52 protein-coding genes, 3 pseudogenes and 1 riboswitch (1 of these 56 running past the window's edge) are annotated in these 56804 nt (G+C 66.5%); of the genes and pseudogenes, 26 read left to right on the forward strand and 29 right to left on the reverse strand.

The window, feature by feature from the left end; all coding sequences use genetic code 11:
* The first annotated feature begins 299 nt into the window (after positions 1-299).
* Positions 300-1764, forward strand: a pseudogene (locus E7V67_019310) (ATP-binding protein).
* 165 nt (positions 1765-1929) lie between these two features.
* Here the strand turns inward: E7V67_019310 and E7V67_019315 are convergent.
* Positions 1930-2274, reverse strand: coding sequence for a hypothetical protein (locus tag E7V67_019315; protein WUR11835.1), 345 nt, complete (start codon positions 2272-2274; stop codon positions 1930-1932).
* 53 nt (positions 2275-2327) lie between these two features.
* Between E7V67_019315 and E7V67_019320 the strand changes: the two genes are divergently transcribed.
* The 5 genes from E7V67_019320 to E7V67_019340 all read left to right on the forward strand — a co-directional run bounded on the left by E7V67_019320 (position 2328) and on the right by E7V67_019340 (position 7628).
* On the forward strand, positions 2328-3707 hold the full coding sequence (locus E7V67_019320; GenBank protein WUR11836.1) for a sigma 54-interacting transcriptional regulator: 1380 nt from the start codon (positions 2328-2330) through the stop codon (positions 3705-3707).
* Positions 3708-3919: 212 nt separating this feature from the next.
* Positions 3920-4237 carry a BON domain-containing protein gene (locus E7V67_019325; GenBank protein ID WUR11837.1) on the forward strand — a complete coding sequence of 106 codons (318 nt, stop codon included), beginning with the start codon at positions 3920-3922 and terminating at the stop codon, positions 4235-4237.
* 290 nt (positions 4238-4527) lie between these two features.
* Positions 4528-5442, forward strand: a complete 915-nt coding sequence (locus E7V67_019330; protein WUR11838.1) for an AraC family transcriptional regulator — start codon at positions 4528-4530, stop codon at positions 5440-5442.
* 553 nt (positions 5443-5995) lie between these two features.
* The gene (locus E7V67_019335) at positions 5996-6778 is read left to right on the forward strand and encodes a PEP-CTERM sorting domain-containing protein (GenBank protein WUR11839.1); all 783 of its coding nucleotides are present in this window, start codon (positions 5996-5998) and stop codon (positions 6776-6778) included.
* Positions 6779-6860: 82 nt separating this feature from the next.
* Positions 6861-7628: a PEP-CTERM sorting domain-containing protein gene (locus tag E7V67_019340; protein ID WUR11840.1), complete on the forward strand. Its 768-nt coding sequence runs from the start codon at positions 6861-6863 to the stop codon at positions 7626-7628.
* A gap of 299 nt (positions 7629-7927) precedes the next feature.
* Here the strand turns inward: E7V67_019340 and E7V67_019345 are convergent.
* Positions 7928-8032, reverse strand: a pseudogene (locus tag E7V67_019345) (phosphotransferase).
* Between the two features lie 10 nt (positions 8033-8042).
* Between E7V67_019345 and E7V67_019350 the strand changes: the two are divergent.
* The 3 genes from E7V67_019350 (at position 8043) to E7V67_019360 (ending at position 10188) form a co-directional block, all read left to right on the forward strand.
* Entirely contained in the window at positions 8043-8282 is a 240-nt protein-coding gene (locus tag E7V67_019350) for a hypothetical protein (GenBank protein WUR11841.1), read from the forward strand.
* Positions 8283-8578: 296 nt separating this feature from the next.
* Positions 8579-9340, forward strand: a complete 762-nt coding sequence (locus E7V67_019355) for a PEP-CTERM sorting domain-containing protein (GenBank protein ID WUR11842.1) — start codon at positions 8579-8581, stop codon at positions 9338-9340.
* A gap of 77 nt (positions 9341-9417) precedes the next feature.
* Positions 9418-10188: a PEP-CTERM sorting domain-containing protein gene (locus E7V67_019360; GenBank protein ID WUR11843.1), complete on the forward strand. Its 771-nt coding sequence runs from the start codon at positions 9418-9420 to the stop codon at positions 10186-10188.
* 112 nt (positions 10189-10300) lie between these two features.
* On the opposite strand, the pseudogene E7V67_019365 reads toward E7V67_019360, so the two are convergent.
* Positions 10301-10480: pseudogene (locus tag E7V67_019365) on the reverse strand (IS1595 family transposase).
* Between the two features lie 578 nt (positions 10481-11058).
* Between E7V67_019365 and E7V67_019370 the strand changes: the two are divergent.
* The 3 genes from E7V67_019370 to E7V67_019380 all read left to right on the forward strand — a co-directional run bounded on the left by E7V67_019370 (position 11059) and on the right by E7V67_019380 (position 13534).
* Positions 11059-11862 (forward strand): PEP-CTERM sorting domain-containing protein, encoded by an 804-nt coding sequence (locus tag E7V67_019370; protein ID WUR11844.1) that lies wholly within the window; start codon positions 11059-11061, stop codon positions 11860-11862.
* Positions 11863-11942: 80 nt separating this feature from the next.
* On the forward strand, positions 11943-12716 hold the full coding sequence (locus E7V67_019375) for a PEP-CTERM sorting domain-containing protein (protein ID WUR11845.1): 774 nt from the start codon (positions 11943-11945) through the stop codon (positions 12714-12716).
* A 53-nt stretch (positions 12717-12769) separates the two neighbouring features.
* Entirely contained in the window at positions 12770-13534 is a 765-nt protein-coding gene (locus tag E7V67_019380; protein ID WUR11846.1) for a PEP-CTERM sorting domain-containing protein, read from the forward strand.
* A gap of 106 nt (positions 13535-13640) precedes the next feature.
* Here E7V67_019380 and E7V67_019385 read toward each other — a convergent pair whose 3' ends face one another.
* Entirely contained in the window at positions 13641-14435 is a 795-nt protein-coding gene (locus tag E7V67_019385; GenBank protein ID WUR11847.1) for an APH(3') family aminoglycoside O-phosphotransferase, read from the reverse strand.
* A gap of 186 nt (positions 14436-14621) precedes the next feature.
* On the opposite strand from E7V67_019385, the gene E7V67_019390 reads away from it, so the two are divergent.
* Together E7V67_019390 and E7V67_019395 are read left to right on the forward strand one after the other, a co-directional pair.
* Entirely contained in the window at positions 14622-15065 is a 444-nt protein-coding gene (locus E7V67_019390) for a PEP-CTERM sorting domain-containing protein (GenBank protein ID WUR11848.1), read from the forward strand.
* A 79-nt stretch (positions 15066-15144) separates the two neighbouring features.
* Entirely contained in the window at positions 15145-15900 is a 756-nt protein-coding gene (locus tag E7V67_019395) for a PEP-CTERM sorting domain-containing protein (protein WUR11849.1), read from the forward strand.
* 85 nt (positions 15901-15985) lie between these two features.
* Here the strand turns inward: E7V67_019395 and E7V67_019400 are convergent, their stop codons facing one another.
* Both E7V67_019400 and E7V67_019405 read right to left on the reverse strand, forming a co-directional pair.
* A complete protein-coding gene (locus tag E7V67_019400; GenBank protein ID WUR11850.1) occupies positions 15986-17308 on the reverse strand; it encodes a homoserine dehydrogenase in 1323 nt (440 codons plus the stop codon).
* A gap of 52 nt (positions 17309-17360) precedes the next feature.
* On the reverse strand, positions 17361-18590 hold the full coding sequence (locus E7V67_019405; protein WUR11851.1) for a pyridoxal phosphate-dependent aminotransferase: 1230 nt from the start codon (positions 18588-18590) through the stop codon (positions 17361-17363).
* A gap of 182 nt (positions 18591-18772) precedes the next feature.
* Here E7V67_019405 and E7V67_019410 point away from each other — a divergent pair, with 182 nt between their 5' ends.
* From E7V67_019410 to E7V67_019425, 4 genes are all read left to right on the forward strand, one after another.
* Entirely contained in the window at positions 18773-19147 is a 375-nt protein-coding gene (locus E7V67_019410) for an Mth938-like domain-containing protein (protein WUR11852.1), read from the forward strand.
* Positions 19148-19234: 87 nt separating this feature from the next.
* Positions 19235-19702: a peroxiredoxin gene (locus tag E7V67_019415; GenBank protein WUR11853.1), complete on the forward strand. Its 468-nt coding sequence runs from the start codon at positions 19235-19237 to the stop codon at positions 19700-19702.
* A 338-nt stretch (positions 19703-20040) separates the two neighbouring features.
* Entirely contained in the window at positions 20041-21882 is a 1842-nt protein-coding gene (locus E7V67_019420) for a PhoH family protein (GenBank protein ID WUR11854.1), read from the forward strand.
* Positions 21883-21999: 117 nt separating this feature from the next.
* Entirely contained in the window at positions 22000-22200 is a 201-nt protein-coding gene (locus tag E7V67_019425) for a cation transporter (protein ID WUR11855.1), read from the forward strand.
* A gap of 126 nt (positions 22201-22326) precedes the next feature.
* On the opposite strand, the gene E7V67_019430 is transcribed toward E7V67_019425, so the two are convergent.
* Positions 22327-23052 carry a glutathione S-transferase gene (locus E7V67_019430; GenBank protein ID WUR11856.1) on the reverse strand — a complete coding sequence of 242 codons (726 nt, stop codon included), beginning with the start codon at positions 23050-23052 and terminating at the stop codon, positions 22327-22329.
* 119 nt (positions 23053-23171) lie between these two features.
* Between E7V67_019430 and E7V67_019435 the strand changes: the two genes are divergently transcribed.
* Positions 23172-23933: a sulfite exporter TauE/SafE family protein gene (locus E7V67_019435; protein WUR11857.1), complete on the forward strand. Its 762-nt coding sequence runs from the start codon at positions 23172-23174 to the stop codon at positions 23931-23933.
* Here E7V67_019435 and E7V67_019440 read toward each other — a convergent pair whose 3' ends face one another.
* The 8 genes from E7V67_019440 to E7V67_019475 form a co-directional block, all read right to left on the reverse strand.
* Positions 23934-26048 carry a TonB-dependent receptor gene (locus E7V67_019440; protein ID WUR11858.1) on the reverse strand — a complete coding sequence of 705 codons (2115 nt, stop codon included), beginning with the start codon at positions 26046-26048 and terminating at the stop codon, positions 23934-23936.
* A gap of 70 nt (positions 26049-26118) precedes the next feature.
* A riboswitch (cobalamin riboswitch) is annotated at positions 26119-26331 on the reverse strand.
* A complete protein-coding gene (gene cueR, locus E7V67_019445) occupies positions 26326-26718 on the reverse strand; it encodes a Cu(I)-responsive transcriptional regulator (GenBank protein WUR11859.1) in 393 nt (130 codons plus the stop codon). It overlaps the preceding riboswitch by 6 nt.
* Entirely contained in the window at positions 26715-29180 is a 2466-nt protein-coding gene (locus tag E7V67_019450; GenBank protein WUR11860.1) for a heavy metal translocating P-type ATPase, read from the reverse strand. Before E7V67_019450 ends, cueR begins: the two co-directional genes overlap by 4 nt.
* Positions 29181-29423: 243 nt before the next feature.
* Positions 29424-30158, reverse strand: a complete 735-nt coding sequence (locus E7V67_019455) for a FecR family protein (GenBank protein ID WUR11861.1) — start codon at positions 30156-30158, stop codon at positions 29424-29426.
* 1 nt (position 30159) lies between these two features.
* Positions 30160-34284 (reverse strand): filamentous hemagglutinin N-terminal domain-containing protein, encoded by a 4125-nt coding sequence (locus E7V67_019460; GenBank protein WUR11862.1) that lies wholly within the window; start codon positions 34282-34284, stop codon positions 30160-30162.
* 18 nt (positions 34285-34302) lie between these two features.
* Positions 34303-35883: a ShlB/FhaC/HecB family hemolysin secretion/activation protein gene (locus tag E7V67_019465; GenBank protein WUR11863.1), complete on the reverse strand. Its 1581-nt coding sequence runs from the start codon at positions 35881-35883 to the stop codon at positions 34303-34305.
* A gap of 221 nt (positions 35884-36104) precedes the next feature.
* Complete coding sequence (locus E7V67_019470) at positions 36105-38378, reverse strand: adenylate/guanylate cyclase domain-containing protein (protein WUR11864.1); 2274 nt, start codon at positions 38376-38378, stop codon at positions 36105-36107.
* On the reverse strand, positions 38375-39991 hold the full coding sequence (locus tag E7V67_019475; protein WUR11865.1) for an HD domain-containing phosphohydrolase: 1617 nt from the start codon (positions 39989-39991) through the stop codon (positions 38375-38377). The genes E7V67_019470 and E7V67_019475 overlap by 4 nt, the downstream gene beginning before the upstream one ends.
* Positions 39992-40190: 199 nt before the next feature.
* On the opposite strand from E7V67_019475, the gene E7V67_019480 reads away from it, so the two are divergent.
* From E7V67_019480 to E7V67_019500, 5 genes are read left to right on the forward strand one after another with little or no spacing between them, the layout of a single operon-like run.
* Positions 40191-41084, forward strand: a complete 894-nt coding sequence (locus E7V67_019480; protein ID WUR11866.1) for an MBL fold metallo-hydrolase — start codon at positions 40191-40193, stop codon at positions 41082-41084.
* Positions 41085-41096: 12 nt separating this feature from the next.
* Positions 41097-41561 carry a hypothetical protein gene (locus E7V67_019485; protein ID WUR11867.1) on the forward strand — a complete coding sequence of 155 codons (465 nt, stop codon included), beginning with the start codon at positions 41097-41099 and terminating at the stop codon, positions 41559-41561.
* On the forward strand, positions 41558-42160 hold the full coding sequence (locus tag E7V67_019490; GenBank protein WUR11868.1) for a hypothetical protein: 603 nt from the start codon (positions 41558-41560) through the stop codon (positions 42158-42160). The genes E7V67_019485 and E7V67_019490 overlap by 4 nt, the downstream gene beginning before the upstream one ends.
* Before the next feature lie 16 nt (positions 42161-42176).
* A complete protein-coding gene (locus E7V67_019495) occupies positions 42177-42785 on the forward strand; it encodes a hypothetical protein (protein WUR11869.1) in 609 nt (202 codons plus the stop codon).
* A 3-nt stretch (positions 42786-42788) separates the two neighbouring features.
* The gene (locus E7V67_019500; GenBank protein WUR11870.1) at positions 42789-43181 is read left to right on the forward strand and encodes a VOC family protein; all 393 of its coding nucleotides are present in this window, start codon (positions 42789-42791) and stop codon (positions 43179-43181) included.
* Between the two features lie 173 nt (positions 43182-43354).
* On the opposite strand, the gene E7V67_019505 is transcribed toward E7V67_019500, so the two are convergent.
* On the reverse strand, positions 43355-44323 hold the full coding sequence (locus E7V67_019505; protein ID WUR11871.1) for a GNAT family N-acetyltransferase: 969 nt from the start codon (positions 44321-44323) through the stop codon (positions 43355-43357).
* Positions 44320-44883 (reverse strand): XRE family transcriptional regulator, encoded by a 564-nt coding sequence (locus E7V67_019510; GenBank protein ID WUR11872.1) that lies wholly within the window; start codon positions 44881-44883, stop codon positions 44320-44322. Before E7V67_019510 ends, E7V67_019505 begins: the two co-directional genes overlap by 4 nt.
* Positions 44884-45120: 237 nt before the next feature.
* Here E7V67_019510 and E7V67_019515 point away from each other — a divergent pair, with 237 nt between their 5' ends.
* Positions 45121-45429: a hypothetical protein gene (locus E7V67_019515; GenBank protein ID WUR11873.1), complete on the forward strand. Its 309-nt coding sequence runs from the start codon at positions 45121-45123 to the stop codon at positions 45427-45429.
* Positions 45430-45533: 104 nt separating this feature from the next.
* Here E7V67_019515 and E7V67_019520 read toward each other — a convergent pair whose 3' ends face one another.
* The 8 genes from E7V67_019520 to rpsF all read right to left on the reverse strand — a co-directional run bounded on the left by E7V67_019520 (position 45534) and on the right by rpsF (position 51480).
* On the reverse strand, positions 45534-46514 hold the full coding sequence (locus E7V67_019520) for a bile acid:sodium symporter family protein (GenBank protein ID WUR11874.1): 981 nt from the start codon (positions 46512-46514) through the stop codon (positions 45534-45536).
* A 128-nt stretch (positions 46515-46642) separates the two neighbouring features.
* Complete coding sequence (locus E7V67_019525; GenBank protein WUR11875.1) at positions 46643-47653, reverse strand: inorganic phosphate transporter; 1011 nt, start codon at positions 47651-47653, stop codon at positions 46643-46645.
* A gap of 27 nt (positions 47654-47680) precedes the next feature.
* Positions 47681-48307 (reverse strand): DUF47 domain-containing protein, encoded by a 627-nt coding sequence (locus E7V67_019530; protein ID WUR11876.1) that lies wholly within the window; start codon positions 48305-48307, stop codon positions 47681-47683.
* Positions 48308-48388: 81 nt separating this feature from the next.
* Positions 48389-49777 (reverse strand): replicative DNA helicase, encoded by a 1389-nt coding sequence (locus tag E7V67_019535; GenBank protein ID WUR11877.1) that lies wholly within the window; start codon positions 49775-49777, stop codon positions 48389-48391.
* Positions 49778-49964: 187 nt separating this feature from the next.
* The gene (gene rplI / locus E7V67_019540; GenBank protein WUR11878.1) at positions 49965-50417 is read right to left on the reverse strand and encodes a 50S ribosomal protein L9; all 453 of its coding nucleotides are present in this window, start codon (positions 50415-50417) and stop codon (positions 49965-49967) included.
* Positions 50418-50447: 30 nt separating this feature from the next.
* Positions 50448-50738: a 30S ribosomal protein S18 gene (gene rpsR / locus E7V67_019545; GenBank protein WUR11879.1), complete on the reverse strand. Its 291-nt coding sequence runs from the start codon at positions 50736-50738 to the stop codon at positions 50448-50450.
* A 1-nt stretch (position 50739) separates the two neighbouring features.
* Positions 50740-51060 (reverse strand): primosomal replication protein N, encoded by a 321-nt coding sequence (gene priB / locus E7V67_019550; protein ID WUR16315.1) that lies wholly within the window; start codon positions 51058-51060, stop codon positions 50740-50742.
* 33 nt (positions 51061-51093) lie between these two features.
* The gene (gene rpsF / locus E7V67_019555; protein ID WUR11880.1) at positions 51094-51480 is read right to left on the reverse strand and encodes a 30S ribosomal protein S6; all 387 of its coding nucleotides are present in this window, start codon (positions 51478-51480) and stop codon (positions 51094-51096) included.
* A 302-nt stretch (positions 51481-51782) separates the two neighbouring features.
* Here rpsF and lexA point away from each other — a divergent pair, with 302 nt between their 5' ends.
* On the forward strand, positions 51783-52451 hold the full coding sequence (gene lexA, locus E7V67_019560) for a transcriptional repressor LexA (protein ID WUR11881.1): 669 nt from the start codon (positions 51783-51785) through the stop codon (positions 52449-52451).
* Positions 52452-52583: 132 nt separating this feature from the next.
* Here lexA and E7V67_019565 read toward each other — a convergent pair whose 3' ends face one another.
* The 4 genes from E7V67_019565 to E7V67_019580 all read right to left on the reverse strand — a co-directional run.
* Complete coding sequence (locus tag E7V67_019565; protein WUR11882.1) at positions 52584-53831, reverse strand: cystathionine gamma-synthase family protein; 1248 nt, start codon at positions 53829-53831, stop codon at positions 52584-52586.
* 111 nt (positions 53832-53942) lie between these two features.
* Positions 53943-55466, reverse strand: a complete 1524-nt coding sequence (gene purF / locus E7V67_019570; GenBank protein ID WUR11883.1) for an amidophosphoribosyltransferase — start codon at positions 55464-55466, stop codon at positions 53943-53945.
* 38 nt (positions 55467-55504) lie between these two features.
* Positions 55505-55993 (reverse strand): CvpA family protein, encoded by a 489-nt coding sequence (locus E7V67_019575; GenBank protein ID WUR11884.1) that lies wholly within the window; start codon positions 55991-55993, stop codon positions 55505-55507.
* A 25-nt stretch (positions 55994-56018) separates the two neighbouring features.
* Positions 56019-56804, reverse strand: partial view of an SPOR domain-containing protein gene (locus E7V67_019580; protein ID WUR11885.1) — the 3' portion only. It continues 276 nt past the right edge of the window; only the last 786 of its 1062 coding nucleotides appear in the window; its start codon lies off the right edge, out of view; its stop codon occupies positions 56019-56021.

Below are 56804 nucleotides of genomic sequence, written 5' to 3' on the forward strand. Positions count from 1 at the left end.
GGTGACGCCGCAAGCGGGCCGAGACGCGGCGGCTGGTCGCCGCCGCGCCGGCCCGCAAGCGCCTGTGGGTCGTTGCCGGAGCCGCCCATGGCGACCTGCACGGGTTCGCCCCTGCCGAATACGAGCATCGTATCGGGGCATTCCTGCAGCGCTGCCTGCGCTGACGGCCATCGCACTGCCGGATCCGTGCCCGGCACGGCCATCCTGCTTGCCTGAGGCAACAATAGTTTATTTCCAGCAATCAACAAATTGCGCACTCGACAGTGCCGTTTTCCCCTATCATTCCGGAGTTAACATTATTGACATATTGCCGACCGCGCACCCCTGAATTGTATGTCCCTGAAGCTTTCCTTCCGCCAGTTGCTGCTGGGTGCCTTTCTGCTGATCGCGGTACTGCTGGGCGCCACGTCCGTGCAGGCGCTGCTGACGCTCGAGCGGCTGGCGGCGCAGAGCCGTGCGATCAGCAACGATGCGATCATGCTGACGGCGAGCGCGCAACAGCTGGCCGAGCGCAGCGTGGCGATGGAGCGCAGCGCGCGCCAGTTCCTGGTGCTCGACGACCCGGCATTCCGCGAACGCTTTGCCGAAGCGTGGCGCGACGCGCTGGCCGCGCTGGACGTGATTGCCGGCGCCCTGCCCGGCGCCGAACCGAGCGCCTTCGCCGACTGGCGCCGCAATGGCCAGGCCGCATGGCAGGCAATGGAAATGCCGCGCGAGCGCCGCAACGCGCGCCAGTTGCGTCTGGACGCGGCGCTGGCCCAACTGCCGGCAATCAATGACGAGCTGGCCGAACGCGTCAAGGAAGAGGTGGACCGGCGCAACGCCGCGATCCTGGCCGAACTGGACGAGCGCCGCACGATCCTGAAAGGCCAGGTGGCGGCGTCCATCGGCCTGGCGGCCGTGCTGGCGCTCGCGTTCGGGCTGTGGCTGGCGCGGCCCCTGCGCCAGATCGAGAACGCCATTTCCCGGCTGGGCGGCAACCGTTACGACGTGCCGATCGCCGTCTACGGGCCGGCCGACCTGCGCCGGCTGGGCCGTCACCTGGACTGGCTGCGCCAGCGCCTGGCGCACCTGGAGGCGGACAAGTCGCGTTTCCTGCGCCATATCTCGCACGAGCTGAAGACACCGCTGGCCGCGCTGGTCGAGGGCGTGGCCCTCCTGGAGGACGAGGTGGCCGGTCCGCTCAGCCCCAACCAGCGCGAAATCGCCGGCATCCTGCGCCAGAATACGGTATCGCTGCAGACCCAAATCGAAGACCTGCTGCGTTACAATGCTGCCAGTTTCGAGGCCCAGACCCTGCGGCGCGAGCCGACCGACATGGGCGAACTGCTGGAGCGGATCGTCGACAGCCAGCGCCTGCAGTGGCAGGCGCGCGGCCTGACGGTGGCGATGGCCGGCAGCGCGCCGCCGATCGCCGTGGACGCGGACAAGCTGGGCATCGTCATCAGCAACCTGCTGTCGAATGCCGTGCGCTTCAGTCCCGAAGGCGGCACCATCCGTTTCACGCTGGACGTGGCGCGCGCGTCGCGCGGCAAGCTGCTGCAGCTCGACTGTATCGACCAGGGCCCGGGCGTGGCCCCGCAGGACGCCGAACGCGTCTTCGAGCCCTTCTACCAGGGCGAACGCCAACCGCCGGGCGCCCGCCGCGGCAACGGTATCGGCCTGTCCATCGTGCGCGAGTATGTCAGCGTGCATGGCGGCAGCCTGCAACTCATGCCCTCGTCGAAGGGGGCTCATTTCCGTATCGAACTGCCCTATGACTAATATTTCTACGCGCCTGCTGGTGTGCCTGCCGCTGGCGTTGCTGCTGGGAGGTTGCGCGCAAAAGCAACTGGCGTCGCTGCACTATCCGCTGACACCCCGGGTGGCCCCGCTGCCCGTGGCGGTCGCGCCCGTGGCCCCGCCCGACGAAGTGGCACCGCTGCTGGCCTACCACCAGTCGCTGCGGCGCATGACGCAGGGCGAGCTGCTGAAGGAACTGTCCGGCATCACGCTGCAGCAGCGCACGCCCAAGATCACCCTGCAGACCGGCATGATCCTGATGTTGACGCGCGGCGGCGGCGACCTTGCCCGCGCCCAGAGCTTGTTCGACAGCGTGGCCAACGCCACCGAACCGGAAGCGGACGGCCTGAAACCGCTGGCCCAGCTGCTGTCGAGCCATTGCGGCGAGGCCCGCCGCCTGTCCGACAGCGTCGACCGCGTGACCGCCCAGTTGCGCGACACGCAGCGCAAGTCCGACCAGCTCAGCGATACGCTGGAAGCGCTGAAGGCCATCGAGCGCGGCCTGCCGGTGCGCCCCACGAGCGGCCCGTCCGCGGGGGGCGCTGATGGCGACCGGAGCCCACCTGCTGCTGGTCGACGACGATCCCGACCTGCTGCGCCTGTTGTCGATGCGGCTGACGGCGAACGGTTACCGCGTCACCGCGGTCGGCAGCGCCGAGGCCGCACTGGCACGCATCTCGATCGAACTGCCGGCCCTCGTCATCAGCGACATTCGCCTGCCCGAGCGCGACGGCATGGCCCTGTTCCAACAGATTCGCAGCCAGTATCCGGCGCTCCCGGTCATCCTGCTGACGGCGCACGGCACCATTCCCGATGCCGTCGAGGCGACGTCGCTGGGCGCTTACGCCTACCTGACCAAGCCGTTCGACGCCAAGGTGCTGCTGGAACGCATCGAGCAGGCGCTGTCCCTGACGGCGCCGTCGGCCGTGCGCACGACGGGCGACGACAACTGGCGCAGCGAGATCATCAGCCGCAGCCAGTCGATGGCCGAGCTGCTGGCCGAGGCACGCCTGGTGGCCGCGTCCGATGCCAGCGTGCTGATCCGTGGCGAGAGCGGCACCGGCAAGGAATTGCTGGCGCGCGCCATCCACCGGGCCAGCCGGCGCGCCAAGGCGCCGTTTATCGCCGTCAACTGCGGTGCAATTCCCGAGCAACTGCTGGAGTCGGAACTGTTCGGCCACGTCAAGGGCGCGTTCACGGGCGCCGTGACCAGCCGCGAAGGCCTGGTCCAGGCGGCGGACGGCGGCACGCTGTTCCTCGACGAGATCGGGGACATGCCCCTGCTGCTGCAGGTGAAGCTGCTGCGCGTGCTGCAGGAGCGGGTGGTGCGCCAGCTGGGCTCGGACGCGGGCCGGCCGGTGGACGTGCGCATCCTGTCGGCCACTCACCGCGACCTCGATGCCGCGATGCTGGAGGGCCAGTTCCGCGAGGACCTGTATTACCGCCTGAACGTGATCACGCTGACCTTGCCGCCGCTGGCCCAGCGGCGCGAGGATATCGGCTTGCTGGCGACGCAATTCCTGCACATGCTCGCCAGCAAATACCAGAAGACGGTCAACGGCTTCGCGCCGGACGCCCTGGAGGCGCTGACGCGGGCCTCGTGGCCCGGCAACGTGCGCCAGTTGTACAACGTCGTCGAGCACGTTTGCGCGCTGGCGACGGCGCCGCTGGTACCGTTGTCGCTGATCCAGCGCGCCCTGCGCGTACCGACGCTGGAAGTGCTCAGCTATACGGAAGCGAAGCAACGCTTCGAGCGCAACTACCTCGTGCAATTGCTGAAACTCACTGATGGCAACGTTTCCGACGCGGCCCGCCTGGCCGAGCGCAACCGCACGGAGTTTTATCGGCTGCTGCAGAAATACGATCTGAACGCCAGCCAGTTCCGCGGGGAGCCAGCGCCTGTCGCTGACGAGCGACAAGAATAAATCTTTACAAATCAAGTATTTACTTATCAAGGGTCGGATACTGTCGCCAACAGGCGACAAATCCGATCCTTTTTTATTGCTTGCAGAAAATTAAATCTTGACAGATTTTCCAACTCCTTGATTTCTATATATTTTTTTGACCTGGCACGGCGCTTGCTCTTACCCTGTCAACGTCACACGGCGTTCCCTTAAATTGAAATTGGAGAGTAACCATGACGAATTCGAAACTGATCGCTTCCCTGCTGGCCGCCGCTTCCCTGAGCGTAGCTTCCGTAGCTTTCGCCGCCGAGCCGCAGCAGGACGCAGCCATGGCAGGTGCGGCCGCCGCTTCGGGCGACACCGCGCTGACCGCCAAGGTGAAGGCTGCGCTGGCTGACCAGAAACAGATCGGCGTGACGAGCCAACAAGGCGTTGTCGTACTGACTGGCACCGTTGCCAGCACCGACGAAGGCACGAAGGCTATCCAGGCGGCTTCTTCCGTCGAAGGCGTGAAGGAAGTCAAGAGCGAACTGACCGTCGCCGCGAAGTAAGGAGCAGGCGCGACGTAACGATCCCCCCGGCAGTCTCAAGGAGCCGAGACTGCTGTAGTAGTACCCGTAGTAGTGTAGTACCGCAGTAGAAGTAGCATCTGAGAGTAGCAGTAGTACCTCCCCTTCCCGCGGGTGGCGCGCAAGTGCCATCCGCGCTTTTTTTGTCCCTACGGCCCAGCCCGTGTCCACTGGGGTCACACCCCGACATGGACACGACCTCGACCGCAGGCATGCTTGCCTTTGGCGCCAGCGCACGGTAGCTTGTCGGCCAAGGCCGGACCGGAGCAACCATGAATATCCCCAATCGCCACGAATACGACCGCCGCATGCATCGCGTGCTGGACCATATCGACCGGCACCTCGATCGCCAGCTCAGCGTGGCGGAACTGGCCGACGTCGCGCACTTCTCCCCCTTCCATTTCCACCGGATGTTCACGGCATGGATGGGCGAGACAGTCGCGGACCATGTGCGCCGCCGTCGCGTCGAAACGGCCGCCTCGCGCTTGGCGACCCAGCCCGAGGTAACGGTACTGCAGGCGGCACTGGCGGCCGGCTTCGGTTCGGCGGAAGCGTTCACGCGCGCGTTCAAACTGCGCTTCGGCCAGCCCCCCACTGCCTGGCGCGCGGCGCAGCAAGACAGCAAGACGAGTCAGGTACGCCGCAAGCCTGGTCAGGCCGACGCCGCCACCGGTGGGCAAGATGATGGCTCCACCAATCGAAAGGAGCGCATCATGATCGAAGTCATCATCACCGAACGAAATCCCGTCCACGTCGCCTACCTGCGCAAGACCGGCCCGTATGGCCCCGAACTGGGCCGTTTCTGGGGCGAAGTCGTCTATCCGTGGATGGCCACCAACAACCTGCTGGGCCGGCCGCGCTACGGCATCTGCCTGGATGACCCCACTGTCACGGCGCCGGAGCAGTGCCGCTATGACGCGGCGGTCGAGGTGCCGCCCGAGCAAGCACTGTCGGGCAATCCCATGCGCACCGTGGTGCCGGGCGGGCAGTATGCCGTGCACCGCTTCCGCGGTCCGGTCGAACAGGTCGTCGGCGCCTGGCTGGCGCTGACGCGCGACTGGCTGCCCGCCAGCGGCCTGCAGCTCGATGCGCGGCCGTTCGTCGAGCATTATCCGCCCGACGCCGCCTACGATCCCGCCACCGGGGTGTTCGAGGCGGAACTGTGCATGCCGGTAACGCGGCTCTGAACATCGCTCTCCGGCATCGTCCAGGTCACCCTGGCGCCGCACACGGCCTTCGTCATGACCGGTTCGACACATCGAACCGTGGACGCCTACAGCCCGGAAGCGCGAAGCCTTTCGTCAGGTACGTTCTACGCACAGCTGGCCGCGAACGGCGCCACCGTGTCCCAGATGGGCACGGGCGACGGCGATTGGAACTGGATCGATGGCGACTATGACACTTTGCAGCGATTTGCCGCGAGTTATGCAAACGTCGCCTTACATATACCCCAGAGTCTTCCTGGACCAGTTCCACCCGAGGGGCTGCCGCGCGGCGGCGCCAGCACTGTTGAAGAGCCGACGCGCATTCTGCTCCGTTGCGCCCGACGGTGCGATAACGACCGACATTGCGGGAACCGCGTCGCGTAAAGCACTGGCAACTCAGCAAGAACCAGTGTAAGCTCAACAAGATAGTTGCCATATTACTATTATTTTGATAGTGACACAGGCCTGTCCTGCCGCTGCGGCAGTCCAACAATATGACGGCGGCGCCAGCAGCGGTGCCGCGCTGGGGAATGCAATGTCTGATAAAAAAAGCGCCGTGCTGCTCGCCGGCGCGCTGGTTGCAGGAATGCTGGCCGCACCAGCGGCGCTGGCGGCCTGGAATGGCACCAAGTTCGGCACGCGCGTGGAGAACCTGGCGGTGCGAACCTTCGACCTGGCACCGGCGGATGGTATCGATGCGGGCTACACCATGGGCGACGTCACGACGACCTTCACGTTGAGGGAGTCCTACTCCAAGTGGCAAACCGTCACCGGGAGCATCGCTGCGCCGGATACGCTGACGATCACCGACGGTCCCTCGTTCGGCCAGGCGTCGTGGTACGGCCAGCCTGGCGAGCTGGCCGTTTCCGCCCAGTCGGACGAACGTGCGCTGGGCGGTTTCAACGTAAGCATCGTCCAGACCTTCGTCGTGACGGTCGCACCCCGCACGGCCTTCGTGATCACAGGCTCGACCCACAGCACCGGGCACGCCTATGGAACGCAATCGACCAACTACTCGGGCCACTACTTCCGTGCGTCGATCGATGCGGGCGGCACGTATCACAACGAAATGGGCATCAACATGTCGCCGCACTGGCGCGATATCGACCAGACCGACGATTTCGCGGTGAGCTTCGCGAACATGAGCGACGTGGCGCGTGCGATTACCGTTCAATACCGCCTGTCGACCGAAGGCTACGCCCTGGTCGTGCCGGAGCCTTCGACCTACATGATGCTGGCTGCCGGACTGCTTGGTGTCGCAGGCCGTATCAGGACCGCCCGCCGGAACGCCGCGCACAGCGCCAGCAACGCCGGCTGAATCCGGTCCGCCGATGACCATTTCCCGGTCACCCCACAATCGAAGCGGCTGGCGCGACAGCGCACAGCCGCAAGGAGCCATTATGAAAACCATCATCAACGCCGCGTTCCTGGCGAGCCTTGCGCTCACTGGCAGCGTCTTTGCCGCCGGTCAGGCCAGCGCCAGCGCCGCCAGCATTTCGAACGTCAGTTTCACTGTCTTCGACCTTACCCCGACCGACGCCATTCAGGCCGGCTACACGGTGCAATCCGTCGCAAGCGAGTTTTTCCTCGAAATGGATGACGGCCGATCGCCCTACGTCCAGTGGCTGTTCGGCCCGCTGGACGCGCCATCGAGCCAGGAGCTTGCGGGCGTCGGAGCGGTGGCCACGGCCGCCCTCGACGGCAACATCGGCGGCCTTGCCGGCAACGCCAACACCACGGCGGGACAAACCTACGCGTCGAGCTACCTGAGCCAATCCGCCAGGATCACGCTTGCTCCGTATACGGGCTTCGTGGTCACTGGTAACACCGCCCTGTCCGCCCATCTCGGCAAGAGCGACGACCGCTGGAATGTGCGCGTGCAGGCATCGATTTCTGACGATTATTTTTCGAATTACGACCAAAGCCTCTACGAGCGTGAAGCCCATTATTACAGCTGGGAGGCCGCGACCCCGAACATCGAGCTGACCGAACAGTTCAGCGTCTCGTACGTTAACAATTCGGCGCAAGCACGCACGATTACCCTCGGGTTCACCAACTCCGCTTCGTACAACAACGCGACCCTGGTACCGGAGCCGACAAGCTGGGCCATGCTGGGCGTCGGTCTGCTTGCCATCGGTACGCGGGCGCGACGTCGTCACAGCTGCTGACCCGGCGGCGGGCACGGGCCCTGGAAACCATGTTTTGCGATGCCTGCGGGCGGTCTCTCAACCCGGTCGCGAGGCGTCACGCCCGTCCTGCCGCTGCGGCAGTCTTTACAATCTTGGCGGTGTTTGCAGCAACGCCGCCGTTGGAGTCTCTAAGAAGAAACACATCAACCGCGCACTGGCCTTTGGCTTACTGCTGGCTCGCAATCGGCGCCGTCGCACGGCGCCGCCAAGGCGCAGCGTGATCGCCGGCTGGCGCTGACCCGCAAGGGCGGCCGCGGCCGCCCTTTTTGAATCGCTTGATCGAGCACGCCCAGGCGACCGCAATCGATGAACCCCGTGAACCTGCCGTTCGCCGCCAGCACATTGTGCAGGCAGGTGTCGCCATGCGTGACGACCAGGGCTTCCTGAGCGGGCTTGCGTTCGGCCAGTAAAGCGCGCACCGTGGTGCCGGGCGGGCAGTATGCCGTGCACCGCTTGCGCGGGCCGGTCGAACAGATGGCGGGCGCCTGGCTGGCACTGACGCGCGACTGGCTGGCCGGCGGCCTGCAGCTCGATGCGCGGCCGTTCATCGAATATTGCCCACCCGACGTGGCCTACGATCCCGCCAGCGGCGTCTTCGAGGCGCAGCCGTGCATGCCGGTAACGCGGCTATAGGGCCATCCCGCGTCATCGCTTCGTGCCGACGCCACGCCCCGGCCGAGACGACAGCGGCCGCTCCGATGGACGTGCCGTCACAGGGCACGGCCACGTCCGCCCACGCCGTGCCCTGGCAGTGGCGCGGCGGGCGCACGCAAAAAAGGGCAAGACGGTCGACAATAATCCATATATCATTGTCAAGATAGTTGCCACCTTGATATTTTTTTGCAAGTCACTCGCGGCCTATCCCGCCTGGCTGCGGCGGTCCAGCAACGACGACGGCACCCGCAGCAGTGCCGCCAGGGAGATCGCACTTGAACAAGATAGTCCAGGCCGCGCGCGCGGCGATAACGATGCTGGTGCTTACTGCCAGCCACCTGCCCGCCTCGGCAGCGACATTCACCCGGGCAGAGGCCCGGGTCGACCATATCGCCGTACAGGTATTCGACCTGGCACCGGCCGACGGCATCGCACCCGGCTATACGCAAGGATCGACCAGTACGAGCTTCGACCTGTTTTACGACTTCGATACCCGGTCGAGCCCGGTCCTGGAAGGGCCAGGCGAGGTCTCCCTGCGTCGAGGCAGATCCTCCGCCTCGGGCTCTTGGCAGGGTGGCGTGGGCGGCCTGGAAGTCGTCGCGGTCGCCGCGCATGCCGACGCCAGCCTGTATTCGATCGCACGCCAGTCGGTCGTATACACGGTCGCGCCACATTCGATGCTCGTCATCCGTGGCTTGGTGACGCAGTCCAGGGACATCGATCCCACCATCTGGAGCGGTGGCGCCACCACGCGGGTCAACCTCGGCCTGGTCCCCGATGGCGCAGTGTCGCGCAACGAGGTTCACTACACCCTGTACACCTACGACGGCTATGACGCGGGCGTGTACAGCGCCGACCAGTTTGCGCTGAGTTACGCGAACGGCGGCAGCGAGGCGCGCCAGGTGATCTTCCGTTATGACTTGCAGACGTACGCGAACATCATCGCCGTTCCCGAACCGTCGGCCTGGCTGATGCTGGCGGTCGGCATGGCCGGCATCGCCGGCGCGGCGCGCCGGCACCGCAAACTCCTGGGCTGAAGCGGCATGCCCACCGCACTCACTTGCCACCTGAACATCGCCACGGCGCCGCTGGCGCCGCCATTTGGAGCCTGCCCATGAAATTTGCCATCACTGCCGCCTGCGTGGCCGCTTTGCTTGCCGGCACGAGCGCATCTGCCGCCACGCCCACCAGCGCCTCGATCAGCATTGCCAACGCCGCCATCCATGTGTTCGACCTGACGCCCGACGACGGCAATGCTGCCGGCTATTCGATCCAGAAAGTCTACACGGGGCTCAATATCTACTTGAACCAGGACGAGGGCGCCGGCGTCATGGCGTCAGCCTCTCCCACGGGTGCCGCGACCATCGCACGCGACAGCCACATGATGCAAGCCAGCGCCGGATGGACCGGAACACTGGGAGAGATAACGCTCACGACCAGTAGCGGCAATAGCGCCGGCTACTCGTCCGCGGACGCCTGGCACGCCTTCACGATCCGCGTAGCCCCGCACACCGCATTTGCCTTCACGGCACTGGTAACGGTGGCGGATGGACGCAACACGCCTGGCAGCTTCAGCAAGGTCGGCGTCTGGCTGGACGTGCTCGGCCTGGTAAATCCCCAGCACGACATCCGTTACGAACTCGAGCGTGGGAGCTGGGACCCTGCCAGCGGCAACGCCACGCCGGACTTCAGCCTGCAACAGGATTTCAGCGTGTCTTACGTCAATCTCACCGACAGCGCGCAGGACCTGAGCTTCACCTATCGCTTGTTCAGCGACGTGCGGTATGCCGTCGCGCCGGTGCCGGAACCGGCCACTTACCTGATGCTCGGTGTGGGGCTGCTGGCCATCGGGGCGCAGGCGGCACGTCGCCATCGCGCAGCTTGACTGGCAGGCGGGCGCAACGCCAGGGCGGCCGCGGCCGCCCTTTTTATTGGCGCTGTTCGCGTCAGCTTGTGGCTGCCGCTTGTCGCGAAACTTTATGAGCGCGCCGCTGTCACTAGCAGCCTGTGCCGTACTGCCCCGGCGCCACCCCGATGCGCAGCCAGTCGGACGGCGTCGCCGGCGAGCCGGCATCCAGTTCCCGATACCAACCGGTGTAATTGGCCAGGTAGCGGCTGGCAACACCATTGAACCGGCCCAGCCAGCCCTTGAAGCGGCTGTGCCAGCCGTTCACATGAGCCTGCAGATCGAGGATGGCAGAGAAGGAAGGTCCCTGTGGGAGCACAAGAACCTGTATGAGCCATTCACCCATCAGCTCTACAGCAGCGGCGCTACTGCTGACTCGACCTGGGCGGGTGGCAGCGGCAATGTCACTGCCACCGCCACTACCGCACTGCCTTACGTGAGGCCGACCGTCTATCTAACGCAATACTTCACGATTATGCTGGCGCCAAATTCGTCATTCCCTGCCAGCGGAACGGCCGTCATGTCGGGACACGTGACATTGCCGATGATTATGAGAAGCCAATGTCAGCGCGGCTCCCGCGCGCTCTTTGGCGGCGACAACCAATGGCCGCTTGGCCACCCTTGCCTGCAAGCTCGACGGCAATGCACCGTTCCGTCCGCGGTTCAGGGGCATATTGCGGACCGTGAAGTGCGACGCCCTACCGATAGCCAGACTACAACATCTAATATATTATTCTTAAGACAGTTGCTTTTTTACTATCATCAAGATAGCCACCGCCTCCTGTCCTGCCGCTGCGGCAGCTTGTCAACTCCATCGGCGCGCGCAGCCGCGCCGCCTAAAAGGTTCAGATGAAACATCAACTCACTCCGAAAGTGCTGGCCAGCGTCGCGCTTGCCACCATGACCCAATGGGCCGTGGCCGCCCCGCTGTTCGGGAGCGACTACAGCTCGCGTGTCACAAACATTGCGTTCAATGTCTACGATCTGGCACCGGCCGACGGCATCGCGGCACATTATTCGATCAGCTCGCTCACCAACCTGTACGAGCTGTCGTATTCGACCGCGGGCACCTATCATCCGTATACCGAAACGCGTACGACTGCCGGGTCGGTCACACACGGCAGCGGCGCGACCAGGGCGACCGGTTCCTGGTCGGGTGTTTTCGGCGAACTGTCGGCATCCGCCCATATCGATGCACCCGTCAGCGAAACCTACGTGACGGCCAAGGCGACGCAGACGATCGTCATCACGCTGTCCCCGCACACGGCATTCGTCGCCAGTGGCCGCTCCCTACTGGAAGGCAGCAACTATGGGGAATGGTCCAGCATCTATGCCCAGGCGAGCATGATCATGCGGCTCGGCCCGGCCGATGGCGCCTCGAAAAACCAAAAATTGTTCAGCTCCTATCCGACCGGCCTGTATGACGGCGAATTCAATCTGATCAATGATTTCGCACTGGGCTACACGAACACCACCGACGTCGCGCGCGATATCACGTTGTCGCTCGAGTTGTGGGCAGACGGCAGCCTGAAAGGACCGCTGGTCCCGGCCGTCACAGCGCCGGTGCCGGAGCCGTCGACTTGGCTGATGCTCGGTGCCGGCCTGGTAGCACTTGGCGCGACAGCACGGCGCAGGGCAAAGCCGCTCAGATAGTCCGGCAACGCCAGCTGCGGAACGCATTAGCACTCATCGATAACCGGACGCATTCATTGCGTCCAGACCTGGAACCGATCATGAACCGAAAATTGTTTACAGCAGCATTCTGCAGCATATTGTTCGCCACGAGCGCCAGCGCGGCGGGACCTGTCAGCACTACCAGCGTCAAGGTCAGCGACGTCGCCTTTCAAGTATTCGACCTGACGCCGGCGGACGGGATCGCGGCTGGCTATACGATCCGCGACACCTATACACTCCTGGAGGCAACCCTGTCACGCTCGGGCTGGGACGGCAACATGTACGGCTCCGCGCGCGACCGCCCATCCAGCGCCAGCACCATCGAGCTGGAATACCGCAACGAGTATGCCAGCGCTTCCTGGAACGGCGCCTTGGGGGGACTCAGCTTGTCGGTCACCAGTTCGCAGTCGATTTTCACAGGCAGGGTCGATGCCAGCCAGTCCATGCTCGTGACCCTCGCCCCGCACACGGTTTTTGTCTTCAGCGGACTGGTTGCGCAGAGCGGAACGAATCCCGCCACGCAGGGTTGGAGCTATCGGTTGACTTCGGACTTCAGGGCCAAGATCTACGATTTCGGCGATCCAAGCCACGAGCTGCTGTTCGAGCGGATACTGGGCGGCGACAACGTGCCCGACTACGCGCAGACTGACCCCTTCAGCCTGACCTATGTGAACGATACGGACCTTCCGCGCGAACTCAGCGTGCGGATGGACACTTACGCATACGCCCACGCGCCTATCGTGCCGGGCGTTCCCGAACCCTCGACGTACCTGATGCTGGGCGCCGGTCTGCTCGGCATCTGCTGGCGCTCCCGCCGTGGCCAGCCTGCCTGACCATGGCACCGGCCTTCACCTCATCACCGCATACTGTAAAACAAGGAGAACCAATGAAACGTCTTATTACTTCCATGGCACTGGGCGCGCTGGTCGCCGGCAGCGCCGCTGCCGCCACCGTTCTGCCGACCGATGGCATGGATGTCAAGACACAGGTGTCGAACCTTCGCTTCGAAGTCATCGACCTGACGCCAGACGACGGCATCACGCCGACGTTTCAGTTAGGTTGGTCCACTTACCAGCGCAGAGTCACCCTGGGACATGGAACCGGAGAGACCACGCTGTTCGAAGGGGACCTCGATCACGCGGATACCCTGCGCGTGCGGCATAGTGGCTCGAGCGCGGCGGTGACGTGGAACACGCCGGTCGGCGGAGAAAGCGAGAGCTCGGTACGTGTGCTATCGAACCTGGACGGCAAGGCGACGACGCTGACAGCGGAGCAGACGAATCTCTATCTGGGTCCAAACGCGCGCTTGATCGTGTACGGCGACATCGTCCAGCAGGCAGTGTTCGTCGGCAACGGCGCCGGTCGGGGTATCTCGACGGCCGACATCGTCCTGGACGCCTATCTCGACACGCATGACGACTATCACAGTGTGATCGACGCCGTCACGCCGTTCAACAAGGTAGAGTCGTTTGCGCTGTCCTACTCCAATACGGACAGCTACGAACACTGGCTGACGCTGAGTTTCAAGACGCAGGCAGTGGGCATCTCGGCAGTGCCCGAGCCTTCGACCTGGCTGATGCTGGGGGCGGGTCTGCTCGGCGTCGCCTCCGTTGCGCGCCGCCGCCAGCGCCGCGGATGGCCGCCGAAATAACGACCTCAGCTGGATGCAAGTCGCGCTACTTCGGCGGTACAGGTCACGGCGGCGCACTGCCGCGGTATCTGCAACGCTGAGATAGCGCACACGGCGTCCGCCGGCGCTAGAAAAACTCGTCGAGCAGGCGGTAGAACGCTGCCCGGCCAGCATCGAATGCGACCGGCCCTGGCGCGAAGTAGCGCGCCAGGAACGGCTCGACCCACGCTTCGCCCAGCGCCTCGCCGATATCGCGCACGGCCAGGGCCAGGTCCTGGTGGCGGTCCGCCACGCCCAGCCGGCCGCAATCGATGAAGCCGGAAAATTCGCCGTCTTGCGCCAGCACGTTCGGCAGGCAGGCGTCGCCATGCGTGACGACCAGGTCTTCTTGTGCCGGCTTGCGTTCGGCCAGCAAAGCGGCCAGCTCGCCGGGGGCACAGCCGGCATTGTCTTCGTCGAAATCGTCGGCGTCGACCAGGCCTGCGTCCAGCCGGGCCAGCGCGTGGCCGATACGCACTTGCGCTCGGTGGTCGAATGGGCACTCGCGCGGGTCTAGGGCATGTAGGCGACGCAGCGCGTCGGCCAGCACGGCCACGGCCTGTGCCGGCTCAACGCCCGTCAGGTCATGGCCTGGCACCGCGCCCAGCAGGAGCCAGTGCTGATCCGCCGCCGTGACGGTGTCCACGACTGGCGCACACGGCACGCCGGCCTGCGCCAGCCAGCGCAGCCGGACTGCCTCGCCTGGCAGCTCGGCCAGCGGGGTGGCGGGTTCGGACTTGATGAACCACACCGGCGCATTATCAGGCTGTGCGACGCGCCAGACCGACGCTTCCGAGCAGCCGCCCGTGTGCGGCTGCACGACATACCGTTCCAATCTCTCGTGCCAGGTATTTGGCAAGTTGCCGGGATACTTCGCCACCATATCTCCTCAAAATCAATGAACTCATACCGAAGCGCGCGCAACTGAACCAAACAATGCTCCTGCGCACGCGTCAATAGCGGCTATGAGACCCATACGGAAACCCTCGGCAGCGCTGGCAATGTCGCGATCAACCTAGGCGGCTCTTCGTCCAACGCGACCTGGCTTGGCGGCGTAGGCCAGCTGGACATGGCCATCACGTCGAATTACGATGTGCCAAGCAGTTTCGAGGCCTCGGCAGTGCAAACATTTGTCGTGACCGTGGCACCGCGTTCCGCGTTCGTCCTGAGCGGCACCTCCGTCATGGCAGGCAATGCCTACGGCCCGAACGCTACGAACTACTCGAAGCACAGCCTGATCGTTTCCTTCGATAACGGCGATCGCAATTACCTCAGCCGTGAAAGAATCTGGGAAGACGGTTCCTTCGTGAATATCAACGAGTCGCAGGCCTTTGCGCTGAGTTTTGCGAACACGACGGATTACGCCAAGGACATCACCGTCAAGTTCCAGGCGTACGCGCAAGGCGGCGTGATCCTGGTACCGGAACCGTCGAGCTACATGATGATGGGGCTCGGCCTGCTCGGCTTGTTGGGTCACGCACGGCTACGCCGCAAACGCGGCTTGAGCACATAAGCCGATCGACGACGACTCAATTTCCTACAATATTTTAACGATGGTTGCCCGTCTTAAAGCGGGACCATGCGGAGTCATCATGAACCAAAAAATTACCACCCTGCTGATCGCTGGGCTTCTGTTCTCTGGTGCGGCATCTGCCGCCAGCCAGGCCAGTTCGGCAAGCATGCGCCTTTCTAACCTCAACTTGAGCGTGTTCGACCTGACGCCGGATGACGGCGTTACCTCCGCATTCACAGTCAAGGAAATGACCACGGAGATCGAAGCCTCCCTCTACGATGGGCGCCAGTCCTGGTCCGACGACCAATACCCGACTGGTGCGGCCAGTGTCAACATTGCCAAATACGGCTCGTCCAGCCAGACTGCGTGGGCGGGGCAGTTTGGTGGTTTCGACCTGAACTCTTCCAGTGCCACCAATTCGATGACCGCGGGCTCATGGGTGTCGCAGAGGCTTACGCTTACCCTGGCACCGCAGAGCGGGCTCGTCCTCGACGGCTGGTTGTCGATGACGGGACACAAGGCTACGCCGTCCAGCAACTGGCTGCAGAGCGTCTACCTCAACCTCACACCGCAAGGTTCGACCGGCGCCAGCGAATACCGGTTCGAGAAAAGACTGGTCAGCACGACCTTCGGACCGAATGACCTGGACAGCAATGAGCAGATCACCATGTCCTACGTGAACACGAGCGACGTCGCGCGTGATGTCAGTTTCCAGCTCTATACCCAGACCAGCATCAGGACCGTTGGACTGGTCCCCGAGCCCTCGACTTACGCCATGCTGGGCGCCGGCCTGCTCGCGCTGGGCTTGCACGCCCGTCGCCGCCGCACGAGCTGACGGCAAGAGCGACAAAAAAGCCGACGGCGTGCAGGACGCCGTCGGCTTTTTTATGCCCCGGCCGGCGGTGCCAGCCGCGCCAATCTCAGCTGAGGTTCTCCAGCCGGATCTTGGTCACGCTGCCCAGCACCGTCGGCAGTCCTTCCATGCGCGCGATCGCGTCCAGCACCTTCTTCTCCTGGGTCTGGTGCGTCAGCATGATGATGTCGGCCTGGGTCTCGCCCTCGGCTGGTTCCTTCTGCATCATCGCGTCGATCGAGATGGCGCCGTCGGCCAGGATGCGGGTCAGGTCGGCCAGCACGCCCGGCTGGTCCGTCACGCGCATGCGCAGGTAGTAGCTGGTCGTGACTTCCGCCATCGGCAGGATGGCGATGTCGGCCAGCTCGCCCGGCTGGAAGGCCAGGTGCGGCACGCGGTGTTCCGGATCGGCCGTGGCCAGGCGGGTGATGTCGACCAGGTCGGCGATGACGGCCGATGCCGTCGGCTCGGCGCCCGCGCCCTTGCCGTAGTACAGCGTGGCGCCGATGGCGTCGCCCTGCACCAGCACGGCGTTCATCGCACCCTCGACGTTGGCGATCAGGCGCTTGGCCGGAATCAAGGTCGGGTGCACGCGCAGCTCGATGCCTTCCACGCCATTGACCTTGGTGCGCTTGGCGATGCCCAGCAGCTTGATGCGGTAGCCCAGTTGCTCGGCGTAGCGGATGTCGATCGCTTCCAGCTTGGTGATGCCTTCCACGTGCGCCTTCGAAAACTGCACCGGAATGCCGAATGCGATGGCGGACATGATGGTGGCCTTGTGCGCCGCGTCGATGCCCTCGATGTCGAAGGTGGGATCGGCTTCCGCATAGCCCAGGGCTTGCGCTTCTTTCAGCACCGTGTCGAAGTCCAGGCCCTTGTCGCGCATCTCGGACAGGATGAAGTTGGTGGTGCCGTTGATGATCCCGGCCAGCCATTCGATGCGGTTGGCGGTCAGGCCTTCGCGCAGCGCTTTGATGATGGGGATGCCGCCGGCCACGGCCGCCTCGAACGCCACCATCACGCCCTTTTCCTGGGCGGCCTTGAAGATCTCGTTGCCGTGCACGGCCAGGAGGGCCTTGTTGGCGGTGACGACGTGCTTGCCGTTGGCGATGGCTTGCAGCACCAGTTCGCGCGCGGTGTCGTAGCCGCCGATCAGTTCGACGACGATGTCGATCGACGGGTCGTTGACGATCTCGAACGGATCGGCCACCACGTTCACCTCGCCGCCGGTGCGGGCCTTGGCGCGCTCGGTGTTGCGGGCCGAAACGGCCGCCACCTCGATGCCGCGGCCGGCGCGGCGGCGGATCTCTTCCTGGTTGCGTTTCAGGACGTCGAAGGTGCCGCCGCCCACATTGCCAACGCCCAGCAAACCTACTCTTATCGATTTCATGTCTGTGCTTCTGGTTCGGCGCCCGCATCGCTGCCGGCGCCAGGTTGATCGGTCAGCCCTGGCCGTGTCGGCGGCGGTAGCCCTCCAGGAAGCGCGCGATGCGTCCGAAGGCTTCCGTCATGTCGTCGGTATTGGGCAGGAACACGACGCGGAAATGATCCGGCGCGATCCAGTTGAAGCCCGTCCCCTGCACGATCAGGACCTTGGTCTCCGCCAGCAGGTCGTAGGCGAACTGCTGGTCATCCGCGATCGGGTAGATCTTCGGGTCGAGGCGGGGAAACATGTACAGCGCCGCCTTCGGTTTCACCACGCTGATGCCGGGGATGTCCGTCAGCAGCTGGTAGGCGAGGTCGCGCTGCTTGAGCAGGCGCCCGCCGGGGCTGACCAGGTCATGGATGCTCTGGTAGCCGCCGAGCGCAGTCTGGATGGCAAACTGGCCCGGTGCATTCGCGCACAGGCGCATCGAGGCCAGCATGTTCAGGCCCTCGATATAGTCTTTCGCGTGTCTCTTCTCGCCCGACAGCACCATCCAGCCCGCGCGGTAGCCGCACGCGCGGTAGTTCTTGGACAGGCCGTTGAAGGTGACGACCAGCAGGTCGTCGCACAGCGCCGCGATCGACGTGTGCACGGCGCCGTCGTACAGCACCTTGTCGTAGATCTCGTCGGCATAGATGATGAGGCCATACTCGCGCGCCAACGCGATGATCTGCAGCAGCACCTCGTCCGGATACAGCGCGCCGGTCGGGTTGTTCGGGTTGATGACGACGATCGCCTTGGTATTCGGCGTGATCTTGCGGCGCATGTCGTCGATGTCGGGGTACCAGTCCTGCTGCTCGTCGCAGATGTAGTGCACGGGGCGACCGCCGGACAGGCTGACGGCCGCCGTCCACAGCGGATAGTCCGGCGCCGGCACCAGCACCTCGTCGCCGTTGTTGAGCAGCGCGTTCATCGCCATCACGATCAGCTCGGAGGCGCCGTTGCCCAGGTAGATGTCGTCGATCGTCACGCCGGCGATGTTCTTTTCCTGGGTATAGTGCATGACCGCCTTGCGCGGCGCGAACATGCCCTTCGAATCCGTGTAGCCGGCCGCGTTGGGCAGCTGGATCTTCATGTCCTGCACGATCTCGTCGGGCGGATCGAAGCCGAAGACGGCCAGGTTGCCGATATTGAGCTTGGTGATCTTGTGGCCCTCTTCCTCCATCTGGCGCGCCTTTTCCGGCACGGGACCACGGATTTCATAGCAAACTTCGGCCAGCTTGTTCGATTTCTGAATCGGTCGCAAAATCAATCCTTCATGGGCGCAGCGTGGCAGGCGAAGCCGTTGCCATCCTTTATGCTGCATTGCGAAAATACCCATTCTGCCGAAGTCGCCTGATTTAAGCAACCTCCCAACCGGCCCAGCCCGGTAAACGCGGCGACAGGCGTTACAATAGTGCCCGTTTGAGACCAGATGCGAGCCTTTTCATGAAGCTTCACGCCAGCAACACCAAACAGTACCAGACGGTGACGGGCTATTTCCCGGGCGGTGTCGAGATCAATGCCCAGCCTTTCGACTACAGCCTGATGATGCTGCCGGAGACGCCGCCGCGTGCCTGGCCGGTCGCCAGGTTCGAGGAGCTGACCGTCGAGCATTTCGAGCAGCTGCTGGCCGAGCAGCCGGATGTCGTCATCCTCGGCACCGGCGAGCGCCAGCGCTTCGTCCACCCGCGCCTGTCCGCGCCGCTGACGTCGCGCCACATCGGCGTGGACTGCATGGACACCAATGCGGCCTGCCGAACCTACAACATCCTGATGGGCGAAGGGCGCAAGGTGCTGCTCGCCCTGATCATCGAAAAATGATGCCAGCCTTGAAACGGCCCCATCCGCAGCAATATGCGCAGGTGCCGTCGCCGGCACCGCACAACACCGCTCTCCAGGAGAACCTCAGTGGCCGATAGCCAAACCCCTTCCCCTCTGGCTGACTTTTCCGCCGCCATGACCGGCGGCCAGACCTTCACGCTGTCGGGACGCCCCGCCAAGACCACCGTGCTGTATTTCTACCCGAAGGACAACACCCCCGGCTGCACGACCGAGAGCCTGGCCTTCCGCGACCTGCACGACAAATTCCGCGCCGCCGGTGCCGAGGTATACGGCATCAGCCGCGACTCGCTGCGCTCGCACGAAGGCTTCAAGGCCAAGCTGGACCTGCCGTTCGAACTGATCTCCGATCCGGACGAAGCGGTGTGCCAGGCGTTCGGCGTGATGAAGATGAAGAAGATGTACGGCAAGGAAGTACGGGGCGTGGAACGCAGCACGTTTGTGATTGACGCTGACGGCCGGTTGGTGAAAGAATGGCGTGGCGTCAAGGTCCCCGGGCACGTTGACGAAGTGCTCGAATTTGTCGTGCGCCGCTAGGGCCCCACGCGCGAGTACACTGGGCATGAGGTCCTGCCGCGGCGCCTGGCGCCGGCGGGACCGAGTCCGCGAATGAACGTATTTGATACAGCCAGAATGGAGACAGCTAGAACTTGAGTCGACAGCAATCTCCCCGTCTTCACTGTCCGGCAGAGCGCCGGCCCGCGCTGTTACCTGTGCCTGCCCCCGCATTGTCCCACAGTGCTCATTCCTGCAACCCTGCTGTTCGTTTTTCCCTGTTTTTTCCCTGTCCTTTTCCACGGCATCCGCTATTCCGACCGACCCATTCACCGTGGCGCACCGCGTCATGGCGGAACTTTTTTTAAGATGAGATCCTGATGCCACTGCCAAAACTGCCTGCCAAGCCAGCCACGCTGCTGCTGGCCAAAGATTACCCCAAGGCGAGCGGAGCGAATCCGGTCCCTTTCCCCGAACATGAAGCCGACGCCGCGCCGAAGAAATCGACGCGCGCCAAATCCGCCCTCCTGGCCGAACCGGTCGCGCCACCCGTGATGGCCGACATCCCGACGCCGGCGCCGGCGAAGAAGACGGCGCGCAAGGGCGCGGCCAAGGTTGTCGCTCCTGTCGCCGCCGCGCCAACGCCTGCCCTGCCGACGCCACCGGCTGGCGTGGCCGAGCAAGCGAGCACCGTCAAGGCCAAGGCGCCGCGTGCCAAGGTCACGCCGATCAAGGCCGAGGCGCCCCATCCGGCCCACCACAAGGCCAAGGAAGTCGTCATCAAGTCGTCCACCAGCCGGCACGCCGACCAGGTCGGCGCCACCAAGCTGTTCGTGCTGGACACGAACGTGCTGATGCACGACCCGACCTCGCTGTTCCGCTTCGAGGAGCACGACGTGTTCCTGCCGATGATGACCCTGGAGGAGCTGGACAACCACAAGAAGGGCATGTCCGAAGTCGCCCGCAACGCGCGCCAGGTGTCGCGCACCCTGGACGCGCTGGTCGCCAACACGGACGACGACGCGATCGAGCAAGGCATCCCGCTGTCCAAGCTGGGCAACAAGGACGCCAAGGGCCGCCTGTTCTTCCAGACCCGCCTGCAGATCGCCGACCTGCCGGAAGGCCTGCCGCAGGGGAAGGCCGACAACCAGATCCTGGCCGTCGTGCGTTCGCTGGAAGCGGAACAGGAAGGCCGCGCCGTCGTGCTGGTGTCGAAGGACATCAATATGCGCATCAAGGCGCGCGCACTGGGCCTGCCGGCCGAGGATTACTTCAACGACCACGTGCTGGAAGACACCGACCTGCTGTACTCGGGCATCGTGCAGCTGCCGGACGACTTCTGGAACAAGCACGGCAAGGACATGGAGTCCTGGCAGGAGAACAAGAACGGCTACAGCTACACGTACTACCGCGTGACCGGCCCGTTCGTGCCCTCGCTGCTGGTGAACCAGTTCGTCTACCTGGAGCCGAACAATGGCGAGGCGTCGTTCTACGGCCAGGTCAAGCAGTTGAATGGCAAGACGGCCGTCATCAAGGTCCTGCGCGACTACAGCCACAACAAGAACAACGTGTGGGGTGTCACGGCGCGCAACCGCGAGCAGAACTTCGCGCTGAACCTCTTGATGGATCCGGAATGCGATTTCGTCACCCTGCTGGGCCAGGCCGGCACCGGCAAGACCCTGCTGGCGCTGGCCTCCGGCCTGGCCCAGGTGCTGGAGACGAAGCTGTACAACGAGATCATCGTCACCCGCGTCACGGTGCCGGTAGGCGAGGACATCGGCTTCCTGCCGGGTACCGAGGAAGAGAAGATGGGCCCCTGGATGGGCGCCTTCGACGACAACCTGGAAGTGCTGAACAAGTCCGACAACGACGCCGGCGAATGGGGCCGCGCGGCGACGCAGGACCTGATCCGCTCGCGCATCAAGATCAAGTCGCTCAACTTCATGCGCGGCCGCACCTTCGTCAACAAGTTCCTGATCATCGACGAGGCGCAGAACCTGACGCCGAAGCAGATCAAGACGCTGGTGACGCGCGCCGGCCCCGGCACCAAGATCCTCTGCCTGGGCAATATCGCGCAGATCGACACGCCATACCTGACCGAAGGCTCGAGCGGCCTGACCTACGTGGTCGACCGCTTCAAGGGCTGGTCGCACAGCGGCCACGTGACCCTGGCGCGCGGCGAGCGCTCGCGCCTGGCGGATCATGCCAGCGACGTGCTGTAACGGTTCGCTTGCTCATCCCGAAAACCCGCCTGCTGGCGGGTTTTTTTTGGCCGGTGCTTGACCTTGCCGCCGTGGGAAGGATTACAGTACGCCCATCGACAACGAAAGGAGTACCACATGTACGAACTGCAGGTTGAGAACATGAGCTGCGGCCACTGCGTGGCCAGCGTGACGAAGGCCGTCAAGGCCGTCGACGGCACGGCGCAGGTGGACGTGGACCTGGCTGGCAAGCAGGTCAAGGTGGCTTCGGCGGCGCCGCTGGAGGCTGTCAAGGCGGCGATCGCCGATGCGGGTTATCCGGTGACCGCGGCCCGCTGACGGTCGCAGGGTTAGGGTCTGTCCCCACAGGGGACTGACCCTGGTTTTTATCACACACCCAACGTAAGGAATAAAACCGGGGTCAGTCCCTGAAGGGACAGACCCCAAGCCATTCGTTCGCGGTACTCATACCTGCTCATCGAGCTCGATGTAGTGCCGGAAAATGCCATCCTCGTTGAAGGGTATGCGCCGCTTCGACTTCAGGTAGGCCGCGATGCGCGGCCGCGCCGCCACCATGTCGTGCAGCGCGATCAGCCGTGGCCAGTGCCGCTGCAGCCGCTTCATCGTGTTCGGGTAAGCGTAGCGCAGGCCCGCGACCAGCTGGAACAGCGACAAATCCACGTACGTCAGCTTCGAGCTGGCGGCCCACCCGCCGTGCCCCGCGTTGTTGTCCAGCACCTGTTCGAAATAGCCGAGGAACTTCGGGATACGGTGGTTGCGGAAATCCCGGGTGCGGGCCACGGCCGCCTTCTTCTGGTCCTCGTAATAGCTGTTCACCGAGATCGGATGATGGGCGTCGTGCGCCTCGGCGACGGCGTCGGCAATGGTCAGCTGCAGCTGGTTGCACCACAGCCGCGCCTCCAGCGAGCGCGGCGCCAGGCCGTGGCGCGCCCCCAGGAACTGCAGGATATTGGCAGTCTGGCCGATCAGCAGGTCGCCCGCGCGCAGCACCGGCGGCGCGAACGGCGCGGTCCGCGCCTGTTGCCAGTCGAGCACGTGCTGGATCGATTCCATGCCGTGCCGGCCGCGCGCCACGTCTTCGTAGGGCACCCCGGCTTCCTCCAGCGCCAGCCGGACGAATTCGCCCCGGCCCTGGATGGTCGGCCAGTAATACAGAATGTACGGTTCCACGCCACCTCCACGGTCGATCGACGGTGTGCCGATTGTAGCCCGGCAGCGCGCACAAGGACGCACGGTGGCGCAAACCGGCGCGACGCTATAATCGTCCGACGCCCCCAACGAGATCCTTCATGCCGCCCGTCCCCCCGCTCGAACTGCACACCATCCTCCTGATCGCCGCTGCCGGCCTGTTCGCCGGCACCCAGAACGCCCTGGCCGGTGGGGGTTCGTTCATCACGTTTCCGGCCCTGCTGCTGGCCGGCCTGAACCCGCTGGCCGCCAACATGACGTCGACCATCGCGATGTTCCCCAGCCAGGCCACGTCCGCCATTGCCGGACGCCGTTTCGTCGACGACGTGGGCCCGCTGACGTTCCGCCAGATGTTCGCCATCAGCGTGATCGGCGGCGTGCTGGGCGCGCTCCTCTTGCGCATCACGCCGCCCACGTTCTTCGAGCGGCTGGTGCCCTGGCTGGTGCTGTTCGCCACGTCGATGTTCGCCTGGGGCGCGTTTCGCAAGCAGCCGCTGCACGCGGCGTCGTCGATGCCGCGCTGGGCGCTGGTGCTGACCCAGGGCGCGATCGCCATTTACGGCGGCTACTTCGGCGGCGGCATCGGCTTCCTGATGCTGGCCGCGCTGACCATCGCCGGGCAGCAGATCCGCGCCGCCACGGCCACCAAGAACATGCTGGCGATGGCGATGAATGCGGCGGCCACCCTGATCTTCGCGTTTTCCAGCCTGATCAGCTGGCCCGCCGCGCTGGCGCTGTGCGCCGGCGGCATCGGCGGCGGCCTGCTGGGCGCATGGCTGATCCACCGGCTGCCGCCGCGCATCATGCGCATCTTCGTCGTCGGCGTCGGCGTCGCGTTGACGATCTACATGTTCCTGCGCTGATCAGAAGGCCAGGCGCAAGGTGAGCCGCGCCGTGCGCGGCTCACCCGGGTGGAAGTGGATGTCCTCGACCCCGCCCGGTGCCTCGCCCGGCAGGCGCGAAGCATAGTAATACTCGATGTCGTTGCCGCGGCGGTCGAACAGGTTGAACACGTCCACCGACAGATGCCAGTCGCGGTCGATGCGGTAACCGGCGCGCAGGTAGGCCAGCGCCGTCGCGGACGAGCGCACGCTGTTGTCCTCGACCAGCGGACGCGGGCCGAAATAGCGCAGCTGGAATGCGCCGGACCAGCGCCCGCCCGGGCCGACGTCATCGACGGTCGCGCCGAACGATGCCACCCGCTCCACCGCGCCCGGCACGTGGGCGCCGGCCGGATCGTCGCCCAGGTAGCGCGCCCGTGAATACGCCAGGTCAAGGTCGAACAGCAGCCAGGGCGCGGCGATGTAGTGGTTGTTCCACTCGATTCCATGGCGGCGGCTGGCGCGGCTGGCCGAGGTGTCGCCCGCGTCACCCGAGAACACCAGTTCCGAACCGGAGCGCAGGCGCCACAACGCCAGCGAACTTTGCAGGCCTTTGACGATCTCGCTGCGCAGGCCGATCTCCGAACCGCGCGTCTTCACCAGCGGCGTTACGGGATCGACAGGCGTGCCCTCGCGCGGCGCCACGTGCGCCGTGGTGCCGCGCGCGTCGTTGCTGTGAAAACCGGCGCCATGGTTGACGAAGAGTTCCGTCGCGGCCCACGGCCCCAGCACCAGCGACAGCTTGGGCGAGCTGACGTGGTCGTTCGCCACGCCGCTGTTGGCGGCGATCGAGCTGGCCACATCGAAGCGGTAGCGGTCGTGCCGCAGCCCGGCGATGGAGCGCAGCCATGGCGTCCATTGCAGCGTGTTCTGCAGCCACAGCGCCGCGCTGGCCTCGTCCACGCGCGAGCGCGCGTAGGAGCGCAGCAGTTGCTGGTCGGCCGTGGCGGCCAGCACCAGCGGGCCGATCCTGTCGAAGCGGCCCTGCACCCCGACGGTGGTGCTGCTGGCACGCTCGCCCACGCGGCCATGCCAGGTGTGGCTGGCGTCGAAGCCGGTCATCGTGCGGCGCTCGCGCTGCAGGAACTGGTCGCCCGCCTGCGGATCGTCCAGGAACCAGGTGAAGTTGTTGTACAGGGTCAGGTCGGAGCGCACCACGTAGGCGCTGGCCTGCCAGGCCGTATCCGGGCCGCGCCGCTTCCACTGTGCGGACAGGCTGTAGCGCGACGTGTGCCCGGCGTCGCTCGGGTCCAGCGTGCCGAAGGCGTCCAGCTGGCCGGACTGCACGGCGCGCAGCGGGATCTGGCTGGTGGCGCGCCAGCCGGCGCGGTAACCCATCGCCGTCACGCTGAAGCGGTCGGCGCCGCTGGCGGCGCTGTAGCGCAGCACGCCGGACCATTTGTGAAACGCCTCCGGCAGCTGCCACGGCCCGTCGTTGTGCGCCAGCTCCAGCGCGTACAGCAGGTTCCCGCCGCCTTGCGGCATGGCGCCGGCCACCAGCGCGCGGCGGTACTGGTGCGCCCCGGCGGTCAGGGCGGCCATGCTGGCGTCGAGCCGGTCGGCCAGCTCCATGCGCGCGGCCCCGGCCGAGGCGAAGTCGCCTTCGTCCGCGTAATACGGCCCCTTCTTGTAGTTGATGCGGCCCACCAGTTCCGGAATCAGAAAATTCAGGTCGGTGTAGCCCTGGCCGTGCGCGTGCGTGCGCATATTGACGGGCATGCCGTCCACGTAGGTAGCGAAGTCGGTGCCGTGGTCGAGGTTGAAGCCGCGCAGGAAGTACTGGTTGGCCTTGCCGTCGCCGCTGTGCTGCGTGACGATCACGCCGGGCACGAACTCGAGCAGTTCGCCGGGCCGCAGCGCGGGCCGGCTGGCGATCAGGCCGGCCGTGACGGTGCCCTGGCTGGCGGCATCCGACGTGCCGACGCCGTTGTCGTAATGACCCAGCACCTTGATGACGGGAACGTGGGAAGCGGCGTCCTGCGCCGCGGCATGCGAAGTGAAGAAGGCGGCAGGCAGCGCGGCCGCGACGAAACGGCGCGCGAGCGCGCCAGGCTTGCGGCGGCGCGCGAGGCGGCCGCCGGCAGACAGAATGAACATGGATGTCCCGGATTGAAGGCAACCGCGCCCACCTCCCCGTGGGCTTGGTTGAACAGAGCGCCGCGATGCGCAGGCGCTCCACCTGTCTGGCCGGTATCCGGGCTGGCAAGTCCGGACCGCCAACCTTCCCATCCGCAGACAGTGGTTGCGTGGCGATCCTGCCGTCTTGTGACGGCGCTTGCTTACCGTTGCGGGGGCAGCACACCCTGGCTTCGCGCCATGTGTTTCCCGTTTAACTGCGCGCGTGAGCACGCGCGCGGGCACCAAACGGCGCCGATTATACGTTGCTGCCGAGGGTTTGCAAGATCGGGCAGTCGGGCCGGTCGTCGCCGTGGCAGCAGGCGGCCAGCGTGGCCAGCGTGTCGCGCATTTCCGTCAGCTCGCGAATACGCTCCTCCAGCTCCGTCACGTGCGCCAGCGCGATGCGCTTGACGTCCGCGCTGGCGCGGCTGTCGTCGCGCCACAGCGACAGCAGTTCGGCGATGCGCTCCAGCGAGAAGCCCAGCTTGCGCGCGCGGCGGATGAAGCGCAGCACGTGCAATTCGCGTTCGCCGTACACCCGGTAGCCGCTGTCGGTGCGCGCGGCCGCCGGCAGCAGGCCGATGCTTTCGTAGTAGCGGATCATCTTGGCCGACACGCCCGAGGCGGTGGCCGCCTGGCCGATGTTCACGATCGTGCTCCCGGGCGCCAGCGCCGCAGCAGCAGCGCGTTGCCGATCACCGAAACGGAGCTGAGCGCCATCGCGGCGCCTGCCACGACCGGGTTCAGCAGTCCCAGCGCGGCCAGCGGAATGCCGGCCAGGTTGTAGACGAAGGCCCAGAACAGGTTCTGGCGGATCTTGCCGAAGGTGCGCCGCGAGATATCGATGGCATCGGCCACCAGCACCGGATCGCCGCGCATCAGCGTGATGCCGGCCGCATGCATCGCCACGTCGGTCCCCGTCGACATGGCGATGCCGACGTCGGCGGCGGCCAGCGCCGGCGCGTCGTTGATGCCGTCGCCGACCATCGCCACCACCCTGCCCTCCCGACGCAATGCGCCGATGGCGGCGGTTTTGTCGCCCGGCAGCAGGCTGGCGCGCACGTCCTCGATTCCGACGGCCTGGCCGACGGCACGTGCGCTGCCGGCGTTATCGCCGGTCAGCATGGCGGTGGCGACGTGGCGCGCATGCAGGCGCTCGACGGCGCTGCGCGCGCCCGGCTTGGGCGGATCGGTAAAGGCCAGCAGGCCAAGCAGCGTGCGGCCGCCGGCGTCGGCCAGCCACGAGATCGTATGGCCGCTATCCTCCAACCCTTGCGCCGCTGTGGCCAGTGCGCCGGCCGCGATGCCGCGCTCGCTCAGCAGGCGCGAGCTGCCGAGGATCAGGTCGCGGCCGTCGACCATGGCAGTCAGGCCGCGGCCCGGCAGCGCCGTGACGGCCTGCGCCGCCGGCACGGCGAGAGCGCGCGCCTCGGCCGCCTGCGTGACCGCACGCGCCAGCGCATGCTCGCTGCCGCGCTGGATCGCCGCGGCCAGCGCCAGCAGCCGGTCCGCGTCCGTGCCGTCCGCCGGACGGCATTCGGCCAGCACCGGGCGCCCCTGCGTCAGCGTACCGGTCTTGTCGAACACGACGGTATCGACCCGGTGCGCCAGTTCCAGCGCATGGGCATCCTTGATCAGGATGCCGTGACGGGCCGCGACGCCGGTACCGGCCATGATGGCGGCCGGCGTGGCCAGGCCGAGTGCGCACGGGCAGGCGATGACGAGCACCGCCACCGCGTTGATGACGGCCGCCTCGGCACCGGCGCCTGCCAGCAGCCAGCCGGCCAGGGTCAGGGCGGCGATCAGCACGACGACGGGCACGAACACGGCGCTGACCTTGTCCACCAGGTGCTGCACCGGGGCCTTGGCGGCCTGCGCGTCCTCGACCAGGCGGATGATGCGGGCCAGCGTGCTCTCGGCCCCGACCGCCGTGGTGCGCACCAGCAGCAGGCCGTCGCCGTTGATGGCGCCACCCGTCACCGGGTCGCCCGCGTGGCGTGGCACGGGCAGGCTTTCGCCCGTGATCAGCGCCTCGTCCACCTGGCTGGCGCCTGCGCTGACGACGCCGTCGACGGCGATGCGCTCGCCCGGCCGCACCACCACGATGTCGCCGGGCCGCACCGCGGCAATGGGCACGTCGGCATCGGCGCTAGCGCCGTCCGCCGCCGTGCGGCGCACGCGCGCCGACTCCGGCCGCAACTGCTGCAGCGCGCGGATCGCGGCGGTGGTTTCGCGCTTGGCGCGCGCCTCCAGCCATTTGCCCAGCAGGACCAGCGTGATGACGACTGCCGCGGCCTCGAAGTACAGGTGCACGCCGGCGGGGCGGGTCAGCAGCAGGTACACCGACAGGCCATAGGCCGCGCTGGTGCCCAGCGCCACCAGCAGGTCCATATTGCCGGCGTGCGCGCGCAGCGCCTTCCAGCCGGCGCGGTAGAAGCGTGCGCCGAACAGGAACTGGACGGGTGTCGCCAGCAGCCATTGCAGCCAGCCGGGCACGATGCTGGCGTGGTGCGCGCCGGCCAGGCCGGCGATCATCGGCAGCACCAATGGCAGCGACAGCAGCGCCGACAACAAGACCGGCACGCCGGCGTTGTCGCCGCGCAGCCAGGCGCGCACGCCGTGCGCGCTGGGAACCTCGGCTGCGACCTGCCCGGTGCCCTGGGACGATTCGCGCAGCCGCGCCGCATAGCCTGCCTGCTCGACCGCGGCCAGCAACGCGGCCGGGTCGAGCTGGCCGCCGGACTCGACGCGGGCGGTTTCGGTGGCCAGGTTGACGGTAGCGCCCGTGACACCGGGCACGGCGCGCAGCGCCTTTTCGACACGGCCGGCGCATGAGGCGCACGTCATGCCCTCGATGGCAAGGTCGAGCGCGGCGGCCGGCGCGGCGGACAACGGCTCGGCCTCGTAGCCGGCCTGCTCGACGGCGGCGCGCAATGCCTGCGCGGACGCGGAACCGGCGACGCGCGCCGTTTCGGTGGCCAGGTTGACGCTGGCATCGGTCACGCCGGGCACGGCGCGCAGCGCCTTCTCGACGCGGCCGACGCACGAGGCGCAGCTCATGCCGGCGATGCGCAGGTCCAGGCTGGTCGTGGGGATGATGGTTTCGGTCATGGGATACTCCTGTGACAGGTTGCTGTCATCATCAAGTATCCCATGATGGGAAGGTCAAGGGAAATCAGGTGCGCTAGACCCCAGGTGACAGGCTCCTATCTCAGGGCCGTCAAGGCCCTGAGATAGGAGCCTGTCACCACGTGTTTCTGTCAGCGCCGTCGAAGCGCAGGCAAACACCGGTGTCAGGCACCTGTTTGCGGGTCGGGAGACCCGCAAACAGGTGCCTGACACCAAGGGTCACGACTACCGCACCTCGCAATCGACCGCCTGCCGCGGCGCGGCCGCCGGCGCGGCACCCGGCGCGACCGGCGCCCCGGCTGGCGGTGCGCTGAACGCGGGCGGCGGCGTGAACTGCATGCCCGGGTTGGCCGGCACCACGACCGGCGGCACCGCGGCGCCCGGCGTGAAGCCGAACTGCCCGGCCGCGAAACTGGTGCCACCGCCGCCGTTGGCGACAAAAATCATCCCGTCCAGCACCTGCACGTACAAGCCCGGCGGGCGCGCGGCGGCGCCCGCCACATCGGTCGCCACGTGCTCGACGATGAACGTGGTGCCGCGGATGCCGATCGTGGCGGTGGGCGTCTTCAGCTCGAACTTTTCCTTGCTGCGCTTGCCGAGCAGCCCCGTGACGGAGCGCAGTCCGCCCTTGACGAGGTTGAAGCGGGCCTGGTCGCCCTCCTGGCGCCCACCGTCGAAGCTGAAGTTCTCGATGGTCAGGGTGGAAGCGGGCCGCAACGTGATCTCGCTGTTGTCGATGAAGCGCACCTGGGCGTAGGTGTTCTTCTCCGTCACCAGCGTGTCGCCGTTTTCCACCTCGGACTTGAGCGACAGGATCTTGACGGCGCCGTTGGCCTTCTTGGCCAGCAGCGGGCCGCTCAGCTGCACGACGACGCCGGCCACCGCGGCCCAGGCGGGCAGCGCCAGCAGCAGCGACGCTGCCAGCACCATGCACTGCAGGGGTTTGACGAGGATCTTCATATCAGTTGCAGTAGTTCTTGACGGTCGGTTTGTCGGTGCCGGCCGGCTGGGCTGCCGGCGCGGATTCGGGACTGGCGTCCTTGTCCTTGTCCTCGCGCGGCGCCGGGCCGCCCGCTTCCGCCGGGCCGGTCGTGCCGGCCGGCGCCTGCTCGCTGGCGCCGCCGCCCAGCTGCTGGGCCGGACGCTGCACGGCCGCGATCAGCTCATTGGTGGCCAGTTGCACCGGCTTCACGGGTTCATCGACCGTCGGCGGCGCGATCACCGCGCAGGCGGGCAGCGTCGGCGTCACCTGGCACTGGTCGACGTTCGCGACCGGCGTCGGTTCCGGCGTCGGCGTGGGCACCGGTGTCGGCGTGGGGACAGGCGTTGGCGTCGGTTCAGGCGTTGGCGTTGGCGTCGGTGTCGGTGTCGGTGTCGGTGTCGGTGTCGGTGTCGGTGTCGGCGTCGGCGTCGGCGTCGGTGTCGGTGTCGGCGTCGGCGTCGGCGTCGGTGTCGGCGTCGGTGTCGGCGTTGGCGTTGGCGTTGGCGTTGGCGTTGGCGTTGGCGTTGGCGTTGGCGTTGGCGTTGGTGTTGGTGTTGGCGTCGGCGTGTTCAGATTCGCCCTGGTCGTCACGCCCTGCCCCGCCACCACCGTAACGGCCGGGTTCACGATGACGGCGTCACCCGCCGTCAGGCGCACCCGCCCGCCGGTCTCGATGCGGGCGTTGGGTCCCACGGTCAGCCGGTCGGCGCTGGCACCGGTGGCGCCGGCTTCCAGCGCGATGGCGCCCCGCTCGGACAGCACCGAACCGAGGATCGTCAGCGGGCTGTGCGCCGTCAGCGCGATGTCGCCGCCGCTGGTTTGCACCAGGCCCCCTTCGGCCACGTTCGTCGCGCCGTGATTATTCAACGTGATGGCGCCACCGTTGCCCAGCGCAAGCTTGAGCGTGTCGATGGACAGGGCGCCCGGCTGGCCGGCCGTGTAGTTCTCGATATTGATCGGCGCATTGCCGCTGGTGGCCGTCGACTCGGCCGCCAGCGTGGCCACGGCCGTGCGCAGCGCGCGTGCCTGCGTGCCGACGCCGCCGCCGGCCGTGATCGACAGCGCATCGCCGGCGATCGTGCCAGCCAGCTCGTTGGTGGCCGTCGTCAGCGTGCCGCCGGTGCGCAGCGCGACAGCGTCGCCGCGGATGCCGGCGATCTCGTAGGCCGTGCCGGCACTGCCGCCGGCGAGGCGCGCCACGGCCACGTCGCCCTGTCCGGTGAAGCCGACATTGCCGCCGGCCTGCACGGCCAGGTTGCGCACCTGGTTGCCGGCATGCGCCAGCAGCACGTTGCCGCCGGCCTGCACGCCCAGGTCCGGCACGTCGATCGCGCTGCCCGGCTCGTCGCCCTGCGTGACATCGGCCGCGGTGAACAGGTTGATGCGGGTGGTGCGCAGGTGGCGTGCATGGGCACCCGCCGCCGGGTCGGCGCTGATGCCCGCCACGTGGATGGCGCCACCGTCGCCGGTGCCGATATTGATCGTCGGCGCCTGCACTTTGTCGAGCTGCGTCAGGGCCAGGCAGCCCTGGCCGCAGCCGTCGCCACCGATCTCGATGCGGCCGCCGCCATGGGAGCGCAATGCCACCAGCTCGGCCTGGATCGTACCGGCCAGGTCGAGGCCCGCCGCCGTCACGGTCACGCTGCCGGTGCTCGCGATCGAGTCGACCCTCAGCGCCGACGCCGTGTCCAGCACGACGCTGCCGGCGCCGTCGGCGCGGATGGCGCCAATGCGGTTGGTGGCGCTGTCGAGGAAAACGTCGCTGCCGGCCGTGACCAGCTCCAGCGCTGGCGCGACCACGCTGCTGCCGCTGGCCTGGGCGATGCCGCGCGGCGCCGTCAGCTTGACGTCGCCGCTGGCGCTGATCCCGTCCAGGCCGCCCTGCGCCACCACCAGCACGCTGTTGGCGTCACGGTAGCTGAAATTGCCGTTCGTCGCGGCGCCGGCCAGCGCGCCGGCGCGGTTGCTGGCATTCTCCAGCGTGACGGCGCGGCCGCTTGCGTTCAGCACGCCCGCGCGCACCGCCTCGCCCTGCGTGATGGCGCCGGTCTGCGCGCGCAAGGTCAGCCCCTCGCGCGCCGACACGGCCTTGTTCAGTGCCACGCTGCCGCCCTGCAGGGTCAGCATGCCGGTGCCCGTGCCGATCCCGGCGCCGGCGCGCGTGGCCGTCAGGTCGAGCGTGCCGGTGACGCTGACGTTGCCCGTGTAGCCGGCGCGTGTGCCGATCGCCACCTCGGGCGAGTCAACCGCCGCCAGTTCCGCTGCGCTCAGCCACGCGGCCGGCGATCCCAGCGTGATGGCGCGGGTCGCGCCGTACGTGTCGAGCGTGACGCGGCTGCCGGCGATGGCCGCCGCCGGCAGCAGTTCCAGGTTGTCGCCGGCCAGCGCGACCCGCTGGCCGATGACCTGCACGCCGCCCAGCACGCGCACCGTGCCGTCGGCCTGCGCGGCGGTCACCGCCACGTCGCCCATGCCCGCGTCCACGTTCTTGGCGATCGTCAGGTCCGCGCCTTGCAGCGTGATGTTGCCGCCGCGGGTCGCGATGGCCGCGGCGACGTTGACGGCGCCGCCTTCGAACACGCCGGCAGGCGCCGCCGCGTCCGCCGCACTCAGGGTGACGGCGCCGCCCTGGGTGGCGATGGCCGCGTTGACGTTGATGTCGCGTCCCGCCTGCGCGATCAGGCCGACGCCGGCCGACCCCATGTTCACGGCGTCACGGAAGTTGATGTCGCGCCGCGCCTGCAGCACGACGTTGGCCGTGGCGTTGTCGAGCAGCGCGGTGGCGATTTCCGTGACGCTGCCCTGCGCGCCGGGCGCGAAGTCGGCCGCGTCGTCCAGCGTCGCGCCGGCCGTGGGATTGGCCTTGACGTCGATGTCGTACGGGTCGAGCAGCCAGGTGCCGTTGCCGGCCGGGCCGCGCGCATCGACGCGGATGCCGGCCACGTCCAGCTGGCGGCCGGACGTTTCGATCTGGCCGCCCTTGCCGGCGGCGCCGCCGCGCGCCGACAGCGTGCCGTGCACGCGTGCCACGTCGTCGCCCCAGGTCACCACGGTGCCACCGTCGCCGCGCGCCAGCGCATCGGCCGCGATCACGGCGTCCTCGCCGACGAATGTCTGCGCCGCGTTCGGCACGGCCGCATCGCGGCCCTGCCAGCCGCCCCCGACCAGGACCGTGCCGCCACCCTGCCCGCCACTGGCATCCACGCGGGCGTCGCCCGTCAGGCCGACCTGCTGGCCCAGCACCTGGATCGAGCCGCCGTCGCCCGCGCCCCGCGCGCTCGTCACGCTGCCCGCTTCCAGCAGCGCCTTGCCGCTGGCTTTCAGTACCACGCGGCCGTTGGCGCCGATGACGGCACTGTCCGCGTTGACGGTGCCGCGCTGGTTCAGCAGCGCGCCGTAGATGCCGATGCGCCCGCCCGCGGCCACGATGGCGCCCAGATTGAGTGCGCGGTCGCCGGGAGCCGAGACGACGACCTGCAGCGCCGGGTTGTCCGCCTCGACCAGTTGCACGCTGTGCCCGGCCGCCAGCAGCACTTGGCCGCCGGGAGCATGGATGATGCCGGTGTTCTGCACGTCTGGCGCCACGAGGTAGACCTGGCCGCCCTGCGGCGTGGCGATACGGCCCTGGTTAGCCACGGCACCCGCGCTGGTCCCGGCGGTGAAGCTGTCGCGGCCGGCCAGGAAGTCGGCATTGGACATGCCCAGCGACGACGCCGCCAGCCCGGCCACGTCGACCCGCGCGCCCTGGCCGAACAGCACCCCGTTCGGATTGACCAGGTAGACCTTGCCGTTCGACTGCAGGGTGCCGAGGATGCGGCTGGGGTCCTGGCCCGTGATGCGGTTCAGCACGCGGCTGTCGGCGCCCTGCTGGATGAAGCGGGTGATCTCGTCGCGCCCGATCGAGAAGCTGTGCCAGTCGATGATCGTGTTGGGCGCGTTGGTGATCGAGAACACGTTGCCCTGCTGGCTGAACGCGGCCTGGCCCGCCACCACGTGTGGCGCGACCGGGGCGGCCAGGGCGGTGCCCGCGCAGCAGGCGGCCACCAGTGCCGGCAGCAGCTTGCGCCGCAGCGGGCGCTGCGCGAGGGAGGTCGATGACGTCATGATGATTACCTCGTTAGCTCAAAAAGAGACGCCGAGCCGCACGTGCAGGCGGTTGGCATCCGTGCGGCCGGTGGCGCCGGCGCGCAGCACGTGACCGTAGTCCAGTTGCAGGTTCAGGTTGGCCGCGGCGAACAGGCGCAAGCCGACACCCGCGCTGGCGATGGCCGTGCTGGCCAGTTCGCCCGGCAAGGCGTCGTTCCGACGCACCCAGGCGCTGTCGTGGAAGGCCAGCAGGCGGCACTGGAAGGTATCGCCTCCGCACAAGTCGGGCGTGTACAGCTCCAGGTTGGCGCCGATGCCGCGGTCGTTGGCGACCTCGCGTTCGGCGAAGCCGCGCACCGAGGCGGCGCCGCCGGCGCCGAACTGCTCGCCCGGCACCAGCGCGTCGCGCGAGTACTGGGCGTTGACGATGGCGCGCGCCTGCCAGTCGCCCGGCAGGGCGCGGCTCCAGCTGGCGCCCAGGCGCAGCAGCGTGTAGTCGTCCGGCGCGCCGGCGCGGGCGCGGTGGAAGTCGTCCTGACCGCCGCGCCGGCCGCCCGGCACGTTGCGCAGCAGCGCCAGCGAGGCGCCCAGCTCCTCGCCGGAGCGGGTCCAGGTGCCGACCCACGCCACGCTGACGGGATGGACGGTGACGTCGTTGCCCAACTCCCGGCCCAGCACGACGATGCTGTTCTTGTAGGCCTTGTAGTCGACGCCGTACTGCAGCTTCGACTGCAGGCTGCCGCGGCGCGCCAGGTTTTGCGTGTAGCGTGCGCCGTAGACGGCACCCTGCCCGCTGACCGCCACGTCCAGCACGCCCGCCGCCACGGTACCGCTGTCCACGTTCGAATAGCTGGCATAGAAGTCCAGCGCGTCGCCCAGCGCATACAGCGGGATGTGATAACCGGCGCCATACACCCTGACGCGGCCCGGATGCTCCACGGTCGTGGTGTACTGCAAGGTCATCACGTGGTCGCGGTTCCACAGGTTGGCATGCTGCAGCACGACACCCGTGCGCGTGCGCCCGGTTTGCGCCGTGCCGGTATTGTCGACGTTGACGATGGCCTTCCACGCGCGCTCGTCCTGCACCTCCAGCGTGGCATCGACTTCGGCTTCGCGCTCCGGACTGCCCTGCAGCTTCAGCGCAATCTTGCGGGCCGGGTTGTCGTTGGCCAGCTGCAGGCTGTCGGAAATGGCCGTCACGTTCGGCGTCTCGCCTTCGCGCAGCCCCGGCAGGCTGCGCCGCACGTTGGCCTCGTCGAAATACCGGTTGCCACGCACGCTCACGCGCCCGATCCTGGTCTGCACCACGCGCAGCTGGACAATGCCGCGGTCCAGTTCCTGTTCCGGCAGCTCGACGGTGACGACCGTGTAGCCGGCCTGCCGATACGCCTCCTCCAGCGCCTCCAGTGCGCGCTGCACGTCGCCGAAGTCGCGCGCCTTGCCGGCGAACGGCGCGACCGCCGCCTGGACCACGGCGGGCGCCAGCAAGGTGTTGCCGGTCACGTCGAAGCGACTGATGTCGAAGCGGACGATGTCGTCCGCGCCCGCGGCGCGGGCGGCGGTCAAGGCGGTGGCAAGGGCGGCGCCGGCAATCAGGCGCGCAAGGCGGTAGGTCATCGTGTTGGCTCGGAGTTGCAGGAAATGGCTCGCCCCGGCCAGCGGGGGGCGCAAGCGAATTATCCCCTATTTACCCAGCCCAGCCTTGCGATTTGTGATGCCACACGGAAATAAAGCAGGAAAAGACACGTCTTTTCGATCATTCCAATGGCGAAAAGTCAATATTTTTCGGACTCCACCACACGTGTTGGCAAAACTGATACATCTTCGTGCAACACACGCTATTTGCTCATGAACGTCGTCGCGCCATCCCAATCGGGTCCCGGCGGCTGGGCCCGGTAGCCGGCGATGCGCTCGCGGTACAGGGCATACAGGCGCCGCTCCGGCGTGCTCGCCATCAGTGCCTGCAAGGCGGCATCGGCTTCGTCCCAGCGCTGCGCCCGCACCAGCGCCAGCGCGGCGTGCCAGTGCGCCAGTTCGGCCCGCGTGGAAGCTGCCACGGCGCCGGCCTGTCCGAGCGGTTCGAAGATCGCCACCGGCTCGCGCTTGCCTTTCACGCGCACCAGGTCCAGTTCGCGGTAGACGAACTCCGGCGCCGCCGCGCGCGTGGCCGCGCCCACCGCGATGCCGACGCCGTACACCTTGGTGATGCCTTCCAGCCGCGCGGCCAGGTTGACGGCGTCGCCCATCACCGTGTAGGCGCGCCGGATCGACGAGCCCATGTCGCCCACGTGCATCAGGCCGCTGTTGATGCCGATGCCGATCGCCAGCGCCGGCCAGCCGCGCCGGCGGAACTCCGCATCGAGCCGCGCCGCGCTTTGCTGCATCAGGAGGGCCGTGGCGACGGCGCGGCTGGCGTGGTCGGGGAACGGCACCGGGGCGCCCCAGAATGCCATCACGGCGTCGCCGATGTATTTGTCCAGGGTGCCGCGATGGCTGTCGCGGATGTCCTCGGACATCGCCGTCAGGTAGCGGTTGATGTATTCGCGCAGCTCGCGCGGCGCCAGGCCTTCGGAGATCGTGGTGAAGCCGCGCACGTCGACGAACATGACGCTCAGCGCGCGGCTCTCGCCCTCCATCGTGTAGCGCTCCGGGTTCTCGGCCATCTCCGCCACCAGCTCGGGCGCCACGTATTCGCCGAAGCGCGACACCAGCGCGCGGCCGCGCCGCACCTCGAAGAAGTAGCCCCACGCCAGGTTGAAGACGAACAGCACGACGATCAGCACCAGGAGCGGCGCCAGGTTCAGCACCGCATCCTGCGCGCTGTACAGGTGGAAGTTGAACCAGCCGGCCGCCATCAGCGCTGCCAGCGACAGCGGGATCGCCCAGGCCGGGGCCAGCGCGGCCAGCGCGAACGTCAGCACCACCCCGGCCAGCAGCACCTGCGCCAGCTCCGCCGCCATGGCATAGTCGGGGCGGGCCTTGAAGCTGTCGTCCAGGATCGACTTGATCAGGTTGGCGTGTACCTCCACGCCGGGATAGACGGCGCTGACAGGCGTGGCGCGCAGGTCGTTCAGGCCCGCCGCCGTGGTCCCCACCAGCACGATGACGCCTTCCAGCACTTGCGGCGACACGGCGCCGCGCAGCACGTCCACCGCCGACACGTAACGGAACGCCCCGCCCCGTGGTCCGCCGCTGCCGCGGAACTGCACGGTCGTCGTCAGGCCTTCGCCCACCGGAATGCGGATCGCGCCTTCCGGATGGAACAGCGCGATGGCATCGAGGCCGCCGCTGGCCTTTTGCGCCGCCGTCATGCTGTCGACGGTACTGTCCCACAACGGCGCGATGGCGCGCGCCCGCAGGGCCACCGCCACCGTGGCCAGCGACAGGGTCGGATAGTAGCCGTTGCCGATCTTCTGCAGCAGCGGCGTGGAGCGCACCACGCCGTCCCGGTCGGGCAGCACGCTGAAGATACCGGCGCCTTGCGCGGCCTGCTGCAGCCGCGCGATATTGGCCTCGTAGCCGTGCGCCTGCCAGGCATGCAGCGTGCGGCCGTTGAGCGACTCTTCCGTAAACGCGGGCGGCGGCAGCACGCCCTTGGCCTGCTCGCCCGCCGTGGCATAGCCCAGCACGACAGGCTGCCCCGCCATCGCCGCGGCCAGCAAGCCGTCGTAGTCCATGCGTGCGCGCAGGCGTTCCAGTTGCGCCGGCAGGCCCGGCACGTCCTTCAGCTCGCGCCGGGCCAGCGCATCGAGTACGCCGTAGCCGGAGCTGTGGTCCGGTTCGGGGAACGACACGTCGAAGCCGATGGCGGCCACGCCGTAGTGGCGCGTCAGCTGCGTGACGAGGCGCGCCATCACGTCGCGGCTCCACGGGAAGCGGCCGACGGCGGTCAGGCTCTTGTCGTCGATGTCGACGATGACGACGCGCGGGTCCAGCCGCGCCGGCTCGACCCGCATGCGCAGGCCGGCGATGAAGGTGTCGAGCCGCTCGAGCGCGTCCAGGCCCAGGTGGCCCGTCACGTGCAGCGCGGCGCCCGCTGTCAGCAGCAGGCCGCACAGCCAGCGCAGGCCATGCTTGCGCGCCGCCCGCGCCAGCGCGCCTGCCAGCTTCACGGCGTGTAGCCCGGGATCGCCGTCTCGTCCACTTCGTCGATCTGGGCCGGGTCGAGGTGGCGACGGGCGAACTCCAGGTAGACCTTGCGCCGCACGAAGATGTCGAACAGGGCCGGGTCGATATGGCCGTTCAGGCTGAAGCGGCCCAGGATCTGCAGCGCCTCCGTCAGCGTCTTGGGGGTCTTGTAGGGGCGGTCACTGGCCGTCAGCGCCTCGAAGATGTCGGCAATGGCCATCACGCGCGCCGGGATCGACATCTCGTCGCCGCGCAGACCCTTCGGATAGCCCTTGCCGTCCATCCGCTCGTGGTGGCCGCCGGCGAATTCGGGCACGCGGCGCAGGTGTTTCGGCCACGGCAGCGATTCGAGCATGCGCACCGTCATGACGATGTGATTGTTGATGATCGTCCTTTCCTCGGCCGTCAGGGTGCCGTAGCGCACCGTCAGGTTGGCCACCTCGTCGGCACTGAGGAAGGGCTGCTCGACGCCGTCCGGGCCGGTCCAGCGGCGCGCCGCGATCTGGTGCACGCGCTGCTCGTCCTCATCGGGCATGCCCTCGCCGCCCACATTGGCGCGGCGCAGGAACTCGCGTTCCTCGCGCAGCCTGGCCTGCTCCTGCAGCAACCGCTCGCGCAGCGCGTCCGGGTCGCCGCCGGCCAGCTGCTGCCGCAGGGCGCGGATCTCGGCATCGCGCAGCAGCACCTCGAAGCGGGTGTCCAGCAGGCCGATGCGGTCGTAGATCGTCTGCAGCTTGGTGGCCTTGTCCACCACGTGCACCGGCGTCGTGATCTTGCCGCAGTCGTGCAGCAGGCCGGCCAGCCACAGTTCCTTGCGATCCGCGTCCGTCATGCGGAACCGCGCCATCGGGCCTGCGCGCGTCTCGTGCACGGCCTCGGCCAGCATCATCGTCAGCTCCGGCACGAACTGGCAGTGCCGGCCCGTGTAGGGCGACTTCTCGTCGATGCCGATGTTGATCAGGTTGACGAAGGCCTCCAGCAGCTCCTCCAGCTGGCGCACCAACGACTGGTTGGTCAGCACGACGGCCGCCTGCGCGGCCAGCGCCTCGATGAAGCGCTGGTCGGTCGAGGAAAACGTCGTGATCGCGCCCGTGTCGAGCGCACGCGCATTGATCAGCTGGAGCACGCCCAGCAACTCGCCGGCGTGGTCGTGCATCGGCACGGTCAGGAACGACTGCGAGCGGTAGCCGAAGCGCTGGTCGAACGCGCGCATGCCGGAAAAATTGAAGTCGTCCGCGTGGTACACGTCGGCGATGTTGACGGAGCGGCGCATATTGGCCGCGTAGGCGGCCACCGACGACAGGTTCGGTTCGCCGTGCTCGCCGGCCAGCGGCACGGGCGGAATGTCGGCCGGCTTGCCGGAGGAGCCGCCCAGGTGCAGGCCCAGCGTGTCGTTGACGGACAGGTGGAAGCACAGCGTGCGCCCGTCCGCGCTGGGGCGGTACAGCGTGCCGCCGTCCGCATTGGTGATGCTTTTCGCCACCAACAATATGCGTTCGAGCAACAGGTCCGTGTCGTGGCTGGCGCCCAGCGCGACGGACAGTTCCGTCAGCTGATCCAGTCGCTGTGCGATCTGTGCATGATTCAGTTCTTGCATGGTGCCATGTTGCCCCAATGAAATTCCCCCGTGATTATACGGGTGTCGCCACATGCGTACTGTATACGCTATGCCGCCGACGCGGCGGTCAGGACGAGTTTGCAGCCAGAAGCGGGGCAAAACCCGCTATCATCGACGCTGGAGTGTGGGAACGCTGCCGCGCAGCCGGACAAGAACAAGCCATCGGGACGTCGTGACAATGAAATTCAAATTCTGGGGGGTGCGGGGATCGATACCGTCGCCGGGGCCGCGCACGGTGCGCTACGGCGGCAACACCACCTGCATCGAGGTGCGCAGCGACGACGACACGCTGATCGTGCTGGACGGCGGCACCGGCCTGTTCTGCCTGGCGCAGGCGCTGGTCGCCAGCCCGAAGCGTCCCATCGATGCCAATATCTTCATCACGCACAGTCATTGGGACCACATCCATGGCCTGCCGTTCTTCACGCCGCTGTTCATCCGCGGCAGCCGCGTGTGCCTGCATGGCGTCTGCGACCCGGACACGGGCAACGGCATCGAGCACGTGATGGGCGTGCAGCTGCAGAACAGCTACTTCCCCGTCAGCGAGGCGCAGATGGGCGCCACCATCGAATACCGCACGTTGCAGGTGGGCGAGGCGTTCGCCGTGGGTGACGCGGTGGTGAGAAACGTCGTCATGGGCCATCCGGTCACGGACCTGGGCTACCGCATCGACTGCAACGGCAAGTCCGTCTTCTTCACCGGCGACCACGAGCCGCTGTACAACCTGTATCCGGAAGGCCATCCGGAGCACGCGGCCTGCGCGGCCCAGGTGGCCGAACGCACGGCCGCCATCGACGCGATGGTGCGCGGCGTAGACGCGCTGATCGCGGACTGCTCCTACACCCGCGGCGAATATCCGTCCAAGGTGGGCTGGGGCCACGGCACCTTCGACAGCGCGCTGGCGATGGCGCTGCGCACCGGCGCCAAGCGGCTGTACTGCACCCACCACGAGCCGACCCGCGGCGACGACGAGCTGGAAGCGGTCTTCGCCGAAGTCATGGCGCGCCACGAGCCGGCGCTGAACGGCCTGCAGGTATTCCTGGCCTACGAAGGCCTCGAGGTGACGCTGTAGATGGAGACCGGCATGGAACGCATCCAGGGCGTGGTCACCGACCTGCGGCTTGGCAAGACCGTGATGTACAAGAAGGAGACCGGCACGAGCACCTTGCACGCGGCCGTGTTCAAGGTCGGGGAACGGCAATGCAAGATCGTCGCCAACCATCCGATCGTGATCGAGGAAGGCGACGAGGTGATCCTGTCCGGCGCGCAGCGCAGCGACAACCTGTTCATCGCGCTGGCGCACCGCAACGTCACGCGCCGCGTCGAGGGCCACGAAGGCTGGGCCACCCGGCTGGTGCTGACGGTGCTGCTGGTGGCGGCCGGCATCTGGCTCGGCACCGTGCTGCTGGGCGGCGGCTACGCGACGGTGCTGAGCGTGGCGCTGCTGGGGGCCGGCGTGCTGATGGCGTGGCGCTCGGTGCAGGTGGTGCTTTCCATCCTGGCCTTGCGGCCGCAAACGAAGCGCAAACCGAAAGGAAAACGGAAATGACGATCATGGTCGTGACGGTGGATGGCGTGCAGGCCGCCGCGGTGGATCTGGCGCAGGTGGACATGCTGGCCGTGCACGTCAACGGCGACCTGACCCGGCCAGGGCTGGCCAACCTGTCCTGCCATGGCGGCACTTATCCGCCCGACGGGGGCGAGTCGACCTTCCGCATCTGGGCGGAACAGGACCTGGACGGGCCTGCCGGCACGGTTACCGTAACGATGCTGGAACAGCCATGGGCCGGCACGCCCACGCAGGGCAAGACGGTCGCCGAGCTGTTTCCGGACGAGCCGCCATGCGAGCGCACCGACTTCACGCCGACGGCGGCGGAACGCGAGGAGCTGCGCAGCCGGCCGCGCCTGCGCGATGCGTTCTCGTGGTCGCTGCATGCGCCCGACGGCGCGCGGCTGCAGGGGCGCAACGGCCCGGACGACGACTCGTTCGCCTTTGCCGTTCTGTGGACGGCCGACCGCCCGGCGCTGGCGCGTGTGTACGGCTCGACCACCAATATCGACAACGTGCTTGCGCACCGCCACGGCTCCAGGCTGTACGAAGGCAGCCTGGCCATCGGTGAAAGCGTGACGTTCGGCTGCGGCGAATGAACCGGGAGAAAAGGCGATGACGATCTTCAGCATAGCGGTGGACGGCGACGTGGTGGCCGCCGTCGACAACGACGGCCTGGCGATGCTGTCCGTGCACGTGCGCGGCAGCGTGACGGAGCCGCATGCGGCCGTGCTGTCTTGCGACGGCACCTTGACCGCCGGCCATGCGGATGGCTACCGCGTCTGGCTGCAAGAGCTGCAGCTGCGGGCGGGTCAGGTGGTGACGGTACGCATGGGCGACAGCGGCGCGGCCGTGACACCGGCACAGGACCCGCCCGGGCCGCACCATGGCCTGTCGCCCGAATCGGTCGCCACGCTGGGCCGCACCCATCCGCCGCCCGGCGCGCTGGACGTGGCGGCGGCGCGCAGCCATGCGCGGGTGCGGCCCGGTTTCTCGTTCGCGCTGGACCTGTCCAACGGCAAGGGCTGCGACGTGCGCAGCGACCCGGCCGACGAGATGTTCCAGTGCCTCGTCATCTGGACGCTGGACTGGGAGCCGGAATGCGCGCGCGTCCAGGCCAGCGCGTCGAGCCGCGAACGCATCCTGCGCGGCGAGCGCGAGACGCCGGCGTTCGAGGGCCGCCTGTTGCGCGGCGACAGCGTCACGATCCGCTGCGGCGACTGAGCCATGATTTCGCACGTCTTCCTGGGGGTGACCGATTTTGGGCGCGCGTTCGCGTTTTACGCGCCGCTGATGGCGGCGCTGGGCCAGCCGCTGCGCTTTCGCGACGACAGCCGGCCATGGGCGGGCTGGATGCCGGCCGACGCGCCACGCCCGCTGCTGCTGATCGGCGCGCCGCACGATGGCGCTCCGGCCAGTGTCGGCAACGGCGCGATGACGGCGCTGCTGGCGCGCGACCGCGCTTCGGTCGATGCCGCGTACGCCGCGGCGCTGACGCATGGCGGCAGCTGCGAGGGACCGCCCGGCCTGCGGCCGGAATACCATGCCAACTACTACGGTGCCTATTTCCGCGACCCGGATGGGAACAAGCTGTGTGTTTGTTGTCACGAGCCTGGCTGAGTCCTACCTGAGTGCCTGTAGAACCAAACCCAGTGGTGTCAGGCACCTGTCTTGGGGTCTAAGACCCCAAGACAGGTGCCTGACACCGGGGGTCTTGTCCATGCTATCAAAGCGCCGACGAACTTCGGGGTCAGTCCCTGCGCAGGGCCAGACCCCAGCGGCGCCACGCTCCGCTACAGGCGCTTGCCGAAACAGACCGCGGCATCCATGCCGACGTACTTGCCATAGTTGTCGATGCGCCGGTAGCCATGCTTCTCGTAGAAGCGCACGGCGCGCACGTTGACCTTGCGCGTCTCCAGCCATACCTCGGCATACCCCAGCGCCGCAGCGCGCGCCTCCAGGTGCGCCAGCAGCGCGGCGCCGACGCCGGCATGGCCGGGCCGCGCATACATGCGCTTCAGTTCCGCGACCTGCGCCGTCAGCGGCCGCAGCGCCCCGCAGCCCACCGCCGCGCCATCGACGCTGGCCAGCACGAAGCACGCGCGCGGGTCGCGCACGTCGGCAACGTCGAACGAGGCGTTGCCGCTGTCGCCCGTCAGCGCGCACAGGGCCGCGGACAGCTCGCCCAGCAGCGCGGCCGCCTGGGCGCCCGACGGGTCGGCCCGGGCGATCGCCAGGCGCGGCGCCAGCAGCTTGTACATCACCGTGGTCGCACCCAGGCTGCCGTCCGCCAGCCGGGCAAAGGCGGGAATCGCGCCGCAGACTTCGAAGCCGAGCCGGCGGTACAGGTGTTCGGCGCCGCTGCCCGTCCAGGTATCCAGCACGAGCAAGCTGCGGCCCAGCTCCCGCGCGCGCGCTTCGGCCGCGGTCATCAAGCCCAGCGCGATGCCGCGCCGGCGCGCCCGCGTGTGCACCAGCATCTTGTTGACCTCGGCCCGGTGCGCGCCGTTGGCCGGCATCGCCAGCGCCAGCTGCACGGTGCCGCAGATGCCTTCGGCGTCGCGCGCGACGAACACCGTGCGCGCGCCGGCGTCGACCTGCTGCGCGATGCCCAGCCACCAGCGCCGTGCGGCACTGACGTCGAACGGTGGCAGGAATCCGACGCTGGCGCCATGCGTCACGCAGTCGTGCAGCACGTCGGCCAGCGCGGCGACGTGGGCACGTATGCCGTCGCCGTGCAATTCTTCGATGGCGGTGTTCATGGTTCGATGACGGCGATGAGGTAACGGGCCGGCTGCGGGCCGGGACAGACGAAGCGCGTCGGACCGAACAGCCGGAAGCGCAGGCAGTCGCCCGCCTCCAGCCGGTATTCGACGCCTTCCAGCGTGTAGTGCAGCACGCCGGACAGCATCCACAGATGCTGTTCCATGCCACGCACGGCCGGCTGCTCGTAGTCGATCACGGCGCCTGCTGGCAGCGTGCCCTCCACCAGTTCGGCGCGCAGGCCTTGCGCCGGCGGCGAGACCATGCGGCGCACGAAGCCGCTGGCCGGATCGGTCCAGACGGCCTGCTCGGCCGCGCGGATCAGCTGCGCGCCCTGCTCCTCGACCGCGGCGATCAGGCGGGACATCGGCAGGCCGTAGACGGTGCACAGCTTGCCCAGCAATGCCGCCGTCGGGCTGCTTTCGCCCCGCTCCAGCCGCGACAGGGTAGCGCGGCTGATGCCGCTTGCATTGGCCAGCTCTTCCAGCGACAGTCCACGTTGTTCGCGCAGGGCGGCCAGGCGGCGCACGAGACGCGCCTCGAAGTGATCTTCTCTCATGGAAGAGAATATATCTCATTTTCGAGATACGGGGGAGGACTGAATGGCCGGCTTTTTGCTGGCCTGTCCAGCTTGACTTTGGACGCACCGTGCACAAAAGTGTAAATAGCCGCTCACATGAAGAAGGTGGCAGCCTTCTCGCGACACCTCTTCCGCCAGCCGGCGCGGACGCCGCTCGGGCGGCAGATGACAACGAAGACGGTATGCCGCCGGATGGGCGCGTGAAAGGAGCGTACGATGAAAAGCAATTCGCTTTGCCTGCTGATCGTGCTGGCCGGCACCCTGGCGGCCTGCGCCGGGTCGAACAGGGATGGCGCTGGCCGCGCACAGCCGCATGAGGACCTCTATATGACGCAGACGACCTCGTCCGGCACCTCCGCCACCATGGACGACATCGTCAAGGACATGCCGTGCTCCCGGCACCGGCATACGCACAGTGTCCCGGACGAACAGGCACGACGGGCGCTGAAGGAAGGGGATACGCAGTCGATGTCGCCGTCGATGCGCGCGCAGCACATGGCAATGCTGGGTCAGCATTGCCAGTGACGACGGCGCCGCTCGCCCACGGCCAGGCATACGACGGTCGCGCACGCGCCCGGGCGGGCTGCGCGGCGGATCGACCTTGCCGCGCAGCCGACGGGCGGCACCCGTCAGTCGGCGCGGCGCGCGAAGCGCTGCGCCAGCACGGCGCACACCATCAGCTGGATCTGGTGGAACAGCATCACGGGCAGGATGATCATGCCCAGCGACGACGTGGCAAACAGCACCTTGGCCATCGGCACGCCCGAGGCCAGGCTTTTCTTCGAACCGCAGAACACGATCGTCACCTCGTCCGCGCTGGAAAAGCCCAACCGCCGGCTGGCCCAGAACGACAGCCCCAGCACCACGGCCAGCAGCACGCAGCAGATCAGGCCCAGGGTCACGAGCAGCTGCGGCGACAGCTTGTGCCACAGCCCTTCGGACACGGCTTCGGAAAACGCCGTATACACGACCAGCAGGATCGAGCCCTGGTCGACGTATTTCAGCATCGGCTTGTGGCGGTCGACCCACGCGCCGATCCAGCGCCGGCACACCTGCCCCGCAATGAACGGCACCAGCAGTTGCAGCACGATGGCCAGCACGGCATCGAGCGACGAGCGTCCCGCCTGGCCCTGCACGATGAAGGCGCCGACCAGCAGCGGCGTGATGAAGATGCCAAGGAAGTTCGACGCGGACGCGCTGCAGATCGCCGCCGGCACATTACCGCGCCCCATCGCCGTCATCGCGATGGACGACTGCACGGTGGACGGCAGCATGCACAGGAACAGCAGGCCCAGATACAGGTCCGGTGTCAGCACCGCCAGCGCGACCGGCTTCAAGGCCAGGCCGAGGATGGGGAACAGCACGAAGGTGCAGGCCAGCACCAGCAAGTGCAGGCGCCAGTGCGTCAGGCCGGCCACGATCGCCTCGCGCGACAGCTTGGCGCCGTGCAGGAAGAACAACAGGCCGATGGCGAAGGTGGTGATGTCGCCGAAGACGACGGCGGTTTGCCCGGTGCAGGGCAGCACCGACGCGATGGCGACGGTGCTCAGGAGGGCAAGCGTGAAATTGTCAGGCTTGAGGCGGGACAGCAGTGCGGATGCGGAAGACATCGGGCCATTTTAGCCCAGCATCGGAATGATTGCTTGAAGCAGGAACCCATGGTGACAGGCACCGATCTTCGAGTCGAGGACTCGAGGATCGGTGCCTGTCACCTGCGGGTTTGACACCTGCGGCTGTGTTACATGATGTGGCGACCCAGCCACCAGGCGATGGCGGCCACGAACGCGGAAGCGGGAATCGTGAAGATCCATGCCCACACGATATTGCCGGCCACGCCCCAGCGCACGGCCGACAGGCGCTGCGCCGAGCCGACGCCGACGATGGCGCCCGTGATCGTGTGCGTCGTCGAGACGGGCACGCCCCAGAACGACGCCATGATCAGGGTCAGCGCGCCGCCGGTCTCGGCGCAGAAGCCGCCGACGGGTTTGAGCTTCGTGATCTTCTGGCCCATGGTTTTCACGATGCGCCAGCCGCCGAACAGCGTGCCGAACGAGATCGTCGCGTAGCAGGCGATGATGACCCACAGCGGCGGCTCGGCATCGGTCGCGGCCACGTGGCCGGAGGCGATCAGCAGCATCCAGATGATGCCCATGGTCTTCTGCGCGTCGTTGCCGCCGTGACCCAGGCTGTAGGCGGCGGCGGAAGCCAGCTGCAGGCGGCGGAACCAGCCGTCGATCTTGCGTGGCGTCGATTTGACGAACACCCACGAGACGATCAGCATGATGATGGAACCCAGCACGAAGCCCAGGAGCGGTGCCAGCACGATGAACATGACGGTCTTCATCAGGCCGCCGGCGATCAGCGCGCCGGTACCGGACTTGGCGACGGCCGCGCCCACCAGGCCGCCGATCAGCGCGTGCGACGACGACGACGGAATGCCGTAGTACCACGTGATCAGGTTCCAGACGATGGCGCCGACCAGCGCGCCGAAGATGACGTAATGGTCCACCACGTGCGGATCGATGGTGCCCTTGCCGATGGTCTGGGCCACTTTCAGCCCGACGATGAAGATCGCGATGAAGTTGAAGAAGGCGGCCATCGCCACCGCCGACTGCGGCTTCAGCACGCCCGTCGACACCACCGTCGCGATCGCGTTGGCGGCGTCGTGGAAGCCGTTCATGAAGTCGAAGACGAGTGCCAGGAAGATCAGTACAGCCAGCGCGTAGATGCTGATTTGTAGGGTCTGCATATTGTTGTAGTTTCTATCGCTGGCGCTTTACGCGTTTTCGACGATGATGCCTTCGATGATGTTGGCCACGTCCTCGCAGCGGTCCGTCACGGTTTCCAGGATCTCGTAGATCGCCTTCATCTTGATCAGGTTGCGCACGTCCGGTTCGTCGCGGAACAGCTTCGACATGGCGGCGCGCATCACGTGGTCGGCATCCGATTCCAGGCGGTCGATCTCTTCGCAGATGGCGACGATGTCGCGCGCGTTGTCCATGTTCGACAGCAGCGCCACGGCGTCCTTGACCTTCTCGCAGCAGGCCAGCACCAGTTCGGCCAGGCGTTTCGCTTCCGGCGTCACGGCATGCAGGTCGTACAGCGACACGGTCTGGCCGGCGTCTTCCATCATGTCCAGGATGTCGTCCATCTTGGTGATCAGCTTGTGGATGTCGTCGCGGTCGATCGGCGTGATGAACGTCTTGTGCAGCAGGTCGACGGTGGTGTAGGTGATCTTGTCGGCCTGCTTCTCGATGCTCTCGATCGCGTGCACGCGATTTTCCAGGTCGTCGAAGTTGGTCATCAGGCCAAGCATTTCTTTCGCGCCTTTGACGCACAGCTCCGCATGCTGGTTGAACAGGTCAAAGAATTTGCCCTCGGTGGGCATCAAGCGTCCAAACATTTTGTTCTCCGTTGGTTGATTCGGTGGTGCTGCGGGGCCCTCGCGCGCGGAAGGCCCGGTGGCAACCGTCGATGAGCTTCGTCAGTCGCCCTGGTAGATCGACAGGTTGCCGGTGTAGTTGCCAAACTTGGTGTACATGCCCATCCACGTGAGGCGGATCGCGCCGATGGGACCGTTACGCTGCTTGCCGATGATGATCTCGGCGGTTCCCTTGTCCGGCGAGTCGGGGTTGTAGACCTCGTCGCGGTACAGGAAGATGATCACGTCCGCATCCTGTTCGATAGCGCCGGATTCGCGCAGGTCGGACATGACGGGACGCTTGTTCGGGCGCTGTTCCAGCGAGCGGTTCAGCTGGGACAGCGCGATCACGGGGCAGTGCAATTCCTTCGCCAGCCCTTTCAGCGACCGTGAGATCTCGGAGATCTCGGCGGCGCGGTTGTCGCCCGGCTGGGAGCCCTGCATCAGCTGCAGGTAGTCGACGATGATGAGACCGAGCTTGCCACACTGGCGCGCCAGGCGGCGCGCCCGCGCGCGCATCTCGATCGGGTTCAGCGCCGGCGTCTCGTCGATGTAGAGCTGGGCTTCGTTCATCTTCTGGATGGCGTGCGTCAGGCGCGGCCAGTCCTCGTCGTTCAGCTTGCCCGTACGAAGCCTGTGCTGGTCCAGCTGGCCGACCGAGCCCAGCATACGCATGGCCAGCTGGGCGCCGCCCATCTCCATCGAGAACACGGCCACGGGCAGGCCCGCTTCGATCGCCACGTTCTCGCCGATGTTGACGGAGAACGCGGTCTTGCCCATCGACGGACGGCCAGCCACGATGACCAGGTCGCCCGGCTGCAGGCCGGAGGTCATTCGGTCCAGGTCGATGAAGCCGGTCGGCACGCCGGTGATCTCGCTGGTGCTTTCGCGGCTGTACAGCTCGTCGATGCGCTCGACCACCTGCGTCAGCAGGGGCTGCACGGCAGTCCAGCCGGACGAACCGCGCGAGCCCGCTTCGGCGATGGCGAAGATCTTCGACTCCGCCTCGTCCAGCATCTGCTTGACTTCCTTGCCCTGCGGGCTGAAGGCGTTGCCGGAGATTTCGTCGGCCACGGTGATCAGCTTGCGCAGCACGCCGCGGTCGCGCACGATCTCGGCATAGCGGCGGATGTTGGCCGCGGACGGCGTGTTCTGCGCCATCGCGTTCAGGTACTGCAGGCCGCCCACTTCGTCGGCCTTGCCCAGCATCGTCAGCGCCTCGTAGACGGTGATGACGTCGGCCGGCTTGCCCGCGTTAATCAGGCGCACCATCTGCTCGAAGATGATGCGGTGGTCGTAGCGGTAGAAATCCTCCGGGTTCATGAAGTCGGCAATGCGGTCCCACGCGGCGTTATCGCGCAGCAGGCCGCCGATGACGGACTGTTCTGCCTCGATGGAATGCGGCGGGATGCGTAGGGAGTCGACTTGCGGGTCGGATGGGGCGGCGTTCATGGCGCGAATTATACCTGCTTCGGGTTTGCGAAGTTCATTAAAGAAAGGCACCGACCTGAGCAAAACGTTGCATTTTCAACGCTTTGCGGGCAATCGTGCCATCTTCACAATGCAATAAAAAAGCCGGGCGAACCCGGCTTCTTCAAAGCTAAGACAGTCTGACCGTGGAATAAATTCCCGGCGCGACTTAGGCTGCGTCGCCCACGACGGCCACGGTCACTTCGACCACGACGTCGGTGTGCAGCGACACGGAGACCGGGTGCTCGCCCACGGTCTTCAGCGGGCCGGTCGGCAGGCGTACGGCAGCCTTTTCGACTGCGAAACCAGCCTTCGTCAGCGCTTCGGCGATGTCGTAGTTGGTCACGGAACCGAACAGACGGCCATCCACGCCGGCCTTCTGCGACACGGTCACGGTCATGCCGTTCAGCTTTTCGCCTTGGCCTTGTGCGGCAGCCAGCTTTTCAGCGGCGGCTTTTTCCAGTTCGGCGCGCTTGGCTTCGAACTCGGCCACGGCGGCCGTCGTGGCACGACGTGCCAGCTTTTGCGGGATCAGGAAGTTACGTGCGTAGCCGTCCTTGACCTTCACGACGTCGCCCAGGTTGCCGACGTTGATGACTTTTTCCAACAGAATGATTTGCATAGTTCTCTCCAGGATCTATCTGAACCGCGATTAAGCGTGGTGCAGATCGGTGTAAGGCAGCAGGGCCAGGTAGCGGGCGCGCTTGATGGCGGTGTCGACTTGACGCTGGTAGTGCGCCTTCGTGCCGGTCAGGCGTGCTGGCATGATCTTGCCGTTTTCTTGGATGAAATCTTTCAGCGTGTCTACGTCTTTGTAGTCCACTTGCTCAACGCCAGCGGCGGTGAAGCGGCAGAACTTCTTGCGCTTGAACAGAGGGTTTTGCTGTTTGCGCTTCTCTTTCAGCTTTGCTTTGTTTTTGTCGAACTTTTTACCGAATGCCATTTTAGGCTCCTGTATCTAAATGTTGTGCTGTCATGACAGCACGGAAATCAATGATGTGAAATACCAGGCTCTTGCTGTGGCGGTTCTTCTTGGCCAGGAATCCCGTGAACTCGTACGTGCCTCCCAGTGGCGCCGTGCTGAAGCGGTTGGAGATCTCTCCCGCGGCTACCGCGGCAATCTCGAACTCGGTCAGGCGGGCAATGCCGGCTTCCATCTGCTGCGAACTGTGCTGCAATACTGCATTCACCAGTGGCAGACCGGCTGGCGTGTATCGCAACACTTCCCGCTCGGTGATGAGGCCGACAAACTGGAGCTGGTTCAGCGAAACTCCCGATCAGAACTTACGCCGACCAGCTTAGGCCGCAGCGGCTGGGGCGGCTGCTGGTGCTTCGGCGCGGTGGCTCTTGGCCGCGTCTTCACGCTGGACCGACTTCATCATCGGCGAAGGAGCGGTTTCCGCTTTCTTCATCTTGACGGTCAGGTGACGCAGCACGGCATCATTGAATTTGAATGCGGTTTCCAGTTCGACCAGGGTGTCGTTGTCGCACTCGATGTTCATGCAGATGTAGTGTGCCTTGGCCAGTTTCTGGATCGAGTACGCCATCTGACGGCGGCCCCAATCTTCCACGCGGTGCACGTTACCGCCGCGCGAGGTCACGCTGGCTTTGTAACGTTCGATCATCGCGGGCACTTGCTCGCTCTGGTCCGGATGGACGATAAATACGATTTCATAGTGACGCATGCAAACTCCCTTAAGGACTGTTGATAGCCCACCCCGGCGTCAAGACGGGTGTGGGAAGAGGTAAGCCCGCGACTATAGCAGCATTTTGTCGATAAATCCAGCACCCCGACCGCCTGAGGTCGGCTGCCCGCGCGCTACGCGCGCATGATGCATTGGGGACTGTCCCCAGAGGGGACTGTCCCCGGTTTTCACCCAAGAGCAGCCGAAGTCAAGAATATTTCGGCCAAAACAACAATTTCCCTTGCAATCCCGCGGACACTGTACAAAAATACAGACTGTCTATATAAACAGCCCATCGCACCATGATCAAGCTCACCGCAAGACAGGAACAAATTCTCAATCTGATCAGGGATGCCATCGAGAACACCGGCTTCCCTCCGACCCGCGCGGAAATCGCGGCCGAGCTGGGCTTCAAATCCGCCAACGCGGCCGAAGAGCACCTGAAGGCGCTCGCGCGCAAGGGTGCGATCGAGATCACCGCCGGCACGTCGCGCGGCATCCGCCTGCTGGGCGAGCGCCCGGCCCCGGCGTCCGCCGCCAAGCCGGCCGACCTGGGCCCGCTGCCGCAGGTCCCGGCCGGCATGCTGATGTCGCTGCCGCTGATCGGCCGCGTGGCCGCCGGCTCGCCCATCCTGGCACAGGAAAACCTGGAGACGAGCTACAGCGTCGACCCGGCCCTGTTCTCGGCCAAGCCGGACTTCCTGCTGAAGGTGCGCGGCGAATCGATGCGCGACATCGGCATCATGGATGGCGACCTGCTGGCCGTGAAGAAGGTGGACAGTGCCAAGAACGGCCAGATCGTCGTGGCCCGCATCGGCAGCGAAGTGACCGTCAAGCGCTACCGGCGTACCGGCTCGACCGTCGAGCTGCTGCCGGAAAACCCGGACTTCAAGGTCATCACCGTCGATCCGGAGACCGACGAGTTCGCGCTGGAAGGCCTGGCGGTCGGGTTGCTGCGGACCTGGCACTAAGCCGATTCACTGGTCTGGCCTGGGGTCTGTCCCTGCACAGGGACTGACCCCGAAGTTTGAACAGATGCATCAACAGCTGGCTGAACGCGAGCAAACTTCGGTGTCAGTCCCAAAGGGACAGACCCCAACCCATCAAACGTCCAAGGCCGCCCGGAAATCCTCCACCAGATCCGCCGTATCCTCGATCCCGACCGACACCCGGATCAGCGACTCGGCAATCCCCATCGACGCCCGGCGCTCCGCCCCCATCTCGTAGAAAATCGTGTGCGCCACCGGAATCACCAGGGTGCGCGTATCGCCCAGGTTGGACGCTGGCACCGCGATCCTCAAGCGGTTCAGGTAGTCGAAGCAGTCGATCCCATCCTTCAGCTCGAAGCTGAACAGCGAACCGTAGGCTTTGAACAGCTCGCTGGCGATGCCATGCTGCGGATGCGACGGCAGGCCCGGGTAATGCACGGCCGCCACGCGCTCGTCGGCCGCCAGCATTTGCGCCAGCGCCTTGGCATTGGCGCAGGTGCGCTCCATGCGCAGCGCCAGCGTTTCCGCGCCCACGGCGATATGGTGCGCCGCCTCCGGTCCCAGTGAGGCGCCGAAGTCGCGCAAGCCCTTGGCGCGGATCTGCGTGATGCCCCACATCGGCTGCGCCGCCTTTTTATAGTTCTCGAAGATGTTCGGGAATCGGCTCCAGTCGTACACCCCGGTATCCGTCAGTGCGCCGCCCAGCGCATTGCCGTGGCCGCCGATCGACTTCGTCAGCGAGTTGACGACCAGGCCGGCCCCCACCGCCTTCGGCTGGAACAAGTAAGGCGTCGTCATCGTGTTGTCCATAAGAGCGATGTACAGGATGCCCCGCTCGGCGCACAGCTGGCCGATGCGCGCCAGGTCGGCGATCTGCGTGCGCGGGTTGGCGATCGTCTCGACAAACACGATGCGCGTGTTCTCCTTCAGCGCCGCGGCCACGTTGGCCATGTCGGTCGCGTCGACGAAATCGACGCCCACGCCCTGCCCCGCCACCGTCTGCCACAGCGAGTTCGTATTCCCGAACAGGAACGACGACGACACCACGTGGTCGCCCGCGCGCAGCAGCGCCTGGAACACGGCGCCAATCGCCGCCATGCCGGTGGCAAAGCACAACGTGGCGATACCGCCTTCCATCTTGGTGATCTTCTCTTCCAGCGCCGACACGGTCGGGTTGCCCTGGCGGCCGTAGCGGAAGCCCGGCTCGCGGCCCTGGAACACGGAGGCAAGCTGGCGCGCGTCCGTATAGCCGAACGCGACGGAAGTATGGACGGGCTTGTGCAGCGAACCCTGCTCGATGGGCTTCTGGCGGTCGCCGTGCAGGATCGTCGTCGTGAAGCCGTAGGTTTTTTTATCGGTCATGTCAGCAGAATCCGGGACTGTCCCGGATTTTTGAAGTAGGCGTCAGAAAAGTCCGGGACTGTCCCCGATTTTTGGAAATAAAAAAAGGGCCCGCTGGGGGCCCTTGCCGGGTTACGCCTCGGTCGTCGCGGCGTTCAGGTTCAGCTGCGTGCGCGCGGCGTCCTCGACCACCTTGGCCTTCGGGTTGTGGCGCGCGTGCTCGATGCGGTCCAGGTATTCGGGCGACACGTCGCCCGTCACGTAGACGCCGTCGAAGCAGGACGCCTCGAAGTTCTTCAGCGCCGGGTTGACGTCGGCGATGGCCTTCTTCAGGTCGTCCAGGTCCTGGTACACCAGCGCGTCCGCCGTGATCTCGCGGCACACTTCTTCCGTGGTGCGGCCGTGGGCGATCAGCTCGTCGCGGGTCGGCATGTCGATGCCGTACACGTTCGGGTACAGCACCGGTGGCGCGGCAGAGGCGAAGATCACCTTCTTGGCGCCGGAGTCGCGCGCCATCTGCACGATCTCGCGGCTGGTCGTGCCGCGCACGATGGAGTCGTCCACCAGCAGCACGTTCTTGCCCTTGAATTCGTCGCCGATGGCGTTCAGCTTCTGGCGCACCGACTTCTTGCGCAGGCCCTGGCCCGGCATGATGAAGGTACGGCCGATGTAGCGGTTCTTGATGAAGCCCTCGCGATATTCCTTGCCCAGGCGCAGCGCCAGCTGGATCGCGGCGGGACGGGACGAATCGGGGATCGGCATGACGACGTCGATATCGTCGGCCAGGCCCTCGCGCTTGATCTTCTCGGCCAGGTACTCGCCCATCTTCAGGCGCGTGTTGTAGACCGAGGCGCCGTCGATCACGGAGTCGGGACGGGCCAGGTAGACGTATTCGAACACGCACGGGTTCAGCGACGGATTGTCGGCGCAGATGCGGCTGTGCAGCTTGTGGTTGGCGTCGATGAAGACGGCCTCGCCCGGCGCGATGTCGCGCACGAAGCGGAAGCCCATGCCTTCCAGCGCCACCGATTCGGAGGCGATCAGGTACTCGGTGCCCTGCTCGGACTCGTTGACGCCCAGGCACAGCGGACGGATGCCGAAGGGGTCGCGGAAGCCCAGCATGCCGACGCCGGCGATCTGCGCCACGGCCGCGTAACCGCCACGCACGCGGCGGTTCAACGCGGTGACGGCCTGGAAGATCGTGTCCGGGTCGATCGAGTAACCGGTCGTGGCCTTCTGGATCTCATGCGCCAGCACGTTCAGCAGCACTTCCGAATCGGAGTCCGTGTTGATGTGGCGGCGGTCGTTCTCGAACATCTCTTTCTTGAGCTGTTCCCAGTTGGTCAGGTTGCCGTTGTGCGCCAGCGTGATGCCGAACGGTGCGTTGACGTAGAACGGCTGCGCTTCCTCTTCCGACGACGAGCCGGCCGTCGGGTAGCGGCAGTGACCGATGCCGGTATTGCCCATCAGCGAACGCATATTGCGGGTACGGAAGACGTCGCGCACGAGGCCGTTGGCCTTGTGCATCGAGAACATGCTGCTGTGATTGGTCGCGATACCGGCCGCGTCCTGGCCGCGATGCTGCAACAGCAGCAGCGCGTCATACAGCAGCTGATTGACGGGTTGATGGGAGACGACGCCGACGATGCCACACATACTGTGCTCCTGGATTGGGTGCTACGGATTTAAGAAATCTAAAATTGCACGTGCTGCGCGACGGCAGCGGGCAGAAAGGGTTTCACGGTGCGGGCGCCGCTCTCGGCCAGGGGGCTGAGCAGCGCCTGCCGCCAGAAATCCTGCTGGGGGATCGACGTCATGCCGCACAATATGACGGCGGCCAGCACGATCACAAGGCCCCGGCCCAGTCCGAACAGGCCGCCCAGGCCCCGGTCCGCCAGGGTCAGGCCACCGGCCTCGACCAGTGCCGATATCGCCATCGACAACAAGCCCATCAGGATACGCACGCCGATGAACAGCACGATGAACGCGACGATCAGGCGCACGACCTCGCCTGGAATCGCGGCCGGCAGCAGCGCGGCCAGTGCCGCGCTATAGGTATTGGCGACAACAAACGCGACGATCCAGCCCAGCAGCGACAACATCTCCTTCACCAGCCCTCGCAGCGTACTGACAATGATGGAAGCGCCCAGCACGAACAGCACGAGGTAATCGAAAATCGTCACGTTGCCGCGTCAGCTGCTGCAGGGTTCAGACGGGAACCAGGCTGCCGGACAAGCCGATCTTCTGCAGCTTCGCCTTGGCCTTTTCCGCCTCTTCCCGGCTGCCGAACGGGCCCACCTTGACGCGGGTCAGCTCGCCCGACGGCGACTTCTGCGTAAACGACTTGATGCCGGCCGCCTGCAGCTTGCCCTGCAGCTCATCCACCTTGTCTTTGGCGGACAAGGCGGCGACCTGGATCACGTAACGGCTGGCGCCTTCGGCCTCGGCCGGCTTGGCGGCGCCCTTGCCTTCCAGGATCGCCATGGCGCGCGCGGCGTCGTCCGGCTTCGCTTCGTGCTTCGGCTCCGGTTTCGTTTCGGCCTTGGCTTCGCGCCTTGCCTTCGCTTCCGCCTCTGCCTCGACCTTGGCCTTCGCCTCCGCCCGCGCCTTGGCTTTCGCTTCGGCCTCCGCCTCGGCCTTGGCCTCGGCCTTGGCCCGGGCTTTGGCTTTCGCTTCGGCCTCGGCCAGGCGGGTATCCGTCTTCGGTTCAGGCTTGCTGTCCGGCTTGTGCTCGGGCTTCACCTCTTTCGGCTCGGTCCAGGCGATCGGCTCCTTCGGCTCCGCGCGCGCGGCTGGCGCAACGGCGGCAGTCTTCGGCGCCGGCTCGGCCGGCTCGACGATCTCCTCGCTCTGGTCCAGCGCCTCGTCCTGCTGGACGGGCTTGGCCGGCGCGGCGGCGACGGTGGTTTCCTCGGCCGGCTTGTCGTCGGCCGGTTTGTCCTTGGCGGGAATCTGGATGGCGATGTCGTTGGCCAGCGGCTTCGGCTCGGAGTC

The sequence above is a fragment of the [Empedobacter] haloabium genome, assembly GCA_008011715.2.
GTDB lineage: Bacteria > Pseudomonadota > Gammaproteobacteria > Burkholderiales > Burkholderiaceae_D > Rugamonas > Rugamonas haloabia.

Excerpts from the sequence above, each read along its gene's own strand:
- E7V67_019315 (WUR11835.1), bottom strand. The coding sequence starts at position 2,274 with ATGGCCTTCAGCGCTTCCAGCGTATCGCTGAGCTGGTCGGACTTGCGC.
- E7V67_019320 (WUR11836.1), top strand. The coding sequence starts at position 2,328 with ATGGCGACCGGAGCCCACCTGCTGCTGGTCGACGACGATCCCGACCTG.
- E7V67_019325 (WUR11837.1), top strand. The coding sequence starts at position 3,920 with ATGACGAATTCGAAACTGATCGCTTCCCTGCTGGCCGCCGCTTCCCTG.
- E7V67_019330 (WUR11838.1), top strand. The coding sequence starts at position 4,528 with ATGAATATCCCCAATCGCCACGAATACGACCGCCGCATGCATCGCGTG.
- E7V67_019335 (WUR11839.1), top strand. The coding sequence starts at position 5,996 with ATGTCTGATAAAAAAAGCGCCGTGCTGCTCGCCGGCGCGCTGGTTGCA.
- E7V67_019340 (WUR11840.1), top strand. The coding sequence starts at position 6,861 with ATGAAAACCATCATCAACGCCGCGTTCCTGGCGAGCCTTGCGCTCACT.
- E7V67_019360 (WUR11843.1), top strand. The coding sequence starts at position 9,418 with ATGAAATTTGCCATCACTGCCGCCTGCGTGGCCGCTTTGCTTGCCGGC.
- E7V67_019370 (WUR11844.1), top strand. The coding sequence starts at position 11,059 with ATGAAACATCAACTCACTCCGAAAGTGCTGGCCAGCGTCGCGCTTGCC.
- E7V67_019375 (WUR11845.1), top strand. The coding sequence starts at position 11,943 with ATGAACCGAAAATTGTTTACAGCAGCATTCTGCAGCATATTGTTCGCC.
- E7V67_019380 (WUR11846.1), top strand. The coding sequence starts at position 12,770 with ATGAAACGTCTTATTACTTCCATGGCACTGGGCGCGCTGGTCGCCGGC.
- E7V67_019385 (WUR11847.1), bottom strand. The coding sequence starts at position 14,435 with ATGGTGGCGAAGTATCCCGGCAACTTGCCAAATACCTGGCACGAGAGA.
- E7V67_019390 (WUR11848.1), top strand. The coding sequence starts at position 14,622 with ATGGCCATCACGTCGAATTACGATGTGCCAAGCAGTTTCGAGGCCTCG.
- E7V67_019395 (WUR11849.1), top strand. The coding sequence starts at position 15,145 with ATGAACCAAAAAATTACCACCCTGCTGATCGCTGGGCTTCTGTTCTCT.
- E7V67_019400 (WUR11850.1), bottom strand. The coding sequence starts at position 17,308 with ATGAAATCGATAAGAGTAGGTTTGCTGGGCGTTGGCAATGTGGGCGGC.
- E7V67_019410 (WUR11852.1), top strand. The coding sequence starts at position 18,773 with ATGAAGCTTCACGCCAGCAACACCAAACAGTACCAGACGGTGACGGGC.
- E7V67_019420 (WUR11854.1), top strand. The coding sequence starts at position 20,041 with ATGCCACTGCCAAAACTGCCTGCCAAGCCAGCCACGCTGCTGCTGGCC.
- E7V67_019425 (WUR11855.1), top strand. The coding sequence starts at position 22,000 with ATGTACGAACTGCAGGTTGAGAACATGAGCTGCGGCCACTGCGTGGCC.
- E7V67_019435 (WUR11857.1), top strand. The coding sequence starts at position 23,172 with ATGCCGCCCGTCCCCCCGCTCGAACTGCACACCATCCTCCTGATCGCC.
- E7V67_019440 (WUR11858.1), bottom strand. The coding sequence starts at position 26,048 with ATGTTCATTCTGTCTGCCGGCGGCCGCCTCGCGCGCCGCCGCAAGCCT.
- E7V67_019450 (WUR11860.1), bottom strand. The coding sequence starts at position 29,180 with ATGACCGAAACCATCATCCCCACGACCAGCCTGGACCTGCGCATCGCC.
- E7V67_019455 (WUR11861.1), bottom strand. The coding sequence starts at position 30,158 with ATGAAGATCCTCGTCAAACCCCTGCAGTGCATGGTGCTGGCAGCGTCG.
- E7V67_019460 (WUR11862.1), bottom strand. The coding sequence starts at position 34,284 with ATGACGTCATCGACCTCCCTCGCGCAGCGCCCGCTGCGGCGCAAGCTG.
- E7V67_019465 (WUR11863.1), bottom strand. The coding sequence starts at position 35,883 with ATGACCTACCGCCTTGCGCGCCTGATTGCCGGCGCCGCCCTTGCCACC.
- E7V67_019475 (WUR11865.1), bottom strand. The coding sequence starts at position 39,991 with ATGCAAGAACTGAATCATGCACAGATCGCACAGCGACTGGATCAGCTG.
- E7V67_019480 (WUR11866.1), top strand. The coding sequence starts at position 40,191 with ATGAAATTCAAATTCTGGGGGGTGCGGGGATCGATACCGTCGCCGGGG.
- E7V67_019485 (WUR11867.1), top strand. The coding sequence starts at position 41,097 with ATGGAACGCATCCAGGGCGTGGTCACCGACCTGCGGCTTGGCAAGACC.
- E7V67_019490 (WUR11868.1), top strand. The coding sequence starts at position 41,558 with ATGACGATCATGGTCGTGACGGTGGATGGCGTGCAGGCCGCCGCGGTG.
- E7V67_019495 (WUR11869.1), top strand. The coding sequence starts at position 42,177 with ATGACGATCTTCAGCATAGCGGTGGACGGCGACGTGGTGGCCGCCGTC.
- E7V67_019500 (WUR11870.1), top strand. The coding sequence starts at position 42,789 with ATGATTTCGCACGTCTTCCTGGGGGTGACCGATTTTGGGCGCGCGTTC.
- E7V67_019505 (WUR11871.1), bottom strand. The coding sequence starts at position 44,323 with ATGAACACCGCCATCGAAGAATTGCACGGCGACGGCATACGTGCCCAC.
- E7V67_019510 (WUR11872.1), bottom strand. The coding sequence starts at position 44,883 with ATGAGAGAAGATCACTTCGAGGCGCGTCTCGTGCGCCGCCTGGCCGCC.
- E7V67_019515 (WUR11873.1), top strand. The coding sequence starts at position 45,121 with ATGAAAAGCAATTCGCTTTGCCTGCTGATCGTGCTGGCCGGCACCCTG.
- E7V67_019520 (WUR11874.1), bottom strand. The coding sequence starts at position 46,514 with ATGTCTTCCGCATCCGCACTGCTGTCCCGCCTCAAGCCTGACAATTTC.
- E7V67_019525 (WUR11875.1), bottom strand. The coding sequence starts at position 47,653 with ATGCAGACCCTACAAATCAGCATCTACGCGCTGGCTGTACTGATCTTC.
- E7V67_019530 (WUR11876.1), bottom strand. The coding sequence starts at position 48,307 with ATGTTTGGACGCTTGATGCCCACCGAGGGCAAATTCTTTGACCTGTTC.
- E7V67_019535 (WUR11877.1), bottom strand. The coding sequence starts at position 49,777 with ATGAACGCCGCCCCATCCGACCCGCAAGTCGACTCCCTACGCATCCCG.
- rplI (WUR11878.1), bottom strand. The coding sequence starts at position 50,417 with ATGCAAATCATTCTGTTGGAAAAAGTCATCAACGTCGGCAACCTGGGC.
- rpsR (WUR11879.1), bottom strand. The coding sequence starts at position 50,738 with ATGGCATTCGGTAAAAAGTTCGACAAAAACAAAGCAAAGCTGAAAGAG.
- rpsF (WUR11880.1), bottom strand. The coding sequence starts at position 51,480 with ATGCGTCACTATGAAATCGTATTTATCGTCCATCCGGACCAGAGCGAG.
- lexA (WUR11881.1), top strand. The coding sequence starts at position 51,783 with ATGATCAAGCTCACCGCAAGACAGGAACAAATTCTCAATCTGATCAGG.
- E7V67_019565 (WUR11882.1), bottom strand. The coding sequence starts at position 53,831 with ATGACCGATAAAAAAACCTACGGCTTCACGACGACGATCCTGCACGGC.
- purF (WUR11883.1), bottom strand. The coding sequence starts at position 55,466 with ATGTGTGGCATCGTCGGCGTCGTCTCCCATCAACCCGTCAATCAGCTG.